Raw genomic sequence first — 57671 nt, 5'->3', positions numbered from 1 at the left:
CAAGCCGCCGCGCACGCGGGCGGCGACGGAACTGGTAACCATCGCGCTGGCGCGCCTGGCGCGCGGCAACCTGGACGTGGCCGATGCCTATGTCCGGCGGGAATGGGCGCGCGCGTTGCCGCGCCAGGACCTGGCGTGGGTGCGGGCGCAGCTGGCGCTGGTGGCGGTGTTGAACCAGGATCCACGCGCCCATGACTGGTATGTCGAAGCCGGCCATATCCGGCTGACACAGTACAACGAGGAATGGAAGGTACGTGCCGCCCTGCGGCAGCCGCGCATCGACTGGAAATGGGTGATCGCGTCCATCGAGGCCATGTCGCCGCAGGCGCGCGACGAACCAGCGTGGATCTATTGGCACGCGCGCGGGCTGGCGGCGACCGGCCGGCGTGAACGGGCGCAGCAGGAATACGAACAGATCGCCGGGCAGTTCACCTTTTATGGCCAGTTGGCGGCCGAAGAGCTGGGCCGCACGATCACCGTGCCGCCGCGTGCCGTCCCGCCTACACCGCAGGAAATGGCAAGCGCGCGCGCCAACGCCGGCCTGCAGCGGGCGATCGCACTGTTCCGCCTGGGGTGGCGCGGCGACGCCGTGCCGGAATGGAATTTCGCTCTGCGCGGTATGGACGACCGTCGATTACTGGCCGCCGCCGAACTCGCGCGCCGCGCGAACATCTACGACCGGGTGGTGAATACCTCGGACCGTACCGAAAAACAGTTCGATTTCACGCAACGCTATATCGCGCCTTTCGAAGGCCGCGTGGCGGCCAGGGCCAGCCAGGTGGCGCTGGACCCGGCCTGGGTGTACGGCCTGATCCGCCAGGAGTCGCGCTTCATCATGGACGCGCGTTCCTCGGTGGGCGCGTCCGGGCTGATGCAGCTGATGCCGGGCACGGCCAAATGGGTGGCCGGCAAGATCGGGCTGAGCAATTTCACGCCGGGCCAGGTCAACGACTTCGATACCAATACCCTGCTGGGCACTTCCTACCTGAGCATGGTGCTGCAGGACCTGGACGGATCGCAGGTCCTGGCCAGCGCCGGCTATAACGCGGGCCCGCGCCGCCCCCTCCGCTGGCGTGCCACGCTGACCCATCCGGTGGAGGGGGCGATCTTCGCGGAAACCATCCCCTTTACCGAAACCCGCACCTACGTGAAGAACGTCATGGCCAACGCCACGTATTACGCGGCGATGTTTACCGGCCAGCCGCAATCGCTCAAGCAGCGGCTGGGCCAGATCGCGCCGCAGCCGCCGGAACGGACGGATCTGCCGTGAACGGGTGCGGTGCCTGCTTCCCGGGAGCGTCCTGGTGACCGACCCGGCGCTGGAAGGTTTGCAGGCCTATATCGTCGGCGGCGCCGTCCGCGACGAGCTGTTGGGCCTGCCGGCGGGCGACCGCGATTGGGTGGTGGTGGGCGCGACGCCGGAGGCCATGACGCAGCGTGGTTTCGTGCCTGTCGGCGGTGATTTCCCGGTGTTCCTGCATCCCCGGACCCACGAGGAATACGCGTTGGCGCGCACCGAGCGCAAGTCCGGCCGCGGCTACAAGGGCTTTACGTTCTACACGGGCAGCGACGTTACGCTGGAGGAAGACCTGGCGCGGCGCGACCTGACCATCAATGCCATCGCGCGCGATGCCGAAGGCCGGCTTATCGACCCCCTGGGCGGCGTGCGGGACCTGCGCGCGCGGGTCCTGCGCCACGTCGGCGAGGCCTTTGCCGAAGACCCCGTGCGCATCCTGCGCCTGGCGCGCTTCGCCGCGCGCTTCGCCGATTTCGTGGTGGCGCCGGAAACCCTGGTGCTGTGCCGTGCCATGGTCGATGCCGGCGAAGCGGACGCGCTGGTGCCCGAGCGGGTGTGGAAAGAGTTGTCGCGCGGCCTGATGACCGCGCGTCCCTCGCGCATGTTGGACGTGCTGGCGCAGGCTCGGGCCCTGCCGCGCATCCTGCCCGGCCTGTTCGTGGACGAGGCAGTCAATGCCGATGTGGACGAGGCCGCGCGGCGCGGCTTGCCGCTGCCCGGGCGCTATGCCCTGTTGTGCCGGGCCTCGCCGCAACCCGCGGATCTGTCGGCGCGCTTGCGGGTGCCGACCGAATGCGCGGACCATGCGCGGCTGCTGCCCGTCGTGCTGGACGATCCGCGCGTCCTGGCGGCGGGACCTGCCGTCGGGGATGGCGCGGCTCCCGACGCCGCCGCTCCCGCGGGCGCCGCTGCCGGCACCGCGGATGTTCCCGACCCGGTCGACGTCCCCGACACCGCCGCCGCGCGGCTGGCGCTGATGGAGCGCTGCGATGCCCTGCGCAAGCCCGATCGTTTCCTCGATCTGCTGCGCGCGGCCAGCGTGCGGCAAGAGGTGGACCTGCCCGGGTGGCAGCGCGCGTTGGCAGCCATACGGGGGTTGGACGCCGGCGCCATCGCGCGGCGGTACCCGGGCCAGCCGCGGCAGATCCAGCAGGCGCTCCGCGCCGCGCGGCTCCAGGCGGTGCGGGCGGCGGCCGCGCAATAGCCGGTGCAGGTCTGCGCAGTCATCGCCTTGCGGCGGCGTCGCCCGCGGTTCCCGTACCGCCCGCCGGCCGGCGAACCGCGCCGCGTTCCGCCGCAGCCAGGTTCTAGAGCATGGCGCGCCGGTCGCCGCGCCGGAAACCGAGCAGCGGCGGGTCCACGTCCCGGCCCACGGCCAGCACCTTGAACAATTCCCCCATCTCGGCCTCGGAGAGCAGTTTCTGCACCGGCGCCACGGCGCGCGCATAGGCGGCGGCGTCGGCCGGGTCCAGGCTTCCCACGCGTTCCACCAGGCCGGCGTTCACCAGGAAATTCGCCTGCGATAGATAGCCCAGCACATCCAGGCCGCCGGCCAGCGCGGCGTCGGCCATGGCCGTGAAATCGACGTGCGCGGTGATGTCCTGCAGGCCGGGTGCCAGGAAAGGGTCGGCGTGGGCGTGATGGCGCAGGTGGCACATCAGCGTGCCGGCGGCGCGCTGCGGATGGTAGTACTCGTGGCGGGGAAAGCCGTAATCGATGATCAGTGCCGCGCCGCGCCGCAGCCATTGCCCCATGCCGCGCAGCCAGGCCTCGCCTTGCAGATTGACTTCCGAGACGTAGCCCTCCAGCGGGGGCATGCGCTCGCTCATGACTTGCAGCAGCCGCGGCGGCGCGGGCCGGTCCGACCAGGCAAAACCGCCTTCGGCCGTCGCCACGACGCCCCGTTCAAGCAGGGCACCGGTCTCGTCCCAGCGGAACACCTGCACCGGCATGGCGTCCAGCACTTCGTTGGCCAGCACGCACCCTTCGAAGGCGTCGGGCAAGCGGTCCAGCCAGGCGACGCGGCCGCCATGCGGCGCCAGCCGCGCCTGCTGGCGCGCGCGCAGGTCGGCGGAGACTTCGACGATGCGGTAGCGCACGTCCAGGCCTTCCGCATCCAGCGCGGCCAGGACCTGTTCGGCCAGGGCCCCGGTTCCCGCACCGAATTCCAGTACGTCCAGGGTGCCGGTCTGCCGCAGCACTTGCGCGGCCTGCGCCGCCAGCGTCGCGCCGAACAAGGGGGTCAGCTCGGGCGCGGTCACGAAATCGCCCGCGATCCCCGCGCCGCCGGCCGGCTGGGCCAGCTTGGCGCTGCCCGCGGCGTAGTAACCCAGGCCGGGCGCGTACAGGGCGTCGGCCATCCAGTGCTCGAACGACAGCCACCCGCCGGCCTGGGCAATCGCCGACTGCAGATGCGCGGCCATGCGTTCGGCGTGGGCGCGGGATGCGTCATCGAGTGGCGGGGGGAAGGTCTGTGGCATGGAAACCGGGGCGGAAAACGTCGAAACCGCCATTGTTTCAGGAAATCCGGTGAGCCGGAAATCGCGCCGCGGTCGGCAACGGAAGCAGGGCGCACGGGCCGTATCTCCGCCAGACGACGCGGTACTTCCCGGGCGGGATCGTTGCGGAAGCGGAAAAGAACACGGCGCGGTCATGCCGCGCCGTGTTCCCGCTACATACAGGTCAAGCCACTATCTGCCATGGGGCCGAGGGCGGCTTGCGCGCCAGGTCAGTCCCGGCGGCCGGCGTACGCCGGCTTGAAGGACTTGGCGGGACGGGCGGGGCGCTTGTCGAAGGCGGGCCGGCCGGCCCGTTCGGCGGAATGGCCACCCGCGCCGCCTTCGCGGACAGCCTTGTCCGCGCGCAGGCCACCTTCCGAACGCGCCGCACGGAAAGCACCTTCGGTGCGTTGCGGACGGTCGCCATGGGTGAAACCGCGTTCGGGACGGGCCGCGCCTTCGGTGCGAAAACCGCGATCGGCCGGACGGAAACCGCCTTCGGTGCGCGCAGCGCCCTCGGGCTTGCGGAAGCCTTCGGCCGGCTTGCGATACCCGCCTTCCGGACGGAAGCCACGCTCGGCGCCACGGAATTCACCGTCGGCGCGGAAAGGGCGGTCGCCTTGCGGGCGGGCCGGGCGATCGCCGGCGGCCGGGCCGCTGTATTGCGGGCCTGCGCCGTCGCGGCGCGGACGATCTTCGAAGGGGCGTCCGCCGGCGTACGAGCCGCGGTTGTCGCGGTTGAACGGCCGCTTGCCGAAAGACGGCTTGCCGGTGCGCTCATAGGCGGGGCGCGCCGCGCGCTTGGGTTCCAGGCCGGCGATGACCTGAGGGGTCAGCGTCTGTCCGGTGAAATGCTCGATACGGCGAACCTTATGGCGTTCGGCATGCGTGGCCAGCGTGAAAGCCAGGCCGTCGCGGCCCGCGCGGCCGGTGCGGCCGATGCGGTGCACGTAGTCCTCGGCCTGCATGGGCAGATCGAAGTTCACGGCGTGGCTGATGCCCTGCACGTCGATGCCGCGGGCGGCGACGTCGGTGGCCACCAGCACCTTCAACTGGCCGCGCTGCAGCATGCCCAGCGTGCGGGTACGCTGGCGCTGGTTCATGTCGCCATGCAGTGCCGCCGCGGCGAAGCCCTGGTCGGTCAGGCGATCGGCCAGGTCATCGGCGCCGCGCTTGGTGGCCGTGAAGACGATGGCCTGGTCCAGGGCGGCGTCGCGCAGCACGTGATCCAGCAATTGCATCTTGTGCGCGGCATCGTCGGCGTACAGGAGGCTCTGCGTGATATTGGAATGCTTTTCCTTGTGGCCGGCGATCTCGATGCGCTGCGGATCGCGCATCATCTTCGCGGCCAGCTTGGCGACCGTGCCGTCCAGCGTCGCCGAGAACAGCAGTGTCTGGCGTTCGGCCGGCAGGCGGCTGATGATGGTCTCGATATCCTCGATGAAGCCCATGTCCAGCATGCGGTCGGCTTCGTCCAGCACCAGCGTATGCACGGTGTTCATCTTGACGCGGCCGGCCTGCAAATGGTCGATCAGGCGGCCCGGGGTGGCGACCAGTACGTCGACGCGGCGCGACAGGGCCTTCAGCTGCGCGCCGTAGGGCATGCCCCCGACGACCGTGGCGGTGCGCAGGTCGCGCAGGTTCTTGCCGTACAGGCGCGTCGCATCATTGACCTGCAGGGCCAGTTCGCGCGTCGGTGTCAGAACCAGCACCTGCACGCCGGTGCCCTTGTTGGCGGGCATTTGCGCGATGCGGTTCAGCGCCGGCAGCATGAAGGCGGCGGTCTTGCCGCTGCCCGTCTGCGAAGAGACCATCAGGTCCTGGCCGGCGATGGCTTGCGGAATCGCGGCGGCTTGTACGGAGGTGGGAGTGGTGAAGCCCGCTTCTTGCAGGGCGGACAACAGGGTGGGCGCGAGTCCCAGTGTTTCGAAAGACATGACTTTCCCTTGCCGCTTTTGGCGGCGAGTTTCTAGGCCGGGCCGGGGTGTGTGTGCCGGATCCAGCGCAGGTTGATGGAGCATCGACGCCGACCGGATCAACCATGCGCATGTCGCGTCCCGGATTGGGGCGCTGGCGAAAGGAAAGGGGTCAGGAAGCGATGAAGACCGGCATCACCGGGTTTGTTCTACCCGGGAAAGCTGCAGACACCGTGACTTGTTTCGAGGCCGCCAGGAACGCTGGCGGCGGACTAACAGTAATGCCGAAAAATGCCGTTCTTTTTGTGCAGCGCAGAAATCATAACCTGAATTCCTGTTGCCGCGCCAGTGTTTTCTCGGGCAAACCCCAATCGACAATTTCCTGGCCGTGCGTCAGAAGCCATTCGTTGGCCTGCCGGAAATGGCCGCAGCCCAGGAAAGGCACGGGCGGGCGCGATGCCGACAGCGGCGAGGGATGGTTGGCCATCAGCACCAGCGTGTTGTGGTCTTCGGGCAACAGCGCGCGCTTGGACTGGGCATGCGCGCCCCACAGCATGAAGACCTTGGGCTGGGGCTGGCGGGCCACCAGGGAGATCAGCGCATCCGTGATGGCTTCCCAGCCGCGCTTGGCATGCGAAGCCGGCTGCCCGTCCTCTACCGTAAGCGAGGTATTCAGCAGGAGCACGCCCTGAGCCACCCAGGGCGTCAGGTCGTTGCCCGTGGGGATGCCCTTGTCCGGATACTCGGCGGCGATCTCCTTGAAGATGTTGCGCAGGCTGGGCGGTCGCTTGCACTGGTCCGGCACGGAAAACGCCAGGCCCTGCGCCTGGCCCGGCCCGTGGTACGGGTCCTGCCCCAGGATCACCACCTTGACCTCGCCGGGCCGCAGCATTTCCAGGGCACGGAACGGGGTGCATGGATAGACGATGGCGCCGGCCTCGATGCGGCGGTCGACGTGGCCGCAGATTTCCGGCAGCGCCCGCGCGGCGGCGGGAATGGCCAGGGCCGGGGCCCAGTCCCGCGGCAGTTGGGCAACCAGGGCCGACAGGGACGTGCGAAGACGGTTTTCCATTCAGTAACAGACCACTTGCACCGCGCCGCCGGGCCGGCGGCGATCGGCCAGGTATTGCATCATGTCGCACTGGCTGATGTTATCCGCGAGCTTGCGCACGGCCAGCAGGTTCGTATCCGTATAGCTGCACCCGATCCAGTAGCCCTGGTCGTCCGGCTGGAAATGCCAGGTCGAGGCGTAACCACGGACGGATCGCTTTTCGGTGTCGGGCGCCAGCGCGACCATATTGCGCGGGTCGCCGGCGAAGAAGGTAATGCCTTGCAGGCGATGGTCGGCATCGCGCCGCGGGTCCGGCATCACCGACCAGCCTCCCGGGGTGTTGACCGGCGTCTGCGTGATTTGCAGCAGGGCGGGGCAGGGTGTGGTGACAGGCCGGGCGGCCAGGCATGCCGGCGCGGCGGCCGCCAGGCCGAGCGCGGCGACCAGTTGCTGGACGGAATGGACCGGAAAGCGGGATCTCATGGCACGCGTAGTCATGTATTCAACGGCAATCGATCAATGGCGCGGCAGTGCGTTCAGGGTTTCGAGCAGCCGGTTGCGATAGCGCTGCATGACGGCCTGCAGGGCGGCCATGCGCGGCGCCCATTCGGGCGGTTCCTGGCCGCGAGGGACCCGCGGTGGCGCCCAGACGGCGTCCGGGAAATGCCGGTCGCCGCGCCAGCGCGGGATGATGTGCCAGTGCAAGTGCGGCACCATGTTGCCCAGCGAGGCGACATTGACCTTGTCCGGATGCAGTATCTCTCGCTGCGTTTCTTCCACGCGCCAGACCGCCTCCATCATCAGTTCGCGGCCATGGCGCGACAGGCTGGTCATCTCCGCCATGTGCGCGTTCCAGATGACCCGGGTGTAGCCGGGATAGTCCGCGTCCTCGACTTCCACCACGCGCAGGTGCGTACCCTGCCACAGCAGGGCACCGCCGTGCTGTTGGCAGAGCGGACAGTCGGGAAGCAGAGTGGCCATGGGCGGTCGGTCCAGGCGCCGTTCGGCGTCGATATGCGGAAAAGGCCATGATAGTAGGCCGTTTTGGCGACTCTTTGTAGGGGGGCTGCCCGCGGCCATCCGGGCGCCGGTGCGCGCCGGTGCTATCCTTTTGCGGCTTCCCTGGAGATTTCTCATGACCCAAGACGCAAGCGCCGGCGCGGCCCCACGCCTGACTTCGCTTTCGCACGGCGGCGGCTGCGGCTGCAAGATCGCGCCCGGCGTACTGGCCGATCTGCTGGCCCGTTTCGCGCCCACGCAGGCCTTCCCGGGCTTGATGGTCGGCACCGAAACCGCCGATGACGCGGCGGTGTACCGCCTGAACGACGAGCAGGCGCTGATCGCCACCACCGACTTCTTCATGCCCATCGTCGACGATCCCTACGATTTCGGCCGGATCGCCGCCACCAACGCGCTATCCGATGTCTACGCCATGGGCGGCACGCCCATTATGGCGCTGGCCATCGTCGGCATGCCGATCAACGTGCTGCCGCGTGAAGTCATCGCGGAAATCCTGCGTGGCGGCCAGGACGTCTGCGCGCAGGCCGGTATCCCGGTGGCCGGCGGCCACACCATCGATTCCGTCGAGCCCATCTACGGCCTTGCCGCCATGGGTCTGGTGCATCCGGCGCGCGTCAAGCGCAACGCCGACGCGCGCGCCGGCGACGTGCTGATCCTGAGCAAGCCCCTGGGCGTGGGCATCCTGTCCGCGGCGCTGAAGAAGAACCAGCTGGATGCCGCGGGCTACGACGCGATGATTGCCAGCACCACCCGGCTGAATACGCCGGGGCCGGCGCTGGCCGCTCTGCCGGGGGTGCATGCCCTTACCGACGTCACCGGCTTCGGTCTGTTGGGCCACGCCCTGGAAATGAGCCGCGGCGCCGGCCTGCGCGCGCGCATCGACCTGGCGGCGCTGCCCTGGTTGCCGGGCGTGCGGCAGATGGCGCAGGCGGGCATGATCACCGGCGCGTCGGGGCGCAACTGGGCCTCCTACGGCGCCGCGATTTCGCTGGCGGCCGGCGTGGAGGAGGTGTCGCGCGCGCTGCTGACCGATCCGCAGACCTCCGGCGGGCTGCTGGTGGCCTGCGATCGCGAAACCGCGCCGCAGGTGCTGGCCGTGCTGGCCGAACAAGGGTTTACGCAGGCCGCCATCGTGGGCGGGATGGTGGCCGGCGAAGCGGGTGTGGAGGTCGTGGCGGGCTGACCGGGACGGGAACAGGAAGGCGCCGCGCGACATACCGGCGCACGGTTGGATCGCGCGGAAAACAGCAGGCCGGTTGCTGACCGGACCGGCCGTGGACAGGGCCCAGGCCCGGAAGAAGGAGACAGCATGACGCAAGCGAACGGCGCATCCGATGGCGCGAAGCGGCTGGAAATCTGGTTCGACTTCGCCAGCCCCTACAGTTTCCTGGCGATCGAGCGCATCGAGCCGATCGCCGCCGCGCAGGGCGTGACGGTGGACTACCGGCCTTTCCTGCTGGGCCCGATTTTCAAGGCGCGCGGCTGGGACGATTCCCCGTTCCGCCTGTTTCCCGACAAGGGCGAATACATGATGCGCGAGGTCGCGCGCCTGGCCGCCAAGTATGGCGTGCGCTACCGCCGTCCCACCATCTTCCCGCGCGTCGGCGTGTTGCCCTCGCGGGTGGCGCTGATCGGGCTGGCAGCGGATTGGGGCAAGGCATTCTGCCTGTCCATGTATCGCGCCAATTTCGTCGACGATCTCGATATCCAGCAGCCCGGCGTTGTGGGCGAGCGTCTCGCGGCCCTGGGCGTGGATGCCGATGCCGTACTCGCGCGCGCCGGCAGCGACGAGATCAAGCAGGCATTTCGCACGCAGGTGGATCGCGCGCAGTCGCTGGGAATATTCGGCGCCCCCATGATGTTCGCCGGTAGTGAAATGTTCTGGGGCAATGACCGGGTCGAAGACGCCGTACAGTGGGCGCGCGACGGTGGCGGCAGCGCAGCCGGGTGACCGCTAGCGCCGCCGGCCCGGGCGGCGTTCCAGCATCAACGCATGCAGCCGTTCCGCCGCGGGAGGCAGACTCAGCCCGCGGCGCGTTACCAGATAGATGCGGCGCACCAGCCCGGGTATTTTCAACGGGCGGCTGACCAGATCGGGGCGCTCGAATTCGTACAGCGTCAGTGCCGGCACCACCGTGATGCCGATGCCGGCCGCGATCATGCCGGTCACCGTCGCCAGCTGTTCGACTTCCATCACCGTCTTCATGGGATACGGATGGAAAGCCCGTTCCAGTTGCAGCCGCACGCTGTGCGACCGGGCCAGATGGATGAAGGGCGCGGCGGACAGGTCGGGCAGCCCCACCGCGCGTTGCCGCGCCAGCGGGTGATCGGCCCGGCACACCAGATGGAAGCGATCGTTGCATAGCAGGCGGGCATCCAGGTCCTGCGCCGGGATGCCCGACGAGGCCAGCGCCAGATCCGCGCGGCCGGCCCGCACGCGTTCCAGGCAGGGTGCCGACAGCACGTCGGCCAGTTCCAGTTCGATCCCCGGATGGTGCCGGCGGAATTCGGCGAAGACGCCGGGTAGCCACCCCGATGCGATCGAAGGCAGCGCGGCTACCGACACCCGCCCTTTGTCCAGCATGGCATGGCCGCGAAAGTCGTCGATCATGCCGTCGAAATCGTCCAGCACGCGGCGGGCGGAGGCTTCCAGCAGCCGTCCCTGGGGTGTCAATTCCACGTTGCGCGTGTCGCGGTCGAACAGCCGGTATCCCAGGGTGTCTTCCACCGTGCGGATCAGCGAGCTGAAGGCGGATTGCGAAAGATGGCACTGGCGCGCGGCGCGAGTGAAGCTGCGCTGCTCCACCAGCGCCAGGAATGCGCGCAGGTCGCGGGTCGAGAGATTAATCTCTTTCATCGCTTAATCGATCCAAATTTTCGACTTCTCCGATTCTAGTGCCCAGGCTACATTTCTGCTGCGGGCCGGGGCAGCCGCCCGCGCGCCGCCGGTTTCCGCTCGTTCGCATCCGCCGCGCCGTTCTAACGGCGCGGCGCCGCACAACCAGCGGGATCGCGTCACCCATACGATTGCCGCGCATCGCCGGACCGCACCTATAACACCCGGCCGGCACCAAGGAGACAAATAATGAAGACGATGACCCGCCGCACCTTGCTGCGCGCCATGGCGGCCAGCCCGGCGCTGGCCTTGGGCATGCCCCGCCTGGCCCGTGCCGGCGCGGAGTTTTCCTACAAGTACGCCCACAACCTGCCCATGAGCCATCCGCTGCACCAGCGCGCGCAGGAAGCCGTGGACCGCATTCGCAAGGAATCCGACGGCCGGCTGGAAATCACCATCTTCCCCAATAACCAGCTGGGCGGCGACACCGATATGCTGTCGCAGGTGCGCAGCGGCGGCATCGAGCTGTTCACGCCCTCCGCCCTGGTCATCGCCACCGTGGTGCCGGTGGCGGCGATCAATGCGGTGGGGTTCGCATTCTCGGATTACTCGCAAGTCTGGAAGGCCATGGACGGCGCGCTGGGCGCGCACGTGCGCGACAAGATCGCCAAGGCCAATCTGTACGCCTTCGAGAAAATGTGGGACAACGGCTTTCGCCAGGTCACCACCAGCAGCAAGCCCATCGCCGATGCGAACGACCTGGATGGCACCAAGATCCGCGTGCCGGTCAGTCCGCTGTCGATTTCGATGTTCAAGGCGCTATCCGCCGCGCCGGCCAGCCTGCAGTTCAGCGAAGTCTATTCCGCCCTGCAGACACGCATCGTCGATGCGCAGGAAAACCCACTGCCCATCATCCAGGCCGCCAAGCTGTACGAAGTCCAGAAGTACTGCTCGCTTACCAACCACATCTGGGATGGCTATTGGTTCATCGCCAACGGCCGTGCCTATCGCCGCCTGCCCCCGGATCTGCAAAAGCTGTGGGAAACCGCTTTCAACGACGCCGGCATGCTGCAGCGTGAAGATCTGAAGAAGATGAACCGGTCCATCCAGAGCGATCTGGAATCCAGGGGCCTGAAATTCAATCAACCCAAGGCCGACTCCTTCCAGGCGCGCCTGCGCCAGGCGGGCTTCTATCAGGAATGGCGCGGCAAGTTCGGCGACCAGGCCTGGGGCCTGCTCGAAGGCGCCGTCGGCAAGCTGGCCTGACGCACCTTGCCGGGACGGCGCTCCGCAAGGGGAAAAGAGGGTGCAGGGACAGCGAATCGGGCCTTGGAGCGTCCGTGCCGCGAGCTCGACGCGCCGGTACGCGACGGAGGCGATATGCAAACACACGCAGGCTATCTGGCGAAAGATCCGCCGAAAATAGCGCCGCACGGCGAGGCGGAAAGCGCCGGTCATCCCGGTGCGGCCGACGGCGCGGCGGGATGGTGGGGCCGGCTGGACCGGGCCCTGGGGCTGGCCGTCGAAGTTCCCGCCGCGCTGCTGGTGCTGGCCGAAATCTTCGTTCTGCTGGCGGGCGTGATTGCGCGCTATGTCTTTCACTCCCCCTTGGTCTGGGGCGACGAACTGGCGTCCATCCTGTTCCTGTGGCTGTCCATGCTGGGGGCCGTGGTGGCGCTGCGGCGCGGGGAACACATGCGCATGACGGCCTTCGTCTCGCGGGCGTCGCCGGCGGCGCGGGCCTGGCTGGACGTGGCCGCCATTGCCGCCTCGTTGTGCTTCATGCTGATGGTGCTGCCCCACGCCTGGGAATATGCCAGCGAGGAAGCCGTCGTCACCACCCCCGCGCTGGAAATATCGAATGCCTGGCGGGCGTCCGCGCTGCCCGTGGGCTTTGCTCTGATGACCGCTTTCGCGGTGCTGCGGCTGGCGCGCGCGGGATCGTGGCGCCATGTGGCCGGCGCGCTGGCCACCGTGGCGGTCGTCGTCGGCCTGTTCATGCTGGCGCAGCCGGTGCTGGCCACGCTGGGCAAGGCGAACCTGCTGATCTTCTTCGTCGGGCTGGTCGCGGCCAATGTATTCGCGGGCGTGCCCATCGCCTTCTCCTTCGCGCTCGCGACCTTCGGCTACCTTTCACTGACCACCCACACGCCGCTGATGGTCATGGTGGGCCGCATGGACGAGGGCATGTCGCATCTGATCCTGCTGGCCGTGCCCATGTTCATCCTGCTGGGGCTGCTGATCGAGATGACCGGCATGGCGCGGGCCATGATCGGCTTTCTGGCCAGCCTGCTGGGACATGTGCGCGGCGGGCTGTCGTACGTGCTGATAGGCGCGATGTACCTGGTGTCCGGCATATCGGGTTCCAAGGTGGCCGACATGGCGGCGGTGGCGCCGGCCCTCTTCCCGGAAATGCAGCAGCGCGGCGCGCGGCCGGGCAATCTGGCCGCGCTGCTGTCCTGCACCGGCGCGCAGACCGAAACCATCCCCCCCAGCATCGTGCTGATCACCATCGGTTCGGTGACCGGCGTTTCCATCGCGGCGCTGTTCACCGGCGGCATGCTGCCGGGCGCCGCGCTGGGCCTGGCGCTGGCGGTCATCGTTTGGCGCCGCAGCCGCGGCGAGGACCTGTCCGGCGTGCGGCGCGTGCCGGCCCGCGAAATCGCGCGCCTGTTCTGCGTCGCCGTGCCGGCGCTGCTGCTGCCCTTCCTGATCCGTGCCGCCGTGGTCGAAGGGGTGGCCACCGCCACGGAAGTGTCTACCATCGGCATCGCCTATTCCGTACTTGCCGGGCTCGTGCTGTACCGCCGTTTCGATTGGCGCCGCCTGCCCTCGATGCTGCTGGATACGGCGGCCTTGTCGGGCGCCATCATTTTCATCGTCGGCGCGGCGACCGCGATGGCCTGGGGCCTGACCCAATCGGGCTTCTCGCAGGACCTGGCGGAATTCATGCGGCGCATGCCTGGCGGCGCGGCCGGATTCCTCGTGATATCCATCGTCGCCTTCGTGGTCCTGGGCAGCGTGCTGGAAGGCATTCCGGCCATCGTCCTGTTCGGCCCGCTGCTGTTCCCCATCGCGCGCGCCGTCGGCGTCAACGACGTGCATTACGCCATGGTGGTCATCCTGTCGATGGGCCTGGGCCTGTTCGCGCCGCCGTTCGGCGTGGGCTACTACGGCGCCTGCGCCATCAGCAAGGTCAGTCCGGACGAGGCCATGCCTTACATGTGGGGCTACCTGGCCGCGTTGGCGGCAGGGGTGGTGCTGGTGGCTTTCATTCCGTGGATATCCACGGGCTTTCTCTGATCGAGGTGTAACCATGAGTCGGTTGTTCGGCGAAGTGCGGCAGGCGGGATACGTCGTGCGCGACATCCACAAGGAAATGCGGCATTGGAGCGAGACGCTGGGCATCGGCCCATGGTTCTACGCCGATCGCGTGCCGGTCAGGAACTTCATGTACCGGGGCCAGCCGTCGCCCATCGAAGTCTCCGTGGCGCTGGCCAATTCCGGGCCTTTGCAGATCGAACTGATCCAGCAGCGCAACGATGCCCCATCCATGTACAAGGCTTTCCTGGACGCCGGCCATACCGGCCTGCAGCACCTGGCCTACTGGACGGAAACCTTCGACGAGGATGTGCGCCGCCTGGCGGAGCAGGGACTAAAGGTCGGCATGAGCGGCGAGGTCGGGGAACGCGGCCGCTACGTTTATTACGAAACCGAAACCCATCCCGGCACGGTGATCGAACTGTCCGAGATCGCCGGCCCCAAGGGCCGCCTGTTCCGCATGATCCGCGAGGCGTCGATCGGCTGGGACGGCAGCGATCCCGTGCGTCCTTTTCCCGACCTTTCCACGCTGTAGGCTGCCATGACGGACACCCAGCGGCGCGATTTCCGCGCCACGTACTTCATCGAAACCCCCTTCGCACTGGAGCAGGCCGCCGACGTTCTGGCGGGCGAGCAGTCCAGCGGGACCTTCGTGCGCGTGGCCGGCGAAACCGATGACCTGCGCCGGCGCTCGCGCGCCATTGTCCAGTCCATCCGGCAAACCGGAACGACGGATACGCCCAGCCTGCCCAACGCCTTCCTGGCGCGCCGGGGTGCCCAGGGGCCGTTCCGCCAGGCCGTCATCACGGTGTCCTTTCCGGTGGACAACGTGGGCGCGAACCTGCCCACGCTGGCGGCGACGGTGGGCGGCAACATTTATGACCTGGGCGAGATGACCGGCGTGAAGCTGTTGTCCCTGGATCTTCCCGCGGACTACGTCAGATTGTTCGATGCGCCGCGCCATGGCGTGGCCGGGACGCGGGCCCTGGCCGGCCGGCGGGATGGCCCGATTCTGGGAACCATCATCAAACCCAACGTCGGCATGACACCCGAGGAAACCGCGCGCGTGGTCGCCGGCCTGTGCGAGGCCGGCGTGGATTTCATCAAGGACGATGAGTGCATGGCCAACCCGCCGCACTCGCCGCTGGCGCGCCGGGTGGAAGCCGTCATGCGGGTCATCAACGACCACGCGCAGCGCACCGGGCGCAAGGTCATGTATGCCTTCAATATCTCCGACGATCTGGACGCGATGCGCGGCCATGCCGCTCGCGTAGAGGCGGCGGGCGGTACCTGCGTGATGGCCAGCCTGAACTGGTGCGGTTTCAGCGCCATCCAGGCCTTGCGGCGCACCACGCCGTTGGCCATACATGGGCATCGCAACGGCCTGGCGATGATGTCGCGCCATCCCGCGCTGGGCATCGCCTTCCCGGCCTACCAGGCACTGTGGCGTCTGGCCGGCGTGGACCAGCTGCACGTCAACGGGTTGGGCGGGAAGTTCTACGAAAGCGACGAAAGCGTCATCGAATCCGCGCGAGCCTGCCTGGCTCCCATGGCGGGCGACGATGCCGTCATGCCGGTATTTTCGTCGGGGCAATGGGCAGGTACCGTGCCGGCCACCTTCGGCGCGGTGGGCAGCGACGACCTGATTTTCCTGTCCGGTGGCGGTATCCTGGGCCACCCCGACGGCGCGGCGGCGGGGGTGCAAAGCATACGCGACGCATGGGATGCCGCGCGGGCCGGCGTGCCCCTGCCGGACTTCGCGCGCGATCGCCCGGCGCTGGCGCATGCCCTGGCGTTCTATGGTTGAAGCGTGGCCGGCCCGCGCTGCGGAAAAGGATGGTCCGGATGCCGACAGGCATGATCGAAAGCGATGCGCCAGATGGCGGCGCCAAGCCCGCGCGGGTACGCGTGGCGTATTACGGCGATGATTTCACCGGGTCTACCGATACGCTGGCGACCGTGGTGTCGGCCGGCTGGCGCGCGGTGTTGTTCCTGGACGTGCCCACGGCACGGGACCTGGCCCACTTCGGCCCGCTGGACTGCATAGGCGTGGCCGGCACGGCCCGTGCGATGTCGCCGGCCGATATGGACGATGTCCTGCCGCGCGTGTTCCACGAACTGGCCGCGACGGGGGCTGGCGTCGTCCACTACAAAACCTGTTCGACCTTCGACAGCGCGCCGCACATCGGCAGCATCGGCCATGCGATCGCGCTGGCGTGGCGTGCGCTGGGCGCGCGGCCCGCGTACATCGTCGGCGGCCAGCCCAACCTGGGCCGCTACTGCAGTTTCGCGAATCTCTACGCGCGTGCGGGACAGGATGGGCAGGTCTATCGACTGGACCGCCATCCGACGATGAGCCGGCATCCCGTCACGCCCATGGACGAAGCGGACCTGCGGGTACACCTGGCACGGCAGGGACTGGCGGGCGTGGAATCTTTCGATACGGACATGCTGGCCGAAGATGAGCCCGCGCGCGTGGCGCGGCTGGATGCGCTGCTGGGCGCAGGCGCCTCCGCCGTATTGTTCGACGCGGTCCACACCGAGGATCTGCGCCGCATCGGCGCTTTGCTATGGCGCCGCCGAGCGACGCAGCAAGGACCCTTGTTGATGGTAGGGCCGACGGGCGCGGTGCAGGCCTTGCTGGCCGCGGATAGCACCGCAAACGCGGGCAGGCCCGATGGCCAGGCCAATGCCCAGGCGGATTTTCCCCTCGCCCACCAGGGCCGCGACGTTCAACCCCCTCAACCCCCTCAACCCGCACGGCGCGCGGTAAGCCAGACCTTCATCATTGCGGGAAGCCGTTCGCCCGTCACGGCCGCGCAGATCGCCGCCGCGGAGCAGGCTGGCTTCGTCTCCCTGGCCCTGGATGCCCCGGCCATGGCCCGCGGCGATCCCCATTACGCCGACGGGCTGGCGAGCCGTGTCGTCCGGGCCCTGCGCGATGGCCGCAGCGTAGTCGCGCACAGCACCTTGAGCGACGATAGCGGCGCGTCGCGGCCCGGCTTTACCCGCGCACTGGCCGAAGCCTGCGGCCGCCTGATGGCCGAGGTGCTGGCACGCCATCCCCTGGCGCGGGCCGGCTTTGCCGGCGGCGATACGTCCAGCCTGGCGGTGCAGTCCTGGGGCGCGCGTGCACTGACTTTCGCCTACGCGGCCAGCCCTGGCGTCGCCGTCTGCCGCGTCCATGCGCCCGGACATTGCGCCGATCGGCTGGAATTGATGCTGAAGGGCGGCCAAATGGGCCCGCCGACCTTGTTCGTGGACCTGCTCGCCGGACCGCTTTGAACAGGCTTCGCGCGGAATGCCGCGCCATGGATAGTCCTTAAGGCATAGGCCCTGAGGGCGCAGCGTTCAGCGGGGCAGAAAGCCATTCTTCAGAGGGTCACGCGGATCCAGCACCCAATTGGCGAAGCCGTGGATGCTGGCCCGTCCCGATATCTCCGGTACGACCGCGTCGTAGTTCGCCACCTTGGCGGAAGCCAGCGCGCGTCCCCGCATGACGGTGCCGATCACCGACTCGTTGCTGATGTACTCGCCCAGGCGGAGTTCGCCGCGCGCCACCAACTGCGCGATGCGCCCGGCGGTGCCCGACCCCGTAGGAGAACGGTCGACCTGTCGATCGGCGAAGATGCAGCAATTTGCCTGCGTGGATCCGGGGTGGCGCGGCGGCCCGCTGATGATGGTCCCATAGATATGGTTCAACTCTGGAATATGCGGGTGCACGACCGGGTAGGCCTTGTTCGCCGCGATCTTTACTTCGGCGCCGAAGCGGATCAGTTGCTCGATACGCCGCTCCTCGATGGCAAGCCCGTGTGGCGCGCCGTCGGTATAGAAGTAAAAGGCACCCCCGAACGCGATATCGCCGGTGACGCGCCCGAAGCTCGGCGTGTCGACCGACACGTCCCGCATCGCCATGAAGGAGGGCACATTGACGAACCGGACGTCGCCGGCCTGCTCTCCATCCCATTCGACGTGCGCCTCGATGAAGCCGCACGGCGCATCGATGCCGATCCGTGTCTCGGGCTGGGTGCGAGTCACCCAGCCCAGTTCCACCGCGGCGGTCGCCAGGGCGATCACGCCGTGGCCGCAATGGTCGCTGTAGCCCTCGTTGTGCACGAATATCACGCCGAAATCGGCCTCGGGCGACACCGGGTCGGTCAGGTAGCCCGCGTACATGTCCGCGTGGCCGCGCGGCTCGAAGATCAACGCGGTGCGGACATCGTCCAGGTTCTCCTCGATCCAGGCCCGGCGCTGGACGATGGAGCGGCCCGGAAAGCGGGGCAGGCCGCTTGTGACGATGCGGAAAGGTTCGCCCCCGGTGTGGGTTTCGACCGTGCTTACTACCCGTTCATAACGCATCGTCGGTATCGTCGATTTCAAAAACGTATATCGTATAATATCCAGGCAGCGTTGGGAATGAACCGTGTTGTGAATGCTTCGGGAAATTGGCGTACAAGGCAACCTGGGCCTGATGCCTTCCTGAGCAAAGTCCGGCTCCGTAAACCAATAGTGAGGCGCGCGCGAACGGGCGCCATAATCCACCCTCGAACGCGAGAAGCAAAATGGCAAAGCCGACCGGCAGCAAGCGTCCCAGCCATGAAATCGTCGACCTGTCGGCCGTCGAACTATCGGCCGCCATACACCGGCGGGACGTATCCTGCGTCGACGTCATGGCGGCCTACCTGTCGCAGATCGACCGCATCAATCCCCGCGTCAATGCGCTTGTCGGAAGGATAGACACCGAGCAGGCGATCAACGCCGCCGCGCAAGCCGATGCCGAGCTCGCAAGGGGCCGCAGCCGCGGCTGGATGCACGGATTTCCCCAGGCGCCGAAAGACACGGCATCGGTCGCCGGCATGGTATCGACACGCGGGTCGCGCATCTACCGCAATACCGTCACGCAAACCGACAGCCTGGCCATCGGGCGTATGCGCGCGGCGGGTTCGATCTTCATTGCACGGACGAACGCCCCGGAATTCGGCCTGGGATCCCACACGTACAACGCGGTGTACGGCGCAACGGGCAATGCCTACGACCCGTCGCGCTGCGCGGGCGGAAGCAGCGGCGGGGCGGCGGTTGCCCTGGCCACGCATATGTTGCCCGTGGCCGACGGGGGCGACATGATGGGTTCCCTGCGCAACCCGGCCGGCTACAACAACGTGTTCGGCATGCGTCCGTCCTTCGGCCGGGTGCCCGCCGCGCCGGCCGATGACGTCTTCTTCGATCAGCTGAGCACCAGCGGGCCCATGGCGCGATCCGTGGCGGATCTGTCGATGCTGCTTTCGATACAGGCTGGCGCGGACCACAGGGCGCCGCTCTCGCTACGGGACGATCCTGCCGTATTCACTCGACCCTTGCAACGAGATTGCCAGGGCCTGCGCATAGGCTGGCTCGGCGATTTCAATGGCTATCTGGCCACCGAGCCCGGTGTCCTTGAACTGTGCGAGCGGGCGCTCGATGTATTTCGCGATATCGGTTGCACCGTGGAGATCGCGCACGTCGACTTCCCGATGGACCGCCTGTGGAGTGCGTGGGTGACCCTGCGCAGCTACCAGATTGCCGGCGAGCGGCGTCAGGACTACGACGTCCTTGCGCATCGCGAGCTGCTCAAGCCCGAGATGATCTGGGAGATCGAATCCGGGCGAGCTTTGTCGGGGGCCGACGTCTACGGGGCCGCCTTGGTGCGCAGCGCCTGGTTCCAGCACTTCACCCGTTTGTTCGAGACCTGCGATTTCCTCGTCCTTCCAACGGCACAGATCTTCCCCTTCGATGTCGCGGATCACTGGCCGCGGGCCATCAATGGAAGGGAAATGGATACGTACCATCGCTGGATGGAGGTCGTGATTCCCGTTTCCATGGCGGGGCTGCCGGCTTTGAACGTGCCCGCCGGATTCTCCGCGGCTGGCCTGCCTATGGGCCTGCAACTGATAGGCCCGCCCGCCAGCGACATGGCGGTGTTGCAGCTGGGGCATGCGTACGAACAGGCTTGCCCGGACGTTCGAGTGAGGAGCCCGCTGCTGGATCAGTGATTCGATTTTCAATCGGGAAGGGGGCATTTCGGTGTCTCGCCCGGGCCCCCTCCTGGGGGCTTTATTTCTGGGCGAACGACACACCTTTCAGGCGGATAAGGCCGTCCGGATAGGGAATGAATCCGCGAACCTTCTGCTGCAACGCAAACGGCCACGGCTGGTAGTACAGGAAGATGTCGACGACGTCCTTGTGCGTCAGCGTCTGGATCTGGTCGTAAAGCGCCTTGCGTTTGCCTTCGTCGTTGTCCTGGCGCGCTTCGTGCAGCAGCTTGTCCACCTGCGGATTGCAGTATTCCCCATCATTCACCTGTCCCTTGCAGGAGATGAAAGCGAAGACATTGCCGTCCGGATCCGACCGTCCCGACCAATTGCGCATTCCCACCTCGAAATTGCCCGCACGCATCTGATGCAGCATGGCCGCATAGTCGGTGGGACGCAGGCTTAGTTCGATGCCGGCCTCGTGCGCCATCGCCTGGATCATCTCTGCTGTGGCAGCTGCCGTCGTGTTGTTGCCGAATAGCAGCTCGGCCTTGACGGTAGGCATCCCCGCCTCCTTCAGCAATGCCCTGGCCTTCGCGACGTCCCGCTTCTGGGCGGGAAACTTCTCGCTGTGATACGGGCTGGCCGGCGGGAAAGGCTGGCTGGCAGGCTCGAAGATCCCACCGCCGACCACCTGATTTATCGCGTCGCGGTCGATCGCCAGATCCAGTGCCTTGCGCACGCGTGGATCGCCAAACGGATTCGTCTTGGCGCGCTCGCCATTGTTGAGGTTGAAGTAGAGTTCCTGGAATCCCAGCCCGGCGATGTTGGCGAAGCGCAGATTCCGGTCGCGCTTGACGTCCTCGGCGTCGGACGGGCTCAAGCGTTCCAGCATGTCCAGGCTGCCGGCGCGCAGATTCTGCAGCCGCACCGTGGTGTCCGGGATCGGCATGAACACCACGCGCTTGAAGTGATAGTCCTTTGCGTCGTAGTACTTGTCGAAGCGGTCCAGTACGACGCGGTCATTCTGTACGCGCTCGACGAACTTGAACGGACCGGAACATATGGGTTTGCGTCCCACCTTCTCTTCATCCTGTGGGTCGAAGGTCGCGGGCGACAACATCATGCCCGCGCGATCGCTCAGCTGGGACAGCAGCGTGGCATCGGGATACTTCAGCTTGATCACCAGCGTTTGCGGATCGGGTGCTTCCACTTTGTCGATCGATATCAGTTCGCCCTTGCGGTAGCTGCCGTTCATGGTGCGCGCCCGGTCCAGGTTGGCCTTGGCGGCCGCGGCGTCGAACTTGGTCTCGTCATGGAACAGCACGTCGGTGCGCAGCTTCATGGTCAGCATCGTGTTATCGGAGCTCCAGCTCCAGGACGTTGCCAACTGCGGTATGAAATGCAGTTGCGCGTCGATATCGACCAGCTTGTCGCACAGCGATGCGAACACGATCCGGCCTACGTATGTGCGCCCCCGGGCGGGATCCAGGACGTCGGAACTTCTTGCAGACCAATACGCATTTCCTGGGCAATCGCCGATGCGGCGGCCATTGCCAGCACGGCGCCGGCTACCCATCCAAACAGCTTTCTCATGATCCGCCTTGTCCTGGATTTATAGTAGATATCGTATACGTATACGATTTTGCGACTCTACTCATCGCTGCCCGCGACCGTCAAGACAAAGACGGCTAGTGTTTTCCCGAGGCGCTGCGAGCACCGCGCGCAGACCGGCCGCGCCCATGGGGGCGGCGCCTGTAGCGGCGGCAATGAAGCGCCGCTGCCCCGGCGAGGCGGGGGACGTGTATATGGTCAGGGGGCGATCAGGCAGCCGGTTGGCGTTTGGGCAAGCTGCTGAGCAAGGATTGGGCGGCCTGCTGGATATGCGCCTTGGTCAACTCGGAGGCCAATTCGGCATTCTTGTTGCGGCACGCCTGGAGGATTTCGCGATGCTCATGGTCCGCCACGCCCTTGCCGCCCGATAGTGTGAGCTGCATGCGCAGATACCGTTCTATCCGGTCGTTGACCGATCGGATAAGCCCCAGAAGGAAGGGCGCGGCCGCGTCGGTATAAAGGCAGGAATGGAATGCCCAGTTGAGCTCCGACCAACGCGCAACGTCTGTCTCGGTGGCGAACTGGTCGCACAGTTGCTCTGCCCGCGCGAGCGTCTGTTCCGTCATGTGCGGGACCGACAGCTTGATGGCGTTGGATTCCAATATCGCCCGGACCATGAAGATCTCCGCGATTTCGGGCTCTGACATGCTGGTAACCACAGCGCCCCGATGGCGTTGGAATTCCACCAGGCCCTCGGCTTCCAGGCGCTTGAGCGCCTCCCGGACGGGAATCTTGCTGACGTTGAACAGCTTGGCGACGTCGTCCTGGCGTATCGGCTCCCCCTCGTCCAGAGTCCCAGCGGTAATCGCATCGCGCAGATGTTTGGCGATGATATCGGAGGAATTCGGCGGGGCCCCCAGGTTGGGGAGATTGGATAGTTGAAGCGCCAAGGGTGTTATCCGTCGGGCGGTAGGCCGGGTGAGGCCGATTGTAGCTGCTATGCCGGCAGCGCCACCGTCGCGGGCTTGCCCTCGGCGCAGGCTTGCAGCGCCTGGCGCAGCCTTACGATGCCGGTGCGGATCTGTTCTTCGTTCATGGTGGCGAAGGACAGCCGCATCGCCTGCATGTCGGCCTGTGCCGGGTCGATATAGAACGCCTTGCCGGGTACATAGACCACTTCATGGTCGATGGCGTAGGGCAACAGCCGCGTGCTGTCGATGCCGCCGTTCAGGCGGGCCCAGCAGAACATGCCGCCCTGCGGTTTGCGAAAAGACAGCTGGTCGCCCAGTTCCTCCGACAGCGCCCGGGCAAGGACGTCCGCGCGCGCCGCATACGAGGCACGGATGCGCGGGACGTGGACGTGGTAGCGGCCGTCCTCGACGTACTGCGCGACGATTTCCTGTATCCAGGCGGAGGACGCCATATCGTCGGATGCCTTGGCGCTGACGCAGCGCCGGCGCACCTCGGCCGGCGCGATCATCCAGCCTATGCGCAGCGCCGGCGCCATGGTCTTGGACATGCTGGAGATATACACCACCCAGTGACGGGCATCTCCTTCGGCCAGCGCCAGCAGCGGCGGGACGGTCTCGCCTTCGAAGCGCAGTTCCCCGTAAGGATCGTCCTCGACCAGCAGGAAACGATGGCGTGCCGCCAGTTCGACCAGACGCCGGCGGCGTTCGAGGCTTAGCGTGGCGCCGCAGGGATTGGAGAACGTGGCGACCACGCTGACCAGCTTGGGCCTGACCCGCGCGACCAGTTCCTCCAGTGCGTCGACGTCCACGCCGTCCGGTCCTGACGGCGCGGTGTACAGGGTGGCCCCGGTGTAGTGCAGGGCCTGGCGCGAGTTGGGAAAACAGGGGCTCTCGATCACAGCGGCGTCGCCCGGTTGGAGCATCACCCGGGCCAGCAGCGCCAGCGACTGCTGGGAGCCGCCGGTCACGGCCAGTTCGGTATCGGGATCGCAGCGTATGCCGCGTTCCTCGGACAGTCGTGCCAGTTGCGCACGCAGCGACGCCTGGCCGTCGATATTCGAGTACTGCAGGCAGTCGGACAGCCGCGCGCCCACCTTGGCCGAGGCGGCGTTCAGGCCTTCGACGTCGAATAAGTCCGTGGCGGGATAGCCGCCCGACATGCTGATCGTGCCGGGGCGGTTGGCGTAGACTGCCAGCGAGCGGATGGGGGAAATGGCGGGAACGCGAAAGGGCGCCGCGAACGCGTAGTCGGGCACGGAGGATGGCGACATGGTGGTGTGTGCTGGGCCAGGAACGGGATGCCGCCGATGGCGGTCCGGATGCGGGAAGATTCTAAACTAGCGCCTTAATAACCGCTAACTTTCGTTCACAAACCTTTGTGCCGCCTGTCCTGGCGCACATCTTGCCGATTTCCGTCATGTCCACCCCCGATACCTTTGCGGCCCGCCTGGCCGACCTGCAATCCCGCATCGCCGCCGCCTGCGGCCGCGCCGGCCGCGATCCCGGCGAGGTCGCCCTGCTGCCGGTCAGCAAGACCTTCGGCGCGGATCGCATCCGCGCGGCCGCCGCGCTGGGCCTGCGACGCTTCGGCGAAAGCAAAATGCAGGAGATCCGCGAAAAAGCCGAGGCCCTTGCCGATTGCGCCATCGACTGGGTGGTCATCGGCCATTTGCAGACCAACAAGGCCAAGGATGCCGCGCGGCTGGCCGCGGAGGTCCAATCGCTGGACCGCCTGGACCTGGCGCAGGCCCTGGACCGGCGCCTGCAGCAGGAAGGGCGGGCGCTGGACGTGCTGGTGCAGGTCAAGACCTCCGACGAACCCAGCAAATACGGCCTGGATCCGGCGGACCTGCCGGGGTTCGTCCGCGCGCTGGCGCGCGACTATCCCAGTCTGCGGGTGCGCGGCCTGATGACCCTGGCGGTCAATTCGGACGATACGGAGGCAGTCAGGGCCTGCTTTCGCGTCCTGCGCGGCTGGCGCGACCGGCTGCGGGACGAAGCGATCGAGGGTGTCGATATGACGCGGCTTTCCATGGGGATGAGCGGCGACTTCGAGCTGGCCATCGAGGAAGGATCCACCGAGGTGCGCATCGGCAGCGCGCTGTTCGGCGCGCGCGATTACGGTGCCGCCGCGACGTGACCGGGGCCTGACCGCGTCCGCGCCAGGCGCGCGGGCGGATCGACGCCCCGCGCGGCCCACGCTGCTGGCCGAAGGCGGAAGCCTGGATGATCGTCTCGTCGAACGTTCGCCCATCAATCCTGCCGCAGGAAATCCAGCAGCAGGCGATTGAAGCGATCGGCGCTGTCCAGGCTGGATATATGCGACGCGCCCGGGATGATCGCCAGCTGCGCGCCGGCGATGCCATCGCTGACTTCGCGCGCCACTTCGGTCGGGAACAATTTGTCCTGCTCGCCCGCGATCACCAGCACCGGCTGGCGGATTTGCGCCAGCCGGGCGCGTACGTCGAACTCGCGCATGCCCAGCGCCACGTTGATCAGCGATACTCCGTCGGCGCGCGCGGCCAATTGGCACCAGCTATCGAACGTAGCCTGGCCGGCGCCACTCTGGCGGAACGTTTCGTTCAACATGGCCGGCCAGGTGGCCTGGAACCGCTTGAGCGGCCCCTCTGGCTGCGAAAACAGGCCGATCCAGGTCTGCACCGCCGCGGCCGCTTCGGGCGTCGCGAACGTGGCGCGCGAATTGGCCACCACCAGGCGTTCGACGCGGCCAGGAAAGTCCAGCGCGGCCTGCTGCGCGATCATGCCCCCCAGCGATAGGCCGCACACCGCCGCGCGCTCCACGCCCAGGTGATCCAGCAAGGCAATGGCATCGCGCGTCAGGTCGGCCACCGTGGTTACCGCGCCGACCGGCGACGACAGTCCGTGGCCGGCAAGGTCCGGCACGATGACCTGGTAGCCGTTGAACGCCAGCGCGGCGACCTGGTTCATCCAGGACAGGCCCGCGTTGGTGAAGCCATGCACCAGCAGCACCGGCGCGCCCTCGCCCAGCGTGAAATAGTGCAGGCGATGGCCGTCGTGCGTGAAAAATGCCATTGATCAACTCCTCTTGCCGCCCAGCGCGGCGGTAATGTCTTCCAGCGATTTGCCGCGCGTCTCGTAGCCGAGCAGGTAACCGCCCACGCCGCCGACCAGCAGCACGACGCCCACCACCATGAAGAAGGTATAGCCAGGCACGCCCTGGCCCAACAGCCAACCCAGCGCCGGCGCGGCCACGATGCCGCCGATGCGTTGCCAGGAGGCCGCCCAGCCGGTGCCGGCGCCGCGGAAGCGTGTCGGATAGATTTCGCTGGTGTAGGCGAACAGAGGGCCGCCCGCGCCGCCGGACGCGAACAACGCGGTCAACGCGCCGATGGACAGGATGGCGGCCGGGGTATGCGCCTGTCCCCAGACGAACATGAGCAGCCCGCCCAGCGTAAGGAACAGCGAAACGGTCGTGCGTCGGCCCAGTCGGTCGAGCAGCAGGCCTCCGACCAGATTGCCCAACGCGCCGGCGCCGGTGATGATCGCGGTAAAGGCGAAGCTCTTCACCATCGGAAAACCCATCTTCACGAAAATCGACGGCAGCCAGATCGCCATCCCGAAGAACACCGCGCCGCCGGTGAACTGCATCAGCCAGATGCCCAGCGTGGGCGCCAGGTAGCCGCCCGAAAGGATTTCCCGCACACGCGCGGGTTGCGGCACCTGCGGCCGAGGCGTCGCCGGCAGCGCGGCCGGGTCCACGGTGCTGAAGCGCTCGACGATCGCGCGCGCCTCGCCCATGCGGCCCCGTCCGACCAGGAAACGCACCGACTCCGGCAGGCCGACCCACAGGATCAGCAGCAGCACCGCCGGCAGCGCGCCAACCACGAACATGCCGCGCCAGGTGTAGGCGGGCACGATCCAGATGGCCATCAGCGACGCGAAAAAGCTCGATACCTGCCAGAAGAACACGCTGGCCGAAAGCAGCAACCCGCGTTTCCTGGTCGGCATGAATTCCGACAGATAGGTGAAGACCAGCGGCACTTCCGCGCCCAGCCCCACGCCTTGCAGCACGCGCAGCGCGAACAGGGAATCATGGCTCCAGGCGCATGCCGCCGCCAGGCTGAACACGCAATAGGCCAGGATCGACGCGATCATGGCGCGGCGCCGGCCATAGCGGTCGGCCAGCACGCCCACCACGGTGGAGCCCAGGAACATGCCCAGGAACACGCACGAGGCCAGTACGCCGGCCTGGGGCGAGCTGAGGCCGAAGGCGGCCACGATGCCCGGCAGCACCAGGCCCATCATATTGATGTCGAAGCCGTCGAAAAAATGCCCGAGCGCCACGGTGATGTACATCTTGCCGTGCCGGCCGCTGAAGGACGAGCGGTCCAGACTGTCGAACAATTGATCGGCGCCGACCGCGGGGGCGCTCCCCGCCGCCGTGGCGTCTTCCTGGATTCTCACAATTGATCCCCGTATTGCATGGTTATGAAAGCACTGGAACACGAAGTAGATGCGTGAAGATTTGAGCGCCATCTTTACTTATTGTCAAATTGGAAGACGAATCGTCCAGTAAAGGGCCGGGCTTCCTATAATCCCGCGCAAGCCCCTATCACCGGAATCGTGTCGCCGACGCGCCGCGGCGAGAATCCAGAATGACAAAACCGACATATACGAGAACACGCCGCAACCGTGGCGGCAGCGGTGCCGAAGCTGATGCCCGGCTGGCCATGCTGACGCAAATCATCGGGCCGATGGCCCAAACGCTGGGAGGCAACGTGGAGATCGTCCTGCATGACTATCGCTGCCTCGAGCATTCGGTGGTTGCCGTCGCCGGCAGCGTCACGCAGCGCAAGGTGGGCAGCGCCATGTCGGAGATCGGGCTGTCGGTCCTGGCCGAAGGCGATCGCGCGCAGGATCGCCTGAACTACCTGGCCGCGACGCCGGCGGGGCGCATCATCAAATCGTCGACCATCGTGCTGCGCGACGCGCGCGGCCAGGTGTTCGGCGCCCTGTGCATCAATGTCGACATCACGGATCTGCGGCAGGCGGCCAGCACCCTGGCCGGCCTGCTGGGCGAGCCGGCGGGAGCACCCCTGCCGACCACCTTCGTGGACGATATCCGCATCGTGATCGATACGGTGTTGGCCGAACTACTGGGCGGCCGCAGCGCGGGCACCCTATCCCGCGAAGATCGGCTGGACATTTTCCGCGCCCTCGACCAGCGCGGCGTCTTCCGCATCAAGCGCGGTTTGACCGAGGTGGCGGAACGACTGGGGATTTCGCGCGCGACCGGCTATACCTATTTGCAGCAGGTACGCGGCGAAACCTGAGCGGCGCGCGACGCTGGCGGGCCCGTATCTTTAAGGAGGCCAGCCGATGGCGCGTGACGGGGGCTTGTCGGCATAATGGGCGCCCACCCGCGCGTTTCGACGCGGGCGTCACGGAGATAACACCATGCACGCAATCCTCAGGCGCGCGGCCATGATCGCCGCGCTGGTCGGCGCCGCCGTCACATCCGCCCACGCGCAGAACTGGCCTACGCAGCCCATACGGTGGATCGTGCCCTATCCCGCCGGGGGCGGTTCCGACGTCGTTGCCCGCACCGTCGCCAGCTCCCTGGAAAAATCCCTGGGGCAGACCATCGTCGTGGAGAACCGTCCGGGCGCCGCCACTATCATCGGCGCGACGGCCATCGCCCAGGCTACGCCCAACGGGGATACGGTGGGGACGGCCGACTCCGGCACGCTGGCCTACAACCCATCGCTGTATGCCAAGCTTTCCTACGATCCCGGCAAGTTCACCTATATCGGCGGTCTTGCGAAACTGCCGCTGCTGCTGGCCGTCAACGCGAATTCGCCGTACAAAACCGTCGCCGACGTGCTGGCCGCCGCGCGTGCCACGCCCGGCAAGCTGACCGTGGCGTCCGCCGGCTCCGGTTCGCCGCACCATCTGGCGCTGGAGCTGTTCAAGCAGCGCGCCGGCGTCGATTTGCTGCATGTTCCATACAAAGGCGCCGCGCCCGCCATCCAGGATCTGCTGGGCGGCCAGGTGGACATGATGTTCATCGACCTGGCCGCAGGCCTGCCCAACGTCAAGGCCGGCAAACTGCGGGTGTTGGCGACCGCGACGCCGCAGCGCCTGCCGCTGTTGCCCGACGTGCCGACCATGGCTGAACAAGGGGTGAAGGACTTCACCGCCTACGCCTGGCAAGGCGTGGTCGGTCCGGCCGGGCTGCCGGACGCGGTGGTGAAGAAGTTCAGCGCCGATCTGCAGAAAACCCTGGCACAGCCCGAGGTTGCCGGCAAGCTCCAGGACATGGGCGTGATTCCCATGCCGATGTCGCCCGCGGAGTTCAAGGCGTATGCGGAGCAGGAACGGGCGACGTGGGCGGGCGTGATCAAGAAGGCCAAAATCAGGCTGGAGTAGGGCGGGCCGGAAGCGGCCGAGCAGTCAGTCCGGCGGCGGGTGAAACTTGGCCGTCGTCGCGGCGACATAGGGTCTCTCGACGCGATCACAAGGAGACATCGTGACCCCACATGAAATGACCAGCCCCGGTTCATCCGACGCCGCGGCGGCATTGTCGCTGGGCCTGATCAATACCGTCTTCGAACCCGATGCTTTGGAAGCAGCTGTCATGGGCGTGGCCGGTCGCCTGGCTGACGGTCCGCGTACCGCCATTGCCTATATCAAGGACAATCTGAACGATTCCGCGCATTTGCCCTTGGGCGAAATGCTGGACCGCGAATGCTGGCGGCAGCTGCGCTGCATGGAAACGGCTGACCACCACGAAGCCGCCCGAGCCTTCGTGGCGAAGCGGCCGCCGCGTTTCGGCTCGAATCCGGATGCCGCCCAATCCGCCCCGGCACCGGTTGTCGCCACCAAAGGAGCCTGACGGTGCAAACCGCGATTACCCGGCTGCTCGGGATCGAGCATCCCATTGTGCAGGGTGGCATGCAGTGGGTCGGTCGCGCCGAGTTGACGGCGGCCGTTTCCAACACCGGCGCGCTGGGCGTACTGACCGCGCTGACCCAGCCTTCACCCGAGGCCTTGCACGACGAAATACGGCGGGTCAGGTCGATGACGGACCGCCCGTTCGCGGTCAACCTGACCATCCTGCCGACGCTTAAGCCCGTGCCTTACGCGGCTTACCGCGATGTCATCATCGACTGCGGCGTGAAGATCGTGGAGACGGCGGGGAATAACCCGGCCGCGCACGTGCCGGCCCTCAAGGCCGCCGGCATCAGGATCATTCACAAGTGCACGACGCCGCGCCATGCGCTCAAGGCCGAACAGATCGGCGTTGACGTCGTCAGCATCGACGGCTTCGAATGCGCCGGCCACATCGGCGAAGAGGATATCCCCGGTTTGGTCCTGATTCCAGCGACAGTGGCCAGGCTGCGTATTCCGGTCATTGCCTCCGGCGGCTTCGGGGACGCGCGCGGGCTGGTCGCCGCGCTGGCCCTGGGCGCCGAGGGCATCAATATGGGCACGCGCTTCATGTGCACCCGGGAATCCCCGGTGCACGACAACATCAAGCGTGCCATCGTGAACAATACGGAAGCGGACACCTGCCTGATCCTGCGTAGCCTGCGCAACAGCAGCCGGGTGGCGCGTACCGCGCTGGCGCAAAGCGTGATCGACATGGAAAAGGCGGGTGCCGGGATCGACCGGATCGGCCCCAAGGTGGCCGGCGCCAAGGGCCGGCGCGTCTACGAAGAGGGCGATGCGGAAGCCGGTATCTGGACGGTCGGCATGGTGCAAGGCCTGATCCACGACATACCGACGTGCGCGGAACTCGTGCGGCGCATCGTATCCGAAGCGGAAATCCTGGTGAACGAACGTTTGAGCAGGCTGGTGGGCGGCGCAAGCCGCGCCGGCCCGGGAGAATGATGACACGCCGTTCAACTGACGATCCGCGCGCCTGCCTTGCAATGCGGGCAAACGTCCGCGTGCATCGCAGCGGTGTCAATGAGACATGTGGCCGCTCATTCCACCCATGTTCCCCATATTCCCCATATCGCCGCCGTGGTTCATGTGCTCGCCCATGGCCGGGGCTTTGTAGGTGAGGGGCTTCACCTTGAACTTGATCTCGACGTCGCCGGCCTGCCGGAAGGTCAGCGTGGCGGGGATTTCCATGCCTTCCTTGAACGGTGCCTTCAGCTTTTCGAACATGACGTGATAGCCGCCGGGCGAGAACTTGACCTCGCCCTTGGCTGGCACGGCGACGCCGCCATCGACTTCGCGCATGGTGGACACGCCGTTGGCGGTGACTGTCTGGTGGATGCTGACATTGTCCGCGGCGGGGGATTTGATGCCTACCAGCTGGTCGGGCGTCGTACCGTCGTTCTCGATATCCATATAGCCGCCGCCCGCCGTCTGGCCAGGCGCGGTGGCGCGTACCCACGCATCGTCGATTTCGATGTCGCGGATCTTGTAATCGCTGGCCAGCGCGGTGCCGTGCAGGGCCAGTACGGTGGCAGCCAGGGCCAGGCGGGAAAGCAGCATACGAAGTCTCCAGGGATATTGAGGGTGTTCGCGCGGGTGGGGACCGGGTGCGCGTGACGGCAGATGGGAACAACCGATCGCATAGTTTACCCAGCCGGCCGCGCGCAAGGCCGTTGAAGTCTGCGCCGCGCCCGACCGCGACAGGCCGTGCGCGCTTGCGTCAGGTAATGCATCCCAGGCATCGGGCCATGCGTTGTCGCATCAGCCGGTATGTCGACGCATCGGGCGGCGTGCCGCCGTATCAGGGCCCGCGCCGGCGTATCAGGCCGCGCGAGGCCCTCAGCACTGCGTCGGTCAGCGAGGACATGGTGTCGGATTCGATACGCCAATGCTGCCAGTACAGCGGCGTGTCCTCGAAGGCGCGGGCTCGCAGCAGGACCAGGCGGCCGGCGTCCAGCTCGGCCTGGACCAGCGGCAGCGGGTTCATGGTCCAACCCAGCCCAACCAGGGAGGCGCGCACGAAGGCCCGCGCCGACGGCAACCACCACACCGGCGGCTGCCAGGCGGCATCGCGCATGATGCGCCGCGCGAATCGGCCCTGGAGGGCGTCCTTGCGGTTGTAGACCAGGACGGGGGCCTGGGCCAGCGATCGCGCATCGACGCCGGCGGAAAAATGGCGCGCATGGAATTCCGGGCTGCAGGTTGCGGCGTACCGCATGCTGCCCAGCGGATGCAGCCGGCAGCCCTGCACGGGTTCGGCAAGCGTCGTGACCGCGCCCAGCACCGCACCGCCGCGCAGCAGTTCGGCCGTATGGTCCTGGTCCTCCGCGCGCAGGTCCAGAGTGGCGCCGGTGCGCGCGGAAAAATCCTCCGCCGCATCCATGAACCAGGTTTCCAGGCTGTCGTGGTTGACCGCGACGGGCAGCGTGGCGCGCGGGATGTCCTCGGTCACCCCCAGGCGGTTCAGCGCATCGTGCTCCAGCAGGGCGGACTGTTCGGCCAATTGGACGAGGATCCGTCCGTCGGCTGTGGCCGCGGCCGGCGTGGTGCGCTGTACCAGCAGGCGTCCGACGCGATCCTCCAGCGCCCTGATCCGTTGCGACACGGCGGAAGGCGTGACGTGCAGCGCGGCTGCCGCGCGCTCGAAGCTACCTTCCCGCACGACGGCGGCCAGCGCACGCAACTGGGCGTGATCCAGGTTCATGATTGTCATTAGCACCGCTAAATATGGATTAGGAACATTAGCTGTTCTTTATGTGCGCGGCAAGCCAGAATTACCGTCATCATGAATGCCGCTTTTTCCTTCTATCTACCATGGGTATCCGGGCTGGGCACGGGCCTCGGCCTGTTCGCCGCCGTGGGCGCGCAAAGCGCCTTCATCCTGAGGCAGGGCTTGCAACGTGCGCATATCGGCAGTGTGCTGGCCGTGTGCGCTGCCGTCGATGCCCTGTGCATCGCGTCCAGCGTACTGGCGTGGCGCGCGGTGGCGGACAGGGCCGTCTGGATGATGCCGGCGATGGCCTGGTGCGGCGCGGTCTTTCTGGCGGTATACGCGGTGCGTTCGGCCCGGCGGGCATGGTCCGCCGGCGGCGCGCTCGCGCCCGCGCCCGCGCGCCGGATCGCGACGACGCGCCGGGATGCCATGCTGGCGGCGTTGGCATTCACCGTGATCAATCCGCACTTCTGGCTGGACATCGTGCTGATCGGCACGCTGGCGCAGGCGTTCGGCCACAACGCGGCGGCCTATGCCGCCGGCGCGATCACCGCCAGCGCGCTATGGCTGCTGGTCCTGGGTGGAGGCGCGCGGCTGCTGCGGCCGCTGTTCCGCGATCCGCGTGCCTGGCGCGTCCTGGATGGCGGTGTCGCCATCATCATGGCGACGCTTGCCTTGCGGCTGCTGGCCCGCGTGGTGTGATGTGCCCGCTTGTCGACATTATTCGCTCGCGTTACGACATAAGTCGCGGTCCGTCCGTATGCAATATCACGGTCGCGGCAGGCGGCTCCAACATGTTCGTGGATAGCAAGCCAGGGAGATGCGCGCCGATGTGCGGGCGGATCGCGGTATCGTCCAGCATGGCGCGATAGGCCGTGATGGCAGCGTTTTGCCCGTATAGCGTCGCGTACGAGAAGCCGGACGTGCCATCCTTGTTCTTCGTTGTCAGCAGGTGGGGCAGCATGGGCAGCATCTGCGGCGCGATCGTGGGGTCTTGCAGCAGGTCCTTCAGTAAGGCGTGGTAGGTCTCGATGATGCCGGCGTGCCCGTTCTGCAGCGCATTCGAGAGACCCGGCTTGCCCTGGGTATCCAGGCCGTTCAGCAGGTTCGGCATCACATGCCGGATGTGCGGCCTGATGCGCGGATCCTTCAGCATCGCGTAGAAAGCCTTGATAGTGGCGGTCCCACGGTTTCTCATCGATTGCGACAGTGCAGACGCGCCGCGGCAAACCTGGGCGGAGAGCAGGTCGGGCAGCGCGCTGGCGATAGCCGGAGCGATCGCCGGATTGTCCAGCAGGTTTATCACAAGGGCATGGAAGATCCCGACGATCGGGGTATTGCCGCTTTCCAGCGCGTACCCCAGGCCCGAATCGCTGTTGCCTTTCCGGCCGACCAGCAGGTCCGGCAATGCCGCCAGCAAGCCGGGGCGGATGGTCAGCGCCAGACGCGGATCCGTCAGCAGGTCTTCCACGCAGGCGTAGTACGCCTCGACAGCCCTGGTGTGACCGTCCGCCATGGCATTCGACAATGCGGGGATGCCATACCAATCCGTGGCGGCAAGCAGGCCCGGCAGCGGGTCCTTGATATGCCACCGTATCGTCGGATCCTTCAATAAATCCTTCACGAGGGCGTGAAACGCCACGACGGCGGCGGTCCGGCCGGCGTTCAATACATGCGAAAAGATCGGCGATCTCTCGTACCGGATTTCCAGTAAGTCGACCAGGCGCGGCGCGACCAGGGCCAGCAGGCCGGACTCCCGCAGCGGCCGATACCAGGCGTGCACGGCGGCCGGCGGATCTTCCCCCTGCATCGCCAGGTGAAATGCCGGGATGGCTTCGCGCGCCAGCACGTCATGCATCAGATCCACGCGCCGGGATTCATTCGGCACCCATAGTTCGGCCAGGGGGCGGATGGCATGGAACAGGTCCAGGCGAAGAAGTTCGGCGAACAGTTCCTGGCGTTCCCGGTTCGTGTACCCGGCACCCACGGCGCCGAGCTCCGCGAGGTTGTGGGCCAGGTAGTCGCGGCCCGCATCCGTGCCGAGCCGCCGCAACAAGCGCTGGAGGTCGGCAGCGTCCGTCAGCCAGCGCCCGGGCATGCGCGCGAGCTGCGAGGCGGCAGTGGCCTGGATGGCGTGGCGTATCGCGGCCGAAGGCGGAGGTTCTTCGCCGTTCGTCCGGGAGGCATGCCACTGAAGGAGGTCGGGCTCGGTGACCGGTTCGAATTGCGTGTCCGCGCTGTCCCACACCGGATCGCCGAAGGAAGCTCCGGCGCGGATCCTGGCCACCCATGCGAGTTCGCCGTAGAGGAACAGGGCGGCGCGCATCCCTGCCTCATCCACCCATTCACCGCCATTGCGCGGGTATGTCTGCGTTTGCAGCAGTCGCCGGTCGCTGAAGTTGCGCAGTACATCCAGGGCGATCAACGAAGGTTCCGTCCGCAATGCGTAGGTATAGGCGCCGGCGTCCTCGTCGAGCTGGAAAAAGCTTTTCATGCGCAGATCGCTGGCGCGTAGCGTCGGGGTTTCGCCGTCGTCACCGAGTTCCAGGCCGTCCGTCGAGGTCAATCCGAACTCGTCGCCGATTTCCTCCAACATCGCCGCGACTGCCGCTTCGGTGCCGGCTGTCCAGGGACCGGCGGGCGGGGTGCGCGCATCCACAATCCGGCTATGGAGTCGCGCCTGGCATGTTTCGGCGATGAGAAGGGCAAGCCGGTCCGGTGTCAGCGCGGCGCTGACACCGGCAGCGCATAGCGCCAGGAAGTCATCGCCGGTTGCCTCCGCCATCGTGATGCCGTCCGGGACTTTCTTCAGCCCGAATTGGTCGGCAAGAACGTTCCATACCGTATGGACGAAGTGGATCTCGTTGCCCGGGTAGTTTTCCGCGTGGCCGAATCGCTTATCCAGCAGTTCGCGCAATACGCTGCGTACCGTCTCTTCCTTCAGTTCCCATAGCTTTCCACGGATGCCGCCGATGGTCTTGGCGAGCGTGCAGGCGGCGGACGCCAGATTCGATACGGCGCCATCGGCGCACAGCGTCACGCCTTGGGCCAGGTTGCGGATGGCGGATTTTCGCCGGTCCAGGTCGGCGGCTTCATTCAGGATAAGGGCACAGAATTCATCCAGCGAGCGCTTGCCGACCGAATCGACGATGGCGGCGCGGGTATCGAAGTAATGATATTCATCGAAGCGATGGGCGAAGAAGATATCGAAATTCTTCTGGATGACATCCGCGTCGGGCATGCGATGCCGCCGGCAGAAGGCGACAAGGAAGGCCAGTCTTTCGCGGACTTCTTCCCGGTATCGAGGGAACTCGTCGCCGCCGCAGAAAGCGGCGTGGGTGCCGTGCGATTCGGGCGTATAGCTCAGCCCCGGCGAGCGGGTGGGGGCGACGGTATCGCGCGGGCCGGCCGGGATGTAAGGCTGCCAGAAATCCACGCTGAAACCGGGAACGGGAACGGAAAGGGAATCGGGTGTCATGGTGATTCGAACGGGAAAGAATGAACGGAAGGCGCCCGCCGCCGGCGGACATGCGTGTCCGTCCGGTGCGCGGGGCGCGGGTTCCGTTTCTTCGCCGCGCCTGCCTATGGCCGCTGCGCGGTCTCGTATCCCTTCAGTCCTTCCAGGTCGAGCACCCGTACCCCGCGGTATCCCACCTTCAGCAAGCCGGCCCGTTCCAGGTTGCACAGCGCCCGATTGGCCCGCTGGCGCGACACGCGCGCCAGATAGCCGACTTCCTCCTGCGTGATGCTCAGGCGCAGCCCCATGCCGGGATACAGCATGGGGTTGAACAGTTCGGCCAGGCAGCGCGCCACGCGCGCGTCCGCGTCGAGCAGGCGGTCGTTCTCCGCCTTCCCGATGAATTGCGCCACGCGCTCGTTCAGCAGCTGCAGCAGATAGCGATTGAAAGGAATGCTGCTATCCAGCAGCGATTCGAAGGTGGCCGCCGGCAGCCGCGCGATGACCGAATCGCGCAGCGCCACGACGTCGTACTTGCGCGCCTCGTGTTTCAGCAGCGAGCCTTCGCCGAACCAGCCGCCGGCCGGCACGCCGGTCAGGGAGGCCATTTTCCCTTCCGCATTGCCCACCGAGACCTTCACCAGTCCGGCCAGTACGCCGATCCAGGCCTGGGCCATCTGCCCTTTGCGCTCGATGATCGTTCCCGCGGGGACCTGCTGCACCGTCAGGTCTTTCTGCACGCGCGCTTGCTCGCCCGGAGTCAGGAGGCGGAACCACGCTGCAGCCAATTGCAAGGAGTCGATTACTTGCATCGGGATATACCCTACTTCGTCCCTGAATCGCCCGAAATTGTCGCAATCGCGACAGTTGGGCCCGATGCAAGCTTATACCTTAACCGCACGTTAAAGCGCACCTCGTACCCATAAATGCGCGCTCCGCGTCTTCCCGAATCCTGCGCCGGCCACAGCGGGCGCGACGGCCGGGCCGGACGCGGAAACAGACAGGAGACAACGTGGCGCAATCCCAGCCCGCACCCCCGACGGGGCCGGCGGCGGATACCTTCCCCGCCTTGCTGCTCTTGCATGCGCGCGTGCGGGGCGCCCGCCCCGCGATCCGCGAGAAAGACCTGGGGATCTGGCAGACGCTGACCTGGGCACAGGTGGCGGAGCTGGCCGGTCGCGTCGCGCACGGACTGACGGCGCTGGGCGTGCGGCCCGGCCAGCATGTGGCGGTCATCGGGGAAAACCGGCCGCGCCTGTACATCGCCATGATGGCGGCGCAGGCCCTGGGCGCGATTCCGGTGCCGCTGTACCAGGATGCCGTGGCCCAGGAAATGGCCTTCGTGCTGCGGGATGCGGAAGTCGGCGTGGCCATTGCCGAAGACCAGGAGCAGGTGGACAAGATGCTGGAGGCGCGCGCGCTCTGCCCCGCGTTGCGGCATGTGGTCTACGACGATCCGCGTGGACTGCGCCATTATGACGATGCCGTACTCATGCCTTTCGACGAGCTGCTGCGCATCGGGGCCGAACGCGCGCGCACGGACGCTGCGTTCTTCGAACGCAGTGCGCGGGCGGTCCGGCCCGAACAGACCGCCGCGATGTTCTATACGTCGGGCACCACGGGCAAGCCCAAGGGGGTCGTACTGACTCACGCCGCGCTGATAGACCGGGCGCGCGCGGTCCAGGCCATGGAGAACCTGACGGATCGCGAGGATGTCCTGGCCTATCTGCCGCCGGCCTGGATCGGCCAGAACATGTTCTCCTATACCCAGCTGCTGGTGACCGGCTTCACCGTCAATCATCCCGAATCGCCCGCCACCGTGGCGATCGACATGCGCGATATCGGGCCGACCTATTATTTCGCCCCGCCGCGCATCCTGGAGGACTTGCTTACCCATGTGATGATCCGCATGGAGGATGCGGGCCTGCTGAAGCGCCGGCTGTTCCAGGGCTGCATGGCGCTGGCGCGGCGGGTCGGCGTGCGCCTGCTGGACGGCCAGGCCGTGGGCTTGCGCGACCGCGCCTTGTACGCGCTGGGCAATCTGCTGGTGTACGGCCCCCTGCGCAACGCGCTGGGCATGAGCCGTGTGCGGGTCGCCTACACCGCGGGCGAGGCCATCGGTCCGGACCTGTTTACCTTCTACCGTTCCATCGGCATCAATCTGAAGCAGCTGTATGGGTCCACGGAGACCTCGGTGTTCGTATGCGTGCAGCCGGACGGACAGGTACGCGCCGATACGGTGGGGCCGCCGGTGCAAGGCGTGCGTATCCGCGTGGCGGACAATGGCGAGATCCTGGTTCATAGTCCCGGCCTGTTCAAGGAGTACTACCGCAATCCGGAAGCCTCGCGGGCCGCGCGTGACGACGAGGGCTGGTTCCATACGGGGGATGCGGGTTTCCTGGATGCCGATGGCCATTTGAAAATCATCGATCGCGCCAAGGACGTGGGAAAACTGGCCGACGGCAGCCTGTTCGCGCCCAAGTACATCGAGAACAAGCTCAAGTTTTTTCCCTACATCAAAGAGGCCGTGGCGTTCGGCGCGGGACGGGAGGCGGTGTGCGCCTTCGTCAATATCGACCTGGAAGCGGTGGGCAATTGGGCCGAACGGCGCGGACTGCCTTATGCCGGCTATACGGACCTGGCCGGCAAGCCGGAGGTCTACGACCTGATCGCCGACTGCATCGAGAAAGCCAATGCCGAACTGGCGCGCGATGCCCGCCTGGCGGCGTCCCAGGTGTGCCGCTTCCTGATCCTGCACAAGGAATTGGACCCGGACGATGACGAGCTGACGCGCACCCGCAAGGTACGGCGCGCCTACATCGCGCAAAAGTATGCGGTGCTGGTCGATGCGCTGTTCGACGGCAGCCCATCGCGTTTCATCGAAACGGAAGTCAAGTTCGAGGACGGGCGCGTGGGGCGCATCGCGGCCGACCTGCCCATTCGCGACGTACGTCGCTTCCCCGCCCCGGCCGGGAGCGGGAACCCACCCCCCGAAGCGCTGCGCGCTTCCCCCCTCAAGGGGGGCGACGCTGGCGGACCGGCGGAGCCGGATCCGCCCCGGTCGACGGGCATCCGTTTTATGCGGCGCGCGTAGCGCTTGGCGCCCTGGAAAAGTGATATGACATACAGCGCTGCCATACCGATCCATGCCGCGGGCGGTCAGGCTATCGCGGACGCGGCGCCGTCCATGCAGGCGGCACGTACCATTCATCCGGAGCGCGCGCGGCGGATCGGCGGGGTGATCCTGGACATGCAGAATATCTCGCTGCGCTTCGGCGGCGTGAAGGCGCTGACCGATATCTCGCTGGATGTGCGCGAACACGAAATCCGCGCCATCATCGGCCCCAATGGCGCCGGCAAGAGTTCCATGCTGAACGTCATCAACGGCGTATACACCCCGCAGCAGGGGGCCATCGTCTTCCAGGGCCAGCGCTACACGCGGATGACGCCGCGGCGCGCGGCCGAGATGGGCATCGCCCGCACCTTCCAGAACCTGGCGCTGTTCAAGGGCATGAGCGTGCTGGACAACATCATGACCGGCCGCAACCTGCGCATGAAATGCGGGCTGCTGGCCCAGGCGCTGCGCATCGGCCCGGCCGCGCGCGAGGAGCTGCGCCACCGCGAGTTCGTCGAGAACATCATCGACTTCCTGGAAATCCAGGCGTATCGCAAGGTGCCCGTGGGCCGCCTGCCGTATGGACTGCAGAAACGCGTCGATCTGGGCCGTGCCCTGGCCATGGAGCCGCGCATGCTGCTCCTGGACGAGCCCATGGCGGGCATGAACATCGAGGAAAAGCAGGATATGTGCCGCTTCATCCTGGATGTGAACGACGAATTCGGCACGACCATCGTGCTGATCGAGCACGACATGGGCGTGGTGATGGATATTTCCGATCGCGTTGTGGTGCTGGACTACGGACGCAAGATCGGCGACGGCGATCCGGCGCAGGTGCGCGCCAATCCGGATGTGGTGCGCGCCTACCTGGGCGTGTCCGACTGACGGCGCGGAACAAGGAGAGCACGGTGGGTTTTTTCCTGGAAACGCTGTTCGGCGGCCTGATGAGCGGCATGCTGTATGCGCTGATCGGCCTGGGCTTCGTGCTGATCTTCAAGGCATCCGGCGTCTTCAACTTCGCGCAGGGTGCGATGGTGCTGGTCGCCGCACTGTCGATGGCGCGGTTTTCGGAATGGATTCCGCGCTGGCTGGGTTTCGACAACGCCCTGCTGGCCAATGCGCTGGCGTTCGTCGTCAGCGCCGCGTTGATGGTGGCGCTGGCTCGCGCGGTAGAGGGCCTGGTTCTGCGGCACCTGGTGAACCAGGAGGCGACGACGCTGCTCATGGCCACGCTGGGCATCAGCTACTTCCTGGATGGAGCGGGACAGATCGCGTTCGGCAGCTCGGTGTATTCGATCAACGTCGGTATGCCCAAAGACCCCGCGCTGATCCTGGACCACGTGTTCGAGGGGGGCCTGCTGTTGAACCTGGAGGACCTGACCGCCGCCGTGATCGCAGCGCTGCTGGTGGCGGCCCTGGCGGTTTTCTTCCAGTACACGCGTACCGGCCGCGCGCTGCGCGCGGTGGCCGACGACCACCAGGCCGCGCAGTCCATCGGCATCCCCCTGAACCGGATCTGGGTCGTGGTCTGGAGCGTCGCCGGCCTGGTCGCGCTGGTGGCGGGCGTGATCTGGGGCTCGAAGTTCGGCGTGCAGTTCACGCTTTCCACGGCCGCCTTGCGCGCCTTGCCGGTCGTGATCCTGGGGGGCCTGACCTCGGTACCGGGCGCGATCCTGGGCGGACTGATCATCGGAGTGGGCGAAAAACTGTCGGAGGTCTATCTGGGCCCCATGGTCGGGGGCGGCATCGAGATCTGGTTCGCCTACGTGCTGGCCCTGGGATTTCTGCTGTTCCGGCCGCAAGGCCTGTTCGGCGAGAAGATCATCGACCGGGTCTAGCGGCCACCGGTCCCGGGAAAGCGCGAGGCCCTTCCACATCAACAGGCTCCGGATCACGGCGAGCACAAGGAAAGCACCATGCTGTATCGCGAGAACGGACAATTCAAGACCAGCTACCTGGCCGACCAGCAGATCTTTCCGATCCGCCAGGACCGGGTATTCGTGGGCCTGCTGCTGGCGGTGGCTTTCGTTGCCGTACCGCTGCTGGCCAGCGATTATTTCCTGCGCGCGCTGTTGATCCCCTTTCTGATCCTGTCGCTGGCGGCCGTGGGGCTGAACGTGCTGGTCGGCTATTGCGGGCAGATATCGCTGGGGACGGGCGCTTTCATGGCGGTGGGGGCCTATGCCGCCTGGAATTTCGGCGTGCGCGTGCCGGCGATGCCGCTGCTGTTGCAGATCGTGCTGGGCGGGCTGTGCGCGACGGCGGTGGGCGTGGCCTTCGGCATACCCAGCCTGCGCATCCGCGGACTGTACCTGGCGGTGGCGACGCTGGCGGCGCAGTTCTTCGTCGATTGGGCCTTCCTGCGCATCCCCTTCTTCACCAACTATTCGTCCTCGGGCAGCGTCTCGGTACCGCCGCTGGAGGTGTTCGGCCTGCCGCTGCAGAGCTCCGTGCAGAAGTATCTGTTCGTGCTGACGCTGGTCGCGGTATTCAGCCTGCTCGCGAAGAACCTGGTGCGGGGAGCGATGGGACGGCAATGGATGGCGATACGCGATATGGACGTGGCGGCCGCGGTCATCGGCATCCGGCCGATGTACGCCAAGCTGACCGCCTTTGCCGTCAGTTCGTTCATCGTCGGCGTGGCCGGCGTGCTGTGGGGCTTTATCCATCTGGGCTCCTGGGAGCCGCTGGCCTTCGACCTGACGCGCTCCTTCCAGCTGCTGTTCATGGTGATCATCGGCGGCCTGGGATCGATATTGGGCAGCTTCTTCGGCGCGGCCTTCATCGTGCTGCTGCCGGTGCTGCTGACGAATATTCCGCGCCTGGTCGGCTTGCCGCTGCCGGTCGATATCGCATCGCATATCGAACACATGGTGTTCGGCGCGCTGATCGTGTTTTTCCTGATCGCCGAGCCGCACGGCCTGGCGCGGCTGTGGAGCATAGGCAAGGAGAAGTTGCGCATCTGGCCGTTCCCGCATTGAGCATGCGCCGCGTCGAAGCAGTACGCGCGTAGACGCGGCACGCGCATCGAGGCAGGGCAGGCCCGTCCGACCGTATTAGGCATACCCATAACGTGCCGGCATCGCACCGGACATAACCGGTGTCCCGCACACCACCTGGAGGACATGGAGATGAAGCGCTTGAATATTCGATACGCGGCGATCGCGGCGGCCACCGCCGCCGCGCTGGGGTCGGCCAGCCCGGCGGCCTGGGCGGACGAGCAATTCGTCCCGCTGCTGGTCTACCGCACGGGATCTTTCGCGCCGCTGGGCATACCCTGGGCCGACGGCAAGCTCGATTACCTGAAGCTGGTCAACGCCCGCGACGGCGGCATCAATGGGGTGAAGATCACTTACGAAGAATGCGAGACCGCCTATGCGACCGATCGCGGGGTGGAATGCTACGAACGCCTGAAGACCCATCCGCCTACCGGGGCGTCCGGTTTCGATACCCAATCGACGGGTATCACGTTCGCCGTCAGCGACAAGGCGCCGCTGGACAAGGTGCCGGTGGAAACCGTGGGCTATGGCCTGTCCCAGGCCGTGGACGGGTCGGTTTTCCCCTGGAATTTCCCCTTGCTCGGTACGTATTGGACGGCGGCGGATGTCATGATCCAGGACATCGCCAAGAAGGAAGGCGGCAACCTCAAGGGCAAGAAGATCGCCCTGGTGTATCACGATTCGCCCTATGGGAAGGAACCCATCCCGCTGCTTCAGCGGCGCGCCGCCAAGGACGGCTTCGAACTGCAGCTGTATCCGGTCACCGCGCCCGGGGTCGAGCAGAAATCCACTTGGCTGCAGATACGGCAGTCGCGGCCGAACTACGTCCTGCTGTGGAGCGCGGGCATCATGACGCCGACGGCGATCCGCGAGGCCCAGGCCAGCGGCTATCCGCGGGAGAAGATCTACGCGATTTGGTGGGCCGGTTCGGAAGGGGACGTCAAGGACCTGGGCGGCGTGGCCAAGGGCTATAACGCCATCACCATCCACAACAGCGGCGTACCCGGCAAGGTATCGCAGGACTTGAAGAAGTTCGTGTACGACAAGGGCGAAGGCAGCGACAAGACAGGCAACTCCGTGGGCACCATCGCGCATATGCGCGGCATGATCATCTCCATGCTGCAGGTGGAAGCCATCCGCACGGCCCAGGAAAAGTACGGGAAGGGCAAGTCCATGACGCCGGAGCAGGTGCGGTGGGGCTTCGAAAACCTGAACCTGACGCAGGACAGGCTGAACCAGCTTGGCTTCGGCGACATCATGCGGCCCGTCAAGACCTCTTGCGCGAACCACCTGGGCGCGGACTGGGCGCGCATCGTGCAGTGGGACGGCGCGAAGTTCAAAGTGGTGTCCGATTGGTACCAGGCCGACAAGAGCATGGTCGATCCCCTGGTGAAAGAGGCGGCGGCCAAGTATGCCAAGGAGAAGAACATCACCCCGGTCGACTGCGAGGCCCAGGGATGAGGGGCGGGATCTTCCGCCGCGCGGCAGGGGAGACCGCGCGGTCTCCCCTGCGCAAGCACCGCGCGGGTAACGCGCCGCCGGGCCCGCCCCGGGCGGCTTGCCCCCTGCTAGGACGGGAGGACCGGGCATGAGCGCACAACCCGCCGCGAACGGCGCGCCCGACATCCTGCTGGACGTCAACGGCATCGAGGTGATCTACAACCACGTCATCCTGGTGCTGAAGGGGGTATCGCTGCACGTGCCTGAAGGGCGGGTCGTGGCGCTGCTCGGCGCCAACGGCGCCGGCAAGACCACCACGCTGCGCGCGGTGTCGAACCTGCTGCGCGGCGAGCGCGGCGAGGTCACCAAGGGCAGCATCCGCTACCGCGGCGAGCGCGTCGACCGCTTGTCACCGGCCGATCTGGTGCGGCGAGGGGTGGTACAGGTGATGGAAGGACGCCATTGCTTCGCCCACCTGACCGTGGAGGAAAACCTGCTGACCGGCGCCTATACGCGGCGGTTGGACCGGGCCCGGACCGCCGAGGCGCTCGAGCGCGTCTACCAGTATTTCCCGCGGTTGAAGCAGCGGCGGGGCAGCCAGGCCGGCTATACGTCGGGCGGCGAGCAGCAGATGACCGCCATCGGGCGCGCGCTGATGGCCAGTCCCGCGATGATCCTGCTGGATGAGCCGTCCATGGGCCTGGCGCCGCAGATCGTGGAGGAGATCTTCCAGATCGTGCGCGACCTGAACCAGCGCGAAGGCGTCAGCTTCCTGCTGGCGGAACAGAACACCAACATCGCGCTGCGGTATGCGGACTACGGCTACATCCTGGAGAACGGCCGCGTGGTGATGGATGGCGACGCGCAGGCGCTGGCGAGCAATGAAGACGTCAAGGAGTTCTACCTGGGGATCTCCAGCGGGGCCCGGCGCAGCTTCCGCGACACCAAGTTCTACCGACGCCGCAAACGGTGGCTGGCCTAGGGGCCGTCAATGCTGGAGGGGAACCGCGCACCGGCATTTGCGCCCACGCGGCTTCGCGGAGATATCCATGTCTGATTCACCCTACTTCGACGCGCTGGAAACGCGCCCCGCGCCGGTGCGCGAAACCTCGCTGATGGCCGCGCTGCCCAATGCCATCGCGCGGGCGATCGCGCGGGCGCCTGCCATCGCCGAGCAGCTGGCCGGCGTGGATCCGGCGCGCATCGTTTCGCGCGCGGCGCTGGCCGGTCTGCCGGTGTTGCGCAAGGCCGAACTGCTGGCGCGCCAGCAGGCCAGCCGGGACGGGCCGGCCGCCGCGGGCGCCGCCAGGTCCATGGGCGGATTTTCCGCCGTCGGATGGGGCGAAGCGCTGCGGGTCTTCGCGTCGCCCGGTCCGATCTACGAACCCGAAAGCGCGCGGCGCGACTATTGGCGCTTTGCCCGCGCCCTGTATGCCGCGGGCATCCGCCGCGACCAGCTGGTCTATAACTGTTTCTCGTATCACTTCACCCCGGCGGGTTCGATGATGGAAACGGCGGCGCACGCCATCGGCTGCACGGTGTTTCCCGGCGGTACCGGACAGAGCGAACAGCAGGTACGCGCCATTCTCGATCTGGGCCCCACCGCCTATACCGGCACCCCGAGTTTTCTCAAGATCATCCTGGACAAGGCCGATGAACTCGGGATGCCGCTGTCTTCGCTGCGCCACGCCCTGGTATCGGGCGAGGCCTTCCCACCCGCGCTGCGGGAGGCCCTGTCGGCACGCGGCATCGACGCCTACCAGGCCTATGGCAGCGCCGATCTGGGGCTGATCGCCTACGAGACGGCGGCGCGCGATGGCCTGGTGCTGGGCGAGGAGATCATTGTCGAAATCGTGCGCCCGGGTACCGGCGATCCCGTTCGGGACGGCGAGGTCGGCGAAGTCGTCGTGACCACGCTGAACCCGGACTATCCGCTGGTGCGCTTCGGTACCGGGGACCTGTCCGCGGTGCTGCCGGGGCCGTCGCCCTGCGGCCGGACCAACACGCGCATCCGCGGCTGGCTGGGCAGGGCGGACCAGGCCACCAAGGTACGCGGCCTGTTCGTGCACCCGTCGCAGGTGGCCGATATCCTGCGCCGCCACCCTGAGGCGCTGCGCGCCCGCCTGGTCGTGGGCGGGCAGGTGGGGCAGGACACCATGACGCTGCACGTCGAAGCCGCCGGTACGCCCGATGGCCTGGCGGAAGCGGTCGCGCGTTCGGTGCGCGACGTCGCCAAGCTGCGCGCCGACGTGGTCCTGTGCGCGCCGGGCAGCCTGCCCAACGACGGCAAGGTCATCGAGGACATTCGCGATTATGGATGAGGGGTCCGGGGCAATGCCGGACGCCGCGCCGGGATTGCCATGTCCCTGGCGGCGGACACGGGCCGCCCTGCAGGGGCTGCCGTGCGCGTGGCGCGGCAGCCGGTTCGGGGGACGCTTATAAGCTTACGGTTTTCACGATCGGTGCGGGCGCGTTAAGCTTGGCGCCCGGCGGCCCCGTTCGCGCGGGGCGCACGCATTGAATCGAAGAAGGAAACCCCCCATGCGCATCAAGCTTATCAAGGCATTCATCGGTGCCGTCCTGTTCACCATTGCCGGACAGGCGGCGCATGCCGCCACCCTGGATACCGTACGCCAGCGCGGCGTCCTGTTGTGCGGCACCACGACCGGCTTTGCCGGTTTCTCCGCCCCGGACGCCCAGGGCGTGTGGCATGGCCTGGACGTGGACCTGTGCCGCGCCGTCGCCGCCGCCGTGCTGGGCGATGCGAACAAGACCAAGATCGTGCCGTTGGACGCCCAGCAGCGCTTTACCGCGCTGCAATCTGGCGAAATCGACCTGCTGGCACGCAACACGACCGTGACGCAGCAACGCGATACGGCACTGGGCATCATCCATGCCGGCGTCAATTTCTATGACGGCCAGGGCTTCATGGTGCCGAAGTCGCTGGGCGTGAAAAGCGCCAAGGAACTGAACGGCGCGACGATATGCCTGCAGGCCGGCACCTCCAACGAGAACACGCTGGCCGATTGGGCGCGGGCCAATCGCGTCGAGTACAAGCCGGTGGTCATCGAGCAGTTCAACGAAGTGGTCAACGCTTTCGCGGCGGGGCGCTGCGATGTGTTCAGCACGGATGCATCCGGCCTGGCGTCGATCCGCATTTCCAAGCTGCAGCATCCCGACGACTACATGGTTCTGCCCGAAATCATTTCCAAGGAGCCGCTCGGGCCGTTCGTGCGCAAGGGCGACGACAACTGGCTGAATATCGTTTCCTGGTCGTTGTCGGCCATGATCGAGGCCGAGGAATACGGCATCACGTCGGCCAACGTCGACGATCTGAAGGCCAACAGCGTCAATCCGAATATCAAGCGCATACTCGGAGTAACCGCCGGGGCGGGTAGCAATATGGGGCTGCGGGAAGACTGGGCCTACAACATCGTCAAGCAGGTCGGCAACTACGGCGAAAGCTTCGAGCGCAACGTGGGGCAGGGCAGCCCGCTGAAACTGCAGCGCGGCCTGAACGCGCAGTGGAACAAGGGCGGATTGATGTACGCGCTGCCGATACGCTGATCGCGTCAGCCGGCGGGCGGCGGCTTGCCCTGGTAAGTCGCCGCGATATGCATGAACGCGCGTTCGAGCTCGCGCGTTCCGCCCTGGAAGACCATGGGCCGTCCGGCACGGCTGATCACGATCAGGCGCTTGGAAAACACCAGGGAGACGAAGCGCGCGCTGCGGATATCGTCCCAGGCGATTTCCCGCCGCGTCAGCCAGGTCTGCCGCAATCCCGTGCTGTCTATCGTGGTGATCGAGGTCTGCATGGACCAGGCGACCGCCGCCAGCGCCAGGAAGCACACCAGTACGCCGCCCAGCAGGAAAGGGTTGAGGCTGCCGTTGTACAACCGGATGATGGTGGTGACGATTTCCCACCCCAGGATGGCCAGCAGCACCCACGTCAGGATTTTTACCCAGTCGGGCCAGGCCTGGCCGGTCAACGGCAATGGGCCGATTTCCTGTAGCAGCGCGGCAAGCGGGATATAGGTCGGCGGCTCGGCGGGGCGGTTCATGGGATCGCGCGTCGGCGCCTCCAGGGACTGATGGGTGGCGGCACTAGGCCGCCCGCTTGGCCGCGACGGCATTGCCCGCGCGGCTGGAAGATTTGCGCTGCAAATGGGCGGACATCCATTGTCCGATATCGACGACGGCATCGAAGTCGATGCCGGTCTCGATGTCCAGCCCCCGCAACAGGTACAGCACATCTTCGGTCGCCACATTGCCGGTCGCGCCCTTCGCGTAGGGACAACCGCCCAGGCCGGCGACCGAGGTATGGAAGATGCCGATGCCGCATTCCAGCGCGGCCACGATGTTGGCCAGCGCCTGGCCATAGGTATCGTGGAAATGCCCGGATACGCGCGCCGGATCGACCATCGCCGTCACCGCGTCCATGACCTGGCGTACGCGCTTGGGCGTGCCCACGCCGATTGTGTCGGCCACATCGATTTCGTCGCAGCCCAGCGCCATGTAGCGCCGCGCCACGTCTACCACCGATTCCACCGGCACGTCGCCCTGGTAGGGGCAGCCCAGCGCGCAGCTGATGGAGCCGCGCAGCCGCAGGCCCGCGGCCTTGGCGGCCGCCGCCACGGGCTCGAAGCGCGCCACCGATTCGGCGATGGAGCAGTTGATGTTCTTTTGCGAGAACGCTTCGCTGGCCGCGCCGAAGATCACGACTTCATCGGCGCCGGCGTCGCGTGCCGCCTCGAAGCCCTTCATGTTGGGCGTCAGCACCGAATAGACCACGCCCGGCTTGCGCGCGATACCCGCCATCACCTGTGCCGCGTCGGCCATTTGGGGGACCCATTTCGGCGATACGAAGGAAGTGGTCTCGATATTGGGGAAACCTGCCTCGGCAAGCCGGTTCACCAGTTCGATCTTTACCTCTGTCGGGATGAATTCTTTTTCGTTCTGCAGGCCGTCGCGCGGGGAAACCTCGATGATCTTGACGCGGGATGGGGAAGACATGGCGTGTTTTCCTAGACTTGGTGCGGCGATATAGCCGGATATTAGCCCTTGCCGGCGCGCCGCGCTCCCGCCAAACGCTGGAAACGCCCGCCATCCAGCCGGGCGACGACGCCGGCCAGTTCCAGGGCCAGCAATCGTGCGCCCAGAGCGGGGACGTCCAGGCCGGTGCGCGCCATCAGGGTGTCCAGGTGGCCCGGGTCGTGTCCCAGCGCCGCCAGCACCGGATCGCCGTCGTCGTCGGCAATGGCCGCGGTGTGCGGAAAGGCCGTACCCGCCGTCTGCTCTGGACCCCGATGAGAGTCGGAAAGGTCCCGTCCGTCCGGGTCTCCGCCGGTAACCCGTCCACCTGCGATATCCGGTGCGCCAGGGGCATCCGGTCCACCCGCGGTACCCGACCCGGCGGCGATGCCACCCAATTCGTCGGTGATGTCGCGCGCCGTTTCGACGAGCTTGGCGCCTTGCCGTATCAACGCATGGCAACCGCGCGAGAGCGGCGAATGGATGGAACCGGGAATGGCGAAGACTTCGCGGCCGTTTTCCGCCGCCAGGCGCGCGGTGATCAGCGATCCGCTCTGCCGCGCCGCTTCCACCACCAGGACGCCGCGCGCCAGCCCGGCGACCAGGCGGTTGCGGCGGGGGAAGTGGCCGCGCAGCGCCGGACTGCCCAGCGGCAGTTCCGTGACCAGGGCGCCTTCAGCCGCGATACGCTCCGCCAGTCCGGCATGGCGCGGCGGGTAGACGCGGTCGATGCCCGTGCCCATGACCGCCACCGTGCCGGCGCCGCGTGGGCCCGCTTCCAGGGCCCCTTCGTGGGCCGCCGCGTCGATGCCTTGCGCCAGCCCGCTGACGATGCACCAGCCGTGCTGGGCCAGGAAGCGCGCGAAGGCGCGGGCGTTTTCCGTGCCCCCGGCCGTTGCGCTGCGGGCGCCCACCACCGCAAGTGACGGCCGGGCCAGATACGCCGGGTCGCCGCGGACGTAAAGGAGCAGCGGCGGGTCCGCGGTGTTCAGCAGCGCGCGCGGATAGCGGGGATCCGCCAGGGGCAGGATGTGGCAGCCTGGGCCTTCCACCCACCGCAGCGCATCGTCGATCAGCGCCGCCATGTCAGGCGCGGGGGCTCTCGACAATTGGCGCGCCAGGTCCGGGGCGACGTGGCGGGCCAGGGCATTGGCACCCAAGGCATAGATATCTTCGGGCAGGCCCACTGCGCGCAGCAGGCCGATGGCCCCGATCGGGCCCAGGTCGGGTTCCAGGGAGAGCCGCAGCCAGGCGGCCAATTCGTCGGGAGTATGGTCCAGAGGCATGCGCGCAGTGTCGCACGATCGCGGCCCCGGGCGGGCGACCCAGTGACGGGAACGCGCCATGCGTCCCGCTATAACGCCCTTAGCGGGAAACTATTAGAAATCAAGCGCTTGATGAATTATCATTACATGTCTCCCAACCTTTTCCGTGACCTCCCGCCCGTGTGAACGCGGCCGCGGGATATATCGCTTTCCATGGCTTTGCTCAATATCCTCCACTACCCCAATCCGCGGTTGCACATCAAGGCCAGGCCGGTGGCGGAAGTGGACGATCGCATCCGTCGGCTGGTCCGCGACATGGCCGACACCATGTATGACGCCCCCGGTGTCGGCCTGGCCGCCACCCAGGTGGACGTGCATGAGCGCGTCGTCGTCATCGACGTCTCCGAGGAAGGCAACGACCTGCTCGTGCTGATCAATCCGGAAATCACCTGGAAGAGCGAAGAACGGCAAACCTACGAAGAGGGCTGCCTGTCCGTTCCCGGCATCTACGACGAGGTCGAACGCGCGGCCCGCATCCGCTTCAAGGCGCTGGACGCCGACGGCAAGCCCTACGAAAGGGAAGCCGAAGGCCTGCTGGCCGTTTGCGTGCAACACGAACTGGACCATCTGGACGGCAAGGTATTCGTCGAGTACCTGTCCTCCCTGAAGCAGAACCGCATCAAGACCAAGCTGCGCAAGGCCGAACGCGAGGCTGTACGCTGAGGGGGGAAGCCCCCCCGGAAGCGCATAGCGCTATGGAGTATTGACACGATGCGCGTCGTTTTTGCCGGTACGCCGGATTTTGCCCGTTTGGCGCTGGAAGCGATCCTGGCGGCGGGCCACGCGGTTCCCCTGGTGCTGACGCAGCCCGATCGTCCGGCGGGACGCGGGCTCAAGCTGACGCCCAGTCCGGTCAAGCAGGCCGCGCTGGCGGCCGGCATTCCGGTGGCCCAACCCCGCAGCTTGCGGCTGGATGGACGCTATCCCGAAGAGGCTGTCCTTGCGCGCGACCAGTTGCGGGCCGCGGAGCCGGACGTCATGGTGGTCGCGGCTTATGGGCTGATCCTGCCGCAGTGGGTGCTGGACCTCCCGCCCCATGGCTGCCTGAACATCCATGCCAGCCTGCTGCCGCGCTGGCGCGGCGCCGCGCCCATCCAGCGCGCCATCGAGGCGGGCGATACCGAAACCGGGGTAACCATCATGCAGATGGACGCCGGCCTGGATACCGGCGACATGCTGCTGGTGCGCAAGATGCCTATCGGCGCGGACCAGACCGCCGGATCCCTGCACGACGACCTGGCGGCCGCGGGCGCTGCCGCTATCGTGGAAGCCCTGGCCGCGCTGCCCGCCGGCAAGCTGGCGCGCGTGCCGCAGCCGGCCGAGGGCGTGACCTATGCGGCCAAGCTGGACAAGGCCGAGGCGGCATTGGATTTTTCCCTGGACGCGGACGTCCTGGCGCGACGGGTGCGGGCGTTCGATCCCGTGCCGGGTGCCACGGTACGGTTGCCCGGCCTGGACGATCCGGTCAAGGTCTGGCGGGCCCAGGCGCTGCCGGGGGTATCCGCCACCGTACCCGGTACCGTGCTGCGCGTGCTGCCTACCGGCATCGATATCGCCACCGCGGACGGCATCCTGCGCCTGCTCGAATTGCAGAAAGCCGGCGGCAAACGCCAGCCTGTCGACGTCTTCGTACGGGGATGGCAGGGCGGGTGAGAGAAGGCGCGCCGCCGCGGCGGCGCGATTCAATACAGCGTTTTTTGCACGCGGTCCGGCAACTCGCGATCGTATTGTTCGCCGTCGAAGCCCGCGCCGATCAGGTCGCGCAGCATGCGGCCCGTGCTGGGCAGGGCGTCGCGCTGCAGTTGCGTGGCCGGATCCCACAGCCTGGATCGGACCACCGCACGCGAGCACTGGAAGAACACGGTTTCCACCCTAACGACCAGCACCGACCGGGGCGGCTTGCCATCCATGGCCAGCCTTTCCAGCAGGGCGGGCTCGATGCTGATGGCCGCGCGTCCGTTCACGCGCAGTGTTTCGCCGATGCCGGGAATCAGGAACAGCAGGGCCACGCGTGGGTCCGCGACGATATTGCGCAGGCTGTCGACGCGGTTGTTGCCGCGGCGGTCCGGTAGCAGCAGAGTGTTTTCGTCCTGGATCTCCACGAAGCCGGGCGCGTCGCCGCGCGGCGACACATCCAGGCCGTCTGGTCCGCTCGTGGCCAGCGCAACGAAAGGCGCGGCGCGGATGAAGGCGCAGTAGTTCGGATGCAAGGTGGCGCTTTCTTTCAGCACGGACGCCTCTTTGGGTTGCCCGTAAAGCGCGGTCAGGGAATCCAGGTCGGTGATCCGGTGCGTGTCGTCGATGGTCATCGCGGTCTGCTTGTCGATGGACGGAAGGAAGGGCGGCCGGGCGGCGCGCCGTGGCTATCGTAGCCCAGATGCCTGTCATCGAATTCCACCGTTCAGTGTTTTCCGACGGGCTTTTTAGCCGGGACTATGCCGCAAAAGCATGGATGCCGATGATGGCGGGCGGGCAGGTCCCCTACGATGGCCGGTTGCGGCGCGGTGGCGATACGCCGGGGTTCGGCGGCGCGGGCGCGTGCGGGCCCGCGCATGGGGCCAGGCCGTATCCAGGAGAGCATGTGATGACGGTGAGGAATGTGGGCTCTGGCGGTGGCGTCTTCTGCGTGGCGCCGGGAGTGGACCGTGCGGCCCCATTCCGGGCACGGGCCGGGCGGGGCAAGCGGCTGATGCGCCTGGCCCGCGACATACGCGAAGCGCCTTCCATGCGGGGCAAGCTGTCGCTGCTGTATGCCCGGGTGCGCGCCGATAGCCGGGTGCGCGAGCTTCAAAGATGGTCCGACATCGGCCGCGGCGCGGCGGTCAGCCACGACGACATGCGGCAACTGGTGGACCGCGCCACCGGGAAATGCCGCGGGCCGGTGAACGCGCGCGTCTTTATCCGCATTGCCGAGCGACTCTGCGAAAAAAGCGATACGGGGCAATTGGCCGTGCTGCGCCGCAGGTTGGGCACCGCCACGCACGACCCGGGCGATTGGCTGAACGGCGCGCCCGGCAACGATGCGGCACGCCGGGCATGGACCGCCTTGAGCGCCATGCTGGACGACGAACTCGCGCGGCGGACATTGCTGATGCCGCTCAAACAGATCGCCCGGGCCCTGTCCACCGCCGGCGATGCGCATACGCTGGACCTCGCCTGCGCCCGTTTCGGCGTCAGCCTGAGCCGCGTCTCCGATCAAAGTACGGTCCGAGGGCTGCTGGCCGTCGCCTTGCAGCAATTGACCCATGCCGAATTCCGCCTGCTGGCCCGCCACCTGGCGACGACGCATCCATCGTCCGAAGGAAGCGACACGGAGCATTGCGCCATGGCGCGGGCGCTGCGCGGCCGGCGCGCCTCGCCGCAATTGTGGCAACAGCGGCTCGATCTTATCGGCGCGTTGCAAGGCGCGATGCGCGACGCCGTGGGCAAACGCCTGGACTACTTCGTCGACACGACCGCGAAGCTGATCGATTTCCAGCTTGGGCAGGGGCGGTCGAGCCAGGAAGTCTACGACCTTGCCTTTGCCTCTCTTTCGAAAAGCCTGGAAGAAGTCGGCTATACCGAGGTGCTGGTTCCGGACAGCAGCGCGCTGGCGCCGCGGTTGATCGCCGCCGCGCTCATGGCCAAACCGCTGAAGGACGTCCTGGCCTTCGCCGGCAAGCTCAGTATCCAGACGCTGGGCACGCTGCTGCATGCGATGGAGGACGCGCGCGCCGATTACGCCGACGCGGCCTGGCTGATACGCGGCATGCGCGATGATCGCGTCCGGCGTTATCGCGACGAGCTTACCGGCTGTCTTGGCAATTTGCGCCGGTGCACGGAGGACGGTGGACGCTGGCCTATCGTGCGGGCGCTGGAAGCCCTGGGGACTGCGCTCCAGGCCTGGGAACGCGACGGACCTTGCGCGGGCCAGCCGATCCCGCAGTCCCTCCGGCAGGATCTGCGCATGGCCGTGCGGTTGGCCATGCCGCGGATTGTCGGCGAGGCCGGCAGGCGCGTGGAAGCCCTGGATCTGGACAGCATCCGCATGCTGTCCGATGAAGAGATCCGGTGCCTGCGCAGGCACGAGTCCGTCCTTAAGCAATACGGCCTGCGCCTGGACCGGGATGCGCTCGAAACCCTGGCACGGGAACGCGCGCCCTATGTCGCGGAAAGTATCGAGCACCTCGTCGCGGTGGCGGACGCCCTTTCCCGGTATGACTCCAGGCCTGACCTTACCATCCGGGCGCTGCGCGACGGCGCGGCGTCGCTGGCGTTGGCGTGCGCGCAGTACGGGTGCTTTGTCGATCTTGGCCCCGACGGCATCGCGACGCTTTGCTCGGAGATCGCCGGCGCCGCCTGGCATGGCTTCCTGGAGCGGCACCCGGCGCGCCGCGCGGACGCCAGCGCCGCGATGGCGAAGCTGGGCGCTCTCCTGGCCAATGGCTTGAGCGACGCGGCATCGTGCCTGGTCCGGGATGTCGGCGACCGATTCCCTGGCGATGACGAGCCGCTGTCCCACCCGGCCCCGCATGCGGCCTGGCGCCTGCGCTTGGCGTCGGGATTGATGGAGGCCATGGCCATCGCGTCCATACCGGCAGACGAGGACGCCGCGCGCGTTACCGCGGGCGCTGGCCTCGTTGCCCCTGGGAGCGCCGAGCTCGGCGAGCTGCTCGCGGAACACTTCGGGGTACGCTACGACGCTGTGAACGCCCGGGCGGAACTTGTCATGGCCGCGGCGCAGCACCACGCGTTTGCCCAGGAACTCCTGCGCCGCGAAATGACGGTCCCAGCGCTGGCGTCGCTGCAGATCCCCGGCCCGGACGGGCCCGTGGCCGTCGAAGTGGATCGTCAGTTCGTCCTGGATGGGATAGACCGGCCGAGCATCGTGTTTTCCGTCACGGGCGTCGACTGCTCCGGCCGCTACATTCCCTATACGAGCTCGCCACGCGCGCCGGGCGACGAAGCGTCCCGCGAAGGGGTAGAGCGTGCGCTACTGGCCTTCCATCGACTGGCGGGTCCGGACATGCCGATGCTCTCGACGTATATGGTCCAGACCGCGGTGGCGGAGCTTCTGAAAGGCCTGTGGGTATTGGGGCCGCAGGCGCCCATCAAGCTGGACGACGGCAGCCCCGTCTTGCCGGGTGGCCCCGGCCTGGTACGCACGGACCTTGCCCGGCTGGCCGATGGTTCGTACCGGCTGCGCATCGCCGTGGCATGGAACGCGCTCGTCAGCGTATGCGGATTCGCCGGCAAAGGCACGAAGATGGACGCTGCGCAGAGCTATGCCTACATGGCTTGCGACCTGCATTTGACGCCGACACCGGAAGGGGGCTGGCACCGCGAGGTCACCCGGCCTGCCGAGGTCGGCTATCGCTTTGTTCCGATCATCGAGTCCGACGACGAGGACTGATGGCCGAAGGGGCCGGTGGCCGGTCGCCGGAACGATCCCTTAGCGCGCCAGGGTTCGCAGGCTCTCCAGGCCCGGCAGCGCCGGCATGCCGCGCAGGGACGCGCGGTCCAGCCAGGGGTAGGGCAGGGACGTGACCCACGCGAACACGGCGGGCATGGTGTCGGCCGCCAGCGTTTCCATCGACTCGATGGTGATCGTCAAGTGCCGGACCCGATGCGGCTCGGCCTGGAAGCGCCAGTCATAGCGGCCGTGGCCCACGCGCACCTTGCCGGTCGCCTTCTCCGTCATCGCCACCATCCAATCGCAGCTGAACTCGGCCAGCACGGCGCCCTGCGCCGGGCGATCGAAGTAGAAGGTGTACACGTTGTCGTAGGTCTGCCCGAAGGCGCGGACCAGCGTGTCGGCGATGGCAGGTTCGCCCGTGACCTCCGACGGGAAGGCGATGGCTGCGGTTTTCAGCACCATTTCCAGGCGGGCATCCGGCGCGAAGGTGTCCGCCATATACCAGGGGCGGTTCTCGTCCTTGGCATGGAAGTAATCGCGCAGCAGCTGTTCGGTGGTTTTCTTCATGGTTTATTTCGCCGGCTCGATCCACTTGGACACCGTCGGCGCCGTGTAGGCGGCGAACCGCTCCAGCAGCCTGGCCGGGTCGCTTTCCACGGCCAGCATCGCGCGGTGCTGCGGGCGCATGAACGCTTCCTGGACGGTGTGATCCAGGAAGGCGGTCAGCTTATCGAAATAGCCCGCGATGTTCAGCAGGCCGCAGGGCTTGCCGTGAAAGCCCAGCTGGGCCCAGGTCCAGGTTTCGAAAATTTCTTCCAGCGTACCGACGCCGCCGGGCATGGCGACGAAGCCATCGGCCTTTTCCGCCATCATCGTCTTGCGTTCGTGCATGGAGGTGACGATGTGCTGCTCGGTCAGCCCCTTGTGGGCCATTTCCTTCTTCACCAGGGCTTCCGGGATGACGCCGATGACGCGGCCGCCGTTTTCGAGCACGGCATCGGCCAGGATGCCCATGATGCCGGCGCTGGAGCCGCCATACACCAGGCCCACGCCTTGTTGCGCGAGTTCACGGCCGAAGCCGCGCGCGGCCTCCGCGTACACCGGTTGCCGCCCGGCATTCGAGCCGCAGTAAACACAGATGTTTTCGAGTTTCATGGCTTTGCACCGCTTGCATCGTGGCGTCTGTCCGCCAGGCCATGGGTGTGGTGCGAGCTGTCGTGCGACGTACCCGCCACCAGGCCGGGCGGCCGGACCGGGCGCGAAACTTGCTAACCGCCACGGACCGTAGACCGAAGCCCGGTAGTTTACGCATATTTTCCCGCGGCCATCCGCGGCATCCGCCGGGCGGCGATACGTTTGGACACAGCGGCTTTTATCGAGCCGGCGGCGCATGGCGCCGGTCCGCCCAACCCCGATACAAGGAGAACACGGATATGGATATGCCAAGCAAGAAGACGGCCGATTTTCACGTCGATGTGCAGGCCATGCGCCAGAAAGCCCGCCAGGGCCTGAAGGATGGCGCGGTCACCGACACCTATCGCGCGGACCGGCCGACGGTACTGCGTCTGCTGAACGACGCGCTGGCGACCGAGCTGGTCTGTGTGCTGCGCTACAAGCGCCACTTCTTTATGGCGCGCGGCATGAATGCCGAGCCTGTGGCGGCGGAATTCGCCGAGCACGCCACGGAGGAGCAGGACCACGCCGATCGCATTGCCGAGCGCATCGTCCAGCTGGGCGGCGAGCCGGATATGAACCCGGCCAACCTGGCAAAGCGCAGCCACTCGGAATATGTCGAGGCCTCCACGCTGGAAGACATGATCAAGGAGAATTTGGTGGCAGAGCGTGTCGCCATCGACAGCTACCGGCAGATGGTCGAGTACCTGGGCGAGGATGACCCGACGACCCGCCGGCTGCTGGAAGAGATCCTGGCGGTAGAGGAAGAGCACGCCGACGATTTGTCGGACTTCCTGGCGTAACGCTGGCGTTACGCGAGTCGCGGTGCGGCGCCCCTATGCGATGGCGGGCCGCCCGCACCTCGACCGTTTACCGCGGTTCTACGGCATCGGCCCAGAGGTCGTATTCGTCGGCGTCCGTGACGGTGGCGCGTATCAGGTCGCCCGGCTTGAGCGGTGCTTCCGATGCCACGTAGACCGAGCCGTCGATCTCCGGCGCATCGGCGCTGCTGCGGCCGATGGCGCCGTCTTCGTCCACCTCGTCGATCAGTACTTCGATTTCGCGTCCCACTCGTGCCTGCAGGCGCTGGGCCGAGATGCCTTGCTGGTGCGCCATGAACCGTTCCCAGCGCTCCTGCTTGACCTCGTCCGGGACGGGGTTGTCCAGCGCATTGGCCGGCGCGCCCTCCACGGGTGAATACTGGAAACAGCCGACGCGGTCCAGTTGCGCTTCGCTCATCCAATCCAGCAGGTACTGGAAGTCTTCTTCCGTCTCGCCCGGGAAGCCGACGATGAAGGTCGAACGCAGCGTCAGGTCCGGACAGGTCTCGCGCCAGCGCTTGATGCGGGCAAGGGTCTTGTCCTCGAAGGCCGGGCGCTTCATGGCTTTCAGGATGCGCGGGCTGGCGTGCTGGAAGGGAATGTCCAGATAGGGAAGGATCTTGCCTTCGGCCATCAGGGGAATGACTTCATCGACGTGCGGGTAGGGGTAGACGTAATGCAGCCGCGTCCACACGCCCAGTTCGGACAGGGCCGCGCATAGCTCGGTCATGCGCGTCTTGACCGGCCGACCGTTCCAGAAGCCGCTGCGGTATTTCAGGTCCACGCCATAGGCGCTGGTG

The 57671-nt window shown here is 66.8% G+C and carries 49 protein-coding genes and 2 pseudogenes (1 of these 51 running past the window's edge); 28 read left to right on the top strand and 23 right to left on the bottom strand.

What is annotated here, in order from left to right; genetic code table 11:
- Positions 1–1270 carry the 3' portion of a lytic transglycosylase domain-containing protein gene (locus tag ACO1P8_RS12540; protein ID WP_486296209.1) on the top strand. 878 nt of this gene lie to the left of the window's left edge, so 1270 of the gene's 2148 nt are visible here — the last part of the coding sequence; the start codon falls outside the window, past its left edge; the stop codon is at positions 1268–1270.
- Between the two features lie 31 nt (positions 1271–1301).
- Positions 1302–2501 carry a tRNA nucleotidyltransferase/poly(A) polymerase-related protein gene (locus tag ACO1P8_RS12535; protein ID WP_486296233.1) on the top strand — a complete coding sequence of 400 codons (1200 nt, stop codon included), beginning with the start codon at positions 1302–1304 and terminating at the stop codon, positions 2499–2501.
- A gap of 103 nt (positions 2502–2604) precedes the next feature.
- On the opposite strand, the gene ACO1P8_RS12530 is transcribed toward ACO1P8_RS12535, so the two are convergent.
- From ACO1P8_RS12530 to ACO1P8_RS12510, 5 genes are all read right to left on the bottom strand, one after another.
- Positions 2605–3777, bottom strand: a complete 1173-nt coding sequence (locus ACO1P8_RS12530) for a class I SAM-dependent methyltransferase (RefSeq protein WP_486296208.1) — start codon at positions 3775–3777, stop codon at positions 2605–2607.
- A 248-nt stretch (positions 3778–4025) separates the two neighbouring features.
- Positions 4026–5732: a DEAD/DEAH box helicase gene (locus ACO1P8_RS12525; protein ID WP_486296207.1), complete on the bottom strand. Its 1707-nt coding sequence runs from the start codon at positions 5730–5732 to the stop codon at positions 4026–4028.
- A 298-nt stretch (positions 5733–6030) separates the two neighbouring features.
- The gene (locus ACO1P8_RS12520; RefSeq protein WP_486296206.1) at positions 6031–6783 is read right to left on the bottom strand and encodes a uracil-DNA glycosylase; all 753 of its coding nucleotides are present in this window, start codon (positions 6781–6783) and stop codon (positions 6031–6033) included.
- Positions 6784–7245 (bottom strand): STY0301 family protein, encoded by a 462-nt coding sequence (locus ACO1P8_RS12515; protein WP_486296205.1) that lies wholly within the window; start codon positions 7243–7245, stop codon positions 6784–6786. It abuts the gene before it with no gap.
- 33 nt (positions 7246–7278) lie between these two features.
- A complete protein-coding gene (locus ACO1P8_RS12510; protein WP_486296204.1) occupies positions 7279–7743 on the bottom strand; it encodes an HIT family protein in 465 nt (154 codons plus the stop codon).
- 154 nt (positions 7744–7897) lie between these two features.
- Between ACO1P8_RS12510 and selD the strand changes: the two genes are divergently transcribed.
- The gene (gene selD / locus ACO1P8_RS12505) at positions 7898–8965 is read left to right on the top strand and encodes a selenide, water dikinase SelD (RefSeq protein WP_486296203.1); all 1068 of its coding nucleotides are present in this window, start codon (positions 7898–7900) and stop codon (positions 8963–8965) included.
- A gap of 126 nt (positions 8966–9091) precedes the next feature.
- On the top strand, positions 9092–9733 hold the full coding sequence (locus ACO1P8_RS12500; protein ID WP_486296202.1) for a DsbA family protein: 642 nt from the start codon (positions 9092–9094) through the stop codon (positions 9731–9733).
- Positions 9734–9736: 3 nt separating this feature from the next.
- Here ACO1P8_RS12500 and ACO1P8_RS12495 read toward each other — a convergent pair whose 3' ends face one another.
- Positions 9737–10639, bottom strand: coding sequence for a LysR family transcriptional regulator (locus ACO1P8_RS12495; protein WP_486296201.1), 903 nt, complete (start codon positions 10637–10639; stop codon positions 9737–9739).
- Positions 10640–10867: 228 nt separating this feature from the next.
- Here ACO1P8_RS12495 and ACO1P8_RS12490 point away from each other — a divergent pair, with 228 nt between their 5' ends.
- The 5 genes from ACO1P8_RS12490 (at position 10868) to ACO1P8_RS12470 (ending at position 17224) form a co-directional block, all read left to right on the top strand.
- Positions 10868–11884 carry a TRAP transporter substrate-binding protein gene (locus ACO1P8_RS12490; protein ID WP_486296200.1) on the top strand — a complete coding sequence of 339 codons (1017 nt, stop codon included), beginning with the start codon at positions 10868–10870 and terminating at the stop codon, positions 11882–11884.
- Between the two features lie 114 nt (positions 11885–11998).
- Complete coding sequence (locus ACO1P8_RS12485) at positions 11999–13921, top strand: TRAP transporter large permease (RefSeq protein WP_486296199.1); 1923 nt, start codon at positions 11999–12001, stop codon at positions 13919–13921.
- 13 nt (positions 13922–13934) lie between these two features.
- A complete protein-coding gene (locus tag ACO1P8_RS12480) occupies positions 13935–14474 on the top strand; it encodes a VOC family protein (protein WP_486296198.1) in 540 nt (179 codons plus the stop codon).
- Between the two features lie 6 nt (positions 14475–14480).
- A complete protein-coding gene (locus ACO1P8_RS12475) occupies positions 14481–15746 on the top strand; it encodes a ribulose-bisphosphate carboxylase large subunit family protein (RefSeq protein ID WP_486296197.1) in 1266 nt (421 codons plus the stop codon).
- Between the two features lie 38 nt (positions 15747–15784).
- Complete coding sequence (locus ACO1P8_RS12470; RefSeq protein ID WP_486296196.1) at positions 15785–17224, top strand: four-carbon acid sugar kinase family protein; 1440 nt, start codon at positions 15785–15787, stop codon at positions 17222–17224.
- Positions 17225–17290: 66 nt separating this feature from the next.
- Here the strand turns inward: ACO1P8_RS12470 and lhpH are convergent, their stop codons facing one another.
- Positions 17291–18298, bottom strand: a complete 1008-nt coding sequence (gene lhpH, locus ACO1P8_RS12465) for a trans-3-hydroxy-L-proline dehydratase (RefSeq protein ID WP_486296232.1) — start codon at positions 18296–18298, stop codon at positions 17291–17293.
- A 203-nt stretch (positions 18299–18501) separates the two neighbouring features.
- Here lhpH and ACO1P8_RS12460 point away from each other — a divergent pair, with 203 nt between their 5' ends.
- A complete protein-coding gene (locus tag ACO1P8_RS12460; protein WP_486296195.1) occupies positions 18502–19968 on the top strand; it encodes an amidase in 1467 nt (488 codons plus the stop codon).
- Between the two features lie 61 nt (positions 19969–20029).
- Here ACO1P8_RS12460 and ACO1P8_RS12455 read toward each other — a convergent pair.
- The 3 genes and pseudogenes from ACO1P8_RS12455 to ACO1P8_RS12445 all read right to left on the bottom strand — a co-directional run bounded on the left by ACO1P8_RS12455 (position 20030) and on the right by ACO1P8_RS12445 (position 23743).
- Positions 20030–21543 (bottom strand): annotated as a pseudogene (locus tag ACO1P8_RS12455) (ABC transporter substrate-binding protein).
- 227 nt (positions 21544–21770) lie between these two features.
- Positions 21771–22451 carry a GntR family transcriptional regulator gene (locus tag ACO1P8_RS12450; protein WP_486296194.1) on the bottom strand — a complete coding sequence of 227 codons (681 nt, stop codon included), beginning with the start codon at positions 22449–22451 and terminating at the stop codon, positions 21771–21773.
- A gap of 47 nt (positions 22452–22498) precedes the next feature.
- Complete coding sequence (locus ACO1P8_RS12445) at positions 22499–23743, bottom strand: aminotransferase-like domain-containing protein (RefSeq protein ID WP_486296193.1); 1245 nt, start codon at positions 23741–23743, stop codon at positions 22499–22501.
- A gap of 146 nt (positions 23744–23889) precedes the next feature.
- Here ACO1P8_RS12445 and ACO1P8_RS12440 point away from each other — a divergent pair, with 146 nt between their 5' ends.
- Positions 23890–24612 (top strand): YggS family pyridoxal phosphate-dependent enzyme, encoded by a 723-nt coding sequence (locus tag ACO1P8_RS12440; RefSeq protein ID WP_486296192.1) that lies wholly within the window; start codon positions 23890–23892, stop codon positions 24610–24612.
- 113 nt (positions 24613–24725) lie between these two features.
- Here ACO1P8_RS12440 and ACO1P8_RS12435 read toward each other — a convergent pair whose 3' ends face one another.
- Entirely contained in the window at positions 24726–25526 is an 801-nt protein-coding gene (locus ACO1P8_RS12435; protein WP_486296191.1) for an alpha/beta fold hydrolase, read from the bottom strand.
- Between the two features lie 3 nt (positions 25527–25529).
- Complete coding sequence (locus ACO1P8_RS12430) at positions 25530–26918, bottom strand: MFS transporter (RefSeq protein ID WP_486296190.1); 1389 nt, start codon at positions 26916–26918, stop codon at positions 25530–25532.
- A 191-nt stretch (positions 26919–27109) separates the two neighbouring features.
- Here ACO1P8_RS12430 and ACO1P8_RS12425 point away from each other — a divergent pair, with 191 nt between their 5' ends.
- From ACO1P8_RS12425 to ACO1P8_RS12410, 4 genes are all read left to right on the top strand, one after another.
- On the top strand, positions 27110–27787 hold the full coding sequence (locus ACO1P8_RS12425) for a helix-turn-helix transcriptional regulator (protein ID WP_486296189.1): 678 nt from the start codon (positions 27110–27112) through the stop codon (positions 27785–27787).
- Positions 27788–27911: 124 nt separating this feature from the next.
- A complete protein-coding gene (locus ACO1P8_RS12420) occupies positions 27912–28883 on the top strand; it encodes a Bug family tripartite tricarboxylate transporter substrate binding protein (RefSeq protein WP_486296188.1) in 972 nt (323 codons plus the stop codon).
- A gap of 100 nt (positions 28884–28983) precedes the next feature.
- Positions 28984–29349 carry an enoyl-CoA hydratase-related protein gene (locus tag ACO1P8_RS12415; protein WP_486296187.1) on the top strand — a complete coding sequence of 122 codons (366 nt, stop codon included), beginning with the start codon at positions 28984–28986 and terminating at the stop codon, positions 29347–29349.
- A 2-nt stretch (positions 29350–29351) separates the two neighbouring features.
- On the top strand, positions 29352–30347 hold the full coding sequence (locus ACO1P8_RS12410) for an NAD(P)H-dependent flavin oxidoreductase (protein WP_486296186.1): 996 nt from the start codon (positions 29352–29354) through the stop codon (positions 30345–30347).
- Between the two features lie 75 nt (positions 30348–30422).
- Here the strand turns inward: ACO1P8_RS12410 and ACO1P8_RS12405 are convergent, their stop codons facing one another.
- Together ACO1P8_RS12405 and ACO1P8_RS12400 are read right to left on the bottom strand one after the other, a co-directional pair.
- Positions 30423–30962, bottom strand: a complete 540-nt coding sequence (locus tag ACO1P8_RS12405) for a copper chaperone PCu(A)C (protein WP_486296185.1) — start codon at positions 30960–30962, stop codon at positions 30423–30425.
- 241 nt (positions 30963–31203) lie between these two features.
- Complete coding sequence (locus tag ACO1P8_RS12400) at positions 31204–32106, bottom strand: LysR family transcriptional regulator ArgP (protein ID WP_486296184.1); 903 nt, start codon at positions 32104–32106, stop codon at positions 31204–31206.
- A gap of 81 nt (positions 32107–32187) precedes the next feature.
- Here ACO1P8_RS12400 and ACO1P8_RS12395 point away from each other — a divergent pair, with 81 nt between their 5' ends.
- Positions 32188–32817 (top strand): LysE/ArgO family amino acid transporter, encoded by a 630-nt coding sequence (locus ACO1P8_RS12395; RefSeq protein WP_486296183.1) that lies wholly within the window; start codon positions 32188–32190, stop codon positions 32815–32817.
- A gap of 31 nt (positions 32818–32848) precedes the next feature.
- Here the strand turns inward: ACO1P8_RS12395 and ACO1P8_RS12390 are convergent, their stop codons facing one another.
- Positions 32849–35593 (bottom strand): hypothetical protein, encoded by a 2745-nt coding sequence (locus ACO1P8_RS12390; RefSeq protein ID WP_486296182.1) that lies wholly within the window; start codon positions 35591–35593, stop codon positions 32849–32851.
- 104 nt (positions 35594–35697) lie between these two features.
- Positions 35698–36384, bottom strand: a complete 687-nt coding sequence (locus ACO1P8_RS12385; protein ID WP_486296181.1) for a Crp/Fnr family transcriptional regulator — start codon at positions 36382–36384, stop codon at positions 35698–35700.
- 200 nt (positions 36385–36584) lie between these two features.
- On the opposite strand from ACO1P8_RS12385, the pseudogene ACO1P8_RS12380 reads away from it, so the two are divergent.
- The 8 genes and pseudogenes from ACO1P8_RS12380 to ACO1P8_RS12345 all read left to right on the top strand — a co-directional run.
- Positions 36585–38537 (top strand): annotated as a pseudogene (locus tag ACO1P8_RS12380) (AMP-dependent synthetase/ligase); the annotation flags it as partial.
- Between the two features lie 222 nt (positions 38538–38759).
- Positions 38760–39572 carry an ABC transporter ATP-binding protein gene (locus ACO1P8_RS12375; protein ID WP_486296231.1) on the top strand — a complete coding sequence of 271 codons (813 nt, stop codon included), beginning with the start codon at positions 38760–38762 and terminating at the stop codon, positions 39570–39572.
- Between the two features lie 23 nt (positions 39573–39595).
- Complete coding sequence (locus tag ACO1P8_RS12370) at positions 39596–40525, top strand: branched-chain amino acid ABC transporter permease (protein WP_486296180.1); 930 nt, start codon at positions 39596–39598, stop codon at positions 40523–40525.
- A 78-nt stretch (positions 40526–40603) separates the two neighbouring features.
- Positions 40604–41668 carry a branched-chain amino acid ABC transporter permease gene (locus ACO1P8_RS12365; protein ID WP_486296179.1) on the top strand — a complete coding sequence of 355 codons (1065 nt, stop codon included), beginning with the start codon at positions 40604–40606 and terminating at the stop codon, positions 41666–41668.
- Between the two features lie 144 nt (positions 41669–41812).
- Positions 41813–43147, top strand: coding sequence for an ABC transporter substrate-binding protein (locus ACO1P8_RS12360; protein WP_486296178.1), 1335 nt, complete (start codon positions 41813–41815; stop codon positions 43145–43147).
- Positions 43148–43274: 127 nt separating this feature from the next.
- A complete protein-coding gene (locus tag ACO1P8_RS12355; protein WP_486296177.1) occupies positions 43275–44108 on the top strand; it encodes an ABC transporter ATP-binding protein in 834 nt (277 codons plus the stop codon).
- Positions 44109–44175: 67 nt separating this feature from the next.
- Positions 44176–45447 carry a phenylacetate--CoA ligase family protein gene (locus ACO1P8_RS12350; RefSeq protein WP_486296176.1) on the top strand — a complete coding sequence of 424 codons (1272 nt, stop codon included), beginning with the start codon at positions 44176–44178 and terminating at the stop codon, positions 45445–45447.
- 220 nt (positions 45448–45667) lie between these two features.
- Complete coding sequence (locus ACO1P8_RS12345; protein WP_486296175.1) at positions 45668–46693, top strand: amino acid ABC transporter substrate-binding protein; 1026 nt, start codon at positions 45668–45670, stop codon at positions 46691–46693.
- 5 nt (positions 46694–46698) lie between these two features.
- On the opposite strand, the gene ACO1P8_RS12340 is transcribed toward ACO1P8_RS12345, so the two are convergent.
- Genes ACO1P8_RS12340 through dprA form a run of 3 tightly spaced genes read right to left on the bottom strand, consistent with a single transcriptional unit; the run spans position 46699 to position 49443 of the window.
- Positions 46699–47187 (bottom strand): hypothetical protein, encoded by a 489-nt coding sequence (locus ACO1P8_RS12340; RefSeq protein WP_486296174.1) that lies wholly within the window; start codon positions 47185–47187, stop codon positions 46699–46701.
- A gap of 43 nt (positions 47188–47230) precedes the next feature.
- On the bottom strand, positions 47231–48139 hold the full coding sequence (locus tag ACO1P8_RS12335; RefSeq protein WP_486296173.1) for a hydroxymethylglutaryl-CoA lyase: 909 nt from the start codon (positions 48137–48139) through the stop codon (positions 47231–47233).
- 41 nt (positions 48140–48180) lie between these two features.
- Positions 48181–49443: a DNA-processing protein DprA gene (gene dprA / locus ACO1P8_RS12330; protein ID WP_486296172.1), complete on the bottom strand. Its 1263-nt coding sequence runs from the start codon at positions 49441–49443 to the stop codon at positions 48181–48183.
- Positions 49444–49635: 192 nt separating this feature from the next.
- Between dprA and def the strand changes: the two genes are divergently transcribed.
- Together def and fmt are read left to right on the top strand one after the other, a co-directional pair.
- Positions 49636–50145, top strand: a complete 510-nt coding sequence (def, locus tag ACO1P8_RS12325) for a peptide deformylase (RefSeq protein WP_094844160.1) — start codon at positions 49636–49638, stop codon at positions 50143–50145.
- 48 nt (positions 50146–50193) lie between these two features.
- Positions 50194–51135 (top strand): methionyl-tRNA formyltransferase, encoded by a 942-nt coding sequence (gene fmt, locus ACO1P8_RS12320; RefSeq protein ID WP_486296171.1) that lies wholly within the window; start codon positions 50194–50196, stop codon positions 51133–51135.
- A 29-nt stretch (positions 51136–51164) separates the two neighbouring features.
- Here fmt and ACO1P8_RS12315 read toward each other — a convergent pair whose 3' ends face one another.
- Entirely contained in the window at positions 51165–51791 is a 627-nt protein-coding gene (locus ACO1P8_RS12315) for a pyridoxamine 5'-phosphate oxidase family protein (RefSeq protein ID WP_486296170.1), read from the bottom strand.
- 275 nt (positions 51792–52066) lie between these two features.
- Between ACO1P8_RS12315 and ACO1P8_RS12310 the strand changes: the two genes are divergently transcribed.
- The gene (locus ACO1P8_RS12310; RefSeq protein WP_486296169.1) at positions 52067–54874 is read left to right on the top strand and encodes a hypothetical protein; all 2808 of its coding nucleotides are present in this window, start codon (positions 52067–52069) and stop codon (positions 54872–54874) included.
- 39 nt (positions 54875–54913) lie between these two features.
- On the opposite strand, the gene ACO1P8_RS12305 is transcribed toward ACO1P8_RS12310, so the two are convergent.
- Positions 54914–55444: a hypothetical protein gene (locus tag ACO1P8_RS12305; RefSeq protein ID WP_486296168.1), complete on the bottom strand. Its 531-nt coding sequence runs from the start codon at positions 55442–55444 to the stop codon at positions 54914–54916.
- Between the two features lie 3 nt (positions 55445–55447).
- Complete coding sequence (locus tag ACO1P8_RS12300; RefSeq protein ID WP_486296167.1) at positions 55448–56032, bottom strand: LOG family protein; 585 nt, start codon at positions 56030–56032, stop codon at positions 55448–55450.
- A gap of 278 nt (positions 56033–56310) precedes the next feature.
- Here ACO1P8_RS12300 and ACO1P8_RS12295 point away from each other — a divergent pair, with 278 nt between their 5' ends.
- Positions 56311–56853, top strand: coding sequence for a ferritin-like domain-containing protein (locus ACO1P8_RS12295; RefSeq protein ID WP_486296166.1), 543 nt, complete (start codon positions 56311–56313; stop codon positions 56851–56853).
- Positions 56854–56920: 67 nt separating this feature from the next.
- On the opposite strand, the gene ACO1P8_RS12290 is transcribed toward ACO1P8_RS12295, so the two are convergent.
- Positions 56921–57671, bottom strand: a 751-nt coding sequence (locus ACO1P8_RS12290; RefSeq protein ID WP_486296165.1) for a radical SAM protein, incomplete at its 5' end; no start/stop codon positions are given.

It is taken from the genome of Bordetella sp. (genome assembly GCF_057362025.1).
The sequence above is the reverse complement of the archived record's forward strand: the minus strand, read 5'-3'. Positions and strand labels throughout refer to the sequence as shown.

Coding starts and splice junctions, on each gene's coding strand:
- ACO1P8_RS12355 (WP_486296177.1), top strand. CDS start 43,275: ATGAGCGCACAACCCGCCGCGAACGGCGCGCCCGACATCCTGCTGGAC.
- ACO1P8_RS12520 (WP_486296206.1), bottom strand. CDS start 6,783: ATGGAAAACCGTCTTCGCACGTCCCTGTCGGCCCTGGTTGCCCAACTG.
- ACO1P8_RS12475 (WP_486296197.1), top strand. CDS start 14,481: ATGACGGACACCCAGCGGCGCGATTTCCGCGCCACGTACTTCATCGAA.
- ACO1P8_RS12305 (WP_486296168.1), bottom strand. CDS start 55,444: ATGAAGAAAACCACCGAACAGCTGCTGCGCGATTACTTCCATGCCAAG.
- lhpH (WP_486296232.1), bottom strand. CDS start 18,298: ATGCGTTATGAACGGGTAGTAAGCACGGTCGAAACCCACACCGGGGGC.
- ACO1P8_RS12390 (WP_486296182.1), bottom strand. CDS start 35,593: ATGACACCCGATTCCCTTTCCGTTCCCGTTCCCGGTTTCAGCGTGGAT.
- ACO1P8_RS12470 (WP_486296196.1), top strand. CDS start 15,785: ATGCCGACAGGCATGATCGAAAGCGATGCGCCAGATGGCGGCGCCAAG.
- ACO1P8_RS12295 (WP_486296166.1), top strand. CDS start 56,311: ATGGATATGCCAAGCAAGAAGACGGCCGATTTTCACGTCGATGTGCAG.
- ACO1P8_RS12345 (WP_486296175.1), top strand. CDS start 45,668: ATGCGCATCAAGCTTATCAAGGCATTCATCGGTGCCGTCCTGTTCACC.
- ACO1P8_RS12425 (WP_486296189.1), top strand. CDS start 27,110: ATGACAAAACCGACATATACGAGAACACGCCGCAACCGTGGCGGCAGC.
- ACO1P8_RS12495 (WP_486296201.1), bottom strand. CDS start 10,639: ATGAAAGAGATTAATCTCTCGACCCGCGACCTGCGCGCATTCCTGGCG.
- ACO1P8_RS12485 (WP_486296199.1), top strand. CDS start 11,999: ATGCAAACACACGCAGGCTATCTGGCGAAAGATCCGCCGAAAATAGCG.
- ACO1P8_RS12315 (WP_486296170.1), bottom strand. CDS start 51,791: ATGACCATCGACGACACGCACCGGATCACCGACCTGGATTCCCTGACC.
- ACO1P8_RS12445 (WP_486296193.1), bottom strand. CDS start 23,743: ATGTCGCCATCCTCCGTGCCCGACTACGCGTTCGCGGCGCCCTTTCGC.
- ACO1P8_RS12335 (WP_486296173.1), bottom strand. CDS start 48,139: ATGTCTTCCCCATCCCGCGTCAAGATCATCGAGGTTTCCCCGCGCGAC.
- ACO1P8_RS12515 (WP_486296205.1), bottom strand. CDS start 7,245: ATGAGATCCCGCTTTCCGGTCCATTCCGTCCAGCAACTGGTCGCCGCG.
- ACO1P8_RS12405 (WP_486296185.1), bottom strand. CDS start 30,962: ATGCTGCTTTCCCGCCTGGCCCTGGCTGCCACCGTACTGGCCCTGCAC.
- ACO1P8_RS12385 (WP_486296181.1), bottom strand. CDS start 36,384: ATGCAAGTAATCGACTCCTTGCAATTGGCTGCAGCGTGGTTCCGCCTC.
- ACO1P8_RS12525 (WP_486296207.1), bottom strand. CDS start 5,732: ATGTCTTTCGAAACACTGGGACTCGCGCCCACCCTGTTGTCCGCCCTG.
- ACO1P8_RS12395 (WP_486296183.1), top strand. CDS start 32,188: ATGAATGCCGCTTTTTCCTTCTATCTACCATGGGTATCCGGGCTGGGC.
- ACO1P8_RS12460 (WP_486296195.1), top strand. CDS start 18,502: ATGGCAAAGCCGACCGGCAGCAAGCGTCCCAGCCATGAAATCGTCGAC.
- ACO1P8_RS12490 (WP_486296200.1), top strand. CDS start 10,868: ATGAAGACGATGACCCGCCGCACCTTGCTGCGCGCCATGGCGGCCAGC.
- ACO1P8_RS12310 (WP_486296169.1), top strand. CDS start 52,067: ATGACGGTGAGGAATGTGGGCTCTGGCGGTGGCGTCTTCTGCGTGGCG.
- selD (WP_486296203.1), top strand. CDS start 7,898: ATGACCCAAGACGCAAGCGCCGGCGCGGCCCCACGCCTGACTTCGCTT.
- def (WP_094844160.1), top strand. CDS start 49,636: ATGGCTTTGCTCAATATCCTCCACTACCCCAATCCGCGGTTGCACATC.
- ACO1P8_RS12340 (WP_486296174.1), bottom strand. CDS start 47,187: ATGAACCGCCCCGCCGAGCCGCCGACCTATATCCCGCTTGCCGCGCTG.
- ACO1P8_RS12440 (WP_486296192.1), top strand. CDS start 23,890: ATGTCCACCCCCGATACCTTTGCGGCCCGCCTGGCCGACCTGCAATCC.
- ACO1P8_RS12350 (WP_486296176.1), top strand. CDS start 44,176: ATGTCTGATTCACCCTACTTCGACGCGCTGGAAACGCGCCCCGCGCCG.
- ACO1P8_RS12300 (WP_486296167.1), bottom strand. CDS start 56,032: ATGAAACTCGAAAACATCTGTGTTTACTGCGGCTCGAATGCCGGGCGG.
- fmt (WP_486296171.1), top strand. CDS start 50,194: ATGCGCGTCGTTTTTGCCGGTACGCCGGATTTTGCCCGTTTGGCGCTG.
- ACO1P8_RS12365 (WP_486296179.1), top strand. CDS start 40,604: ATGCTGTATCGCGAGAACGGACAATTCAAGACCAGCTACCTGGCCGAC.
- ACO1P8_RS12510 (WP_486296204.1), bottom strand. CDS start 7,743: ATGGCCACTCTGCTTCCCGACTGTCCGCTCTGCCAACAGCACGGCGGT.
- ACO1P8_RS12375 (WP_486296231.1), top strand. CDS start 38,760: ATGCAGGCGGCACGTACCATTCATCCGGAGCGCGCGCGGCGGATCGGC.
- dprA (WP_486296172.1), bottom strand. CDS start 49,443: ATGCCTCTGGACCATACTCCCGACGAATTGGCCGCCTGGCTGCGGCTC.
- ACO1P8_RS12420 (WP_486296188.1), top strand. CDS start 27,912: ATGCACGCAATCCTCAGGCGCGCGGCCATGATCGCCGCGCTGGTCGGC.
- ACO1P8_RS12400 (WP_486296184.1), bottom strand. CDS start 32,106: ATGAACCTGGATCACGCCCAGTTGCGTGCGCTGGCCGCCGTCGTGCGG.
- ACO1P8_RS12435 (WP_486296191.1), bottom strand. CDS start 25,526: ATGGCATTTTTCACGCACGACGGCCATCGCCTGCACTATTTCACGCTG.
- ACO1P8_RS12530 (WP_486296208.1), bottom strand. CDS start 3,777: ATGCCACAGACCTTCCCCCCGCCACTCGATGACGCATCCCGCGCCCAC.
- ACO1P8_RS12480 (WP_486296198.1), top strand. CDS start 13,935: ATGAGTCGGTTGTTCGGCGAAGTGCGGCAGGCGGGATACGTCGTGCGC.
- ACO1P8_RS12500 (WP_486296202.1), top strand. CDS start 9,092: ATGACGCAAGCGAACGGCGCATCCGATGGCGCGAAGCGGCTGGAAATC.
- ACO1P8_RS12360 (WP_486296178.1), top strand. CDS start 41,813: ATGGAGATGAAGCGCTTGAATATTCGATACGCGGCGATCGCGGCGGCC.